This is a genomic window from Thalassospira profundimaris (assembly GCF_003326755.1).
GTDB classification, from domain to species: Bacteria; Pseudomonadota; Alphaproteobacteria; order Rhodospirillales; family Thalassospiraceae; genus Thalassospira; species Thalassospira profundimaris_B.
The window spans coordinates 1-57,671 of sequence record NZ_JPWH01000004.1; the positions used below are offsets into that span (position 1 = coordinate 1).

General features: G+C 55.1%; 56 protein-coding genes and 1 riboswitch (1 of these 57 running past the window's edge). Of the genes, 32 read left to right on the forward strand and 24 right to left on the reverse strand.

The features are described from left to right. A partial coding sequence (locus TH25_RS06085) for a dihydrofolate reductase family protein (RefSeq protein ID WP_220151354.1) occupies positions 1-402 on the forward strand: 402 nt, incomplete at its 5' end. Positions 403-475: 73 nt separating this feature from the next. Here TH25_RS06085 and TH25_RS06090 read toward each other — a convergent pair. From TH25_RS06090 to TH25_RS06110, 5 genes are all read right to left on the reverse strand, one after another. Beyond that, positions 476-1,099 (reverse strand): hypothetical protein, encoded by a 624-nt coding sequence (locus TH25_RS06090; protein WP_114087547.1) that lies wholly within the window; start codon positions 1,097-1,099, stop codon positions 476-478. Between the two features lie 91 nt (positions 1,100-1,190). After that, positions 1,191-1,649 (reverse strand): 23S rRNA (pseudouridine(1915)-N(3))-methyltransferase RlmH, encoded by a 459-nt coding sequence (rlmH, locus tag TH25_RS06095; RefSeq protein WP_114087548.1) that lies wholly within the window; start codon positions 1,647-1,649, stop codon positions 1,191-1,193. Positions 1,650-1,831: 182 nt separating this feature from the next. Then, on the reverse strand, positions 1,832-2,275 hold the full coding sequence (gene rsfS, locus TH25_RS06100; protein ID WP_309471284.1) for a ribosome silencing factor: 444 nt from the start codon (positions 2,273-2,275) through the stop codon (positions 1,832-1,834). A gap of 3 nt (positions 2,276-2,278) precedes the next feature. Continuing rightward, entirely contained in the window at positions 2,279-2,887 is a 609-nt protein-coding gene (locus TH25_RS06105) for a nicotinate-nucleotide adenylyltransferase (protein ID WP_114087549.1), read from the reverse strand. Continuing rightward, entirely contained in the window at positions 2,887-4,173 is a 1,287-nt protein-coding gene (locus TH25_RS06110; RefSeq protein WP_114087764.1) for a glutamate-5-semialdehyde dehydrogenase, read from the reverse strand. The genes TH25_RS06105 and TH25_RS06110 overlap by 1 nt, the downstream gene beginning before the upstream one ends. Positions 4,174-4,378: 205 nt before the next feature. Next, positions 4,379-4,583, forward strand: a riboswitch (cobalamin riboswitch). 55 nt (positions 4,584-4,638) lie between these two features. On the opposite strand from TH25_RS06110, the gene TH25_RS06115 reads away from it, so the two are divergent. The 3 genes from TH25_RS06115 to TH25_RS06125 all read left to right on the forward strand — a co-directional run bounded on the left by TH25_RS06115 (position 4,639) and on the right by TH25_RS06125 (position 8,156). After that, positions 4,639-5,319: an energy-coupling factor ABC transporter permease gene (locus TH25_RS06115; RefSeq protein ID WP_114087550.1), complete on the forward strand. Its 681-nt coding sequence runs from the start codon at positions 4,639-4,641 to the stop codon at positions 5,317-5,319. 230 nt (positions 5,320-5,549) lie between these two features. Then, the gene (locus tag TH25_RS06120) at positions 5,550-7,406 is read left to right on the forward strand and encodes an ABCB family ABC transporter ATP-binding protein/permease (RefSeq protein ID WP_114087551.1); all 1,857 of its coding nucleotides are present in this window, start codon (positions 5,550-5,552) and stop codon (positions 7,404-7,406) included. Positions 7,407-7,532: 126 nt separating this feature from the next. Continuing rightward, positions 7,533-8,156: a DUF4269 domain-containing protein gene (locus TH25_RS06125; RefSeq protein ID WP_114087552.1), complete on the forward strand. Its 624-nt coding sequence runs from the start codon at positions 7,533-7,535 to the stop codon at positions 8,154-8,156. A gap of 4 nt (positions 8,157-8,160) precedes the next feature. Here TH25_RS06125 and TH25_RS06130 read toward each other — a convergent pair whose 3' ends face one another. Then, positions 8,161-8,637: an MOSC domain-containing protein gene (locus TH25_RS06130; protein ID WP_114087765.1), complete on the reverse strand. Its 477-nt coding sequence runs from the start codon at positions 8,635-8,637 to the stop codon at positions 8,161-8,163. Positions 8,638-8,657: 20 nt separating this feature from the next. Further along, entirely contained in the window at positions 8,658-10,304 is a 1,647-nt protein-coding gene (gene nadB, locus TH25_RS06135) for an L-aspartate oxidase (protein WP_181847439.1), read from the reverse strand. 228 nt (positions 10,305-10,532) lie between these two features. Here nadB and TH25_RS06140 point away from each other — a divergent pair, with 228 nt between their 5' ends. Beyond that, positions 10,533-10,973, forward strand: coding sequence for a GFA family protein (locus tag TH25_RS06140; protein WP_114087554.1), 441 nt, complete (start codon positions 10,533-10,535; stop codon positions 10,971-10,973). Positions 10,974-11,035: 62 nt separating this feature from the next. Here TH25_RS06140 and TH25_RS06145 read toward each other — a convergent pair whose 3' ends face one another. From TH25_RS06145 to TH25_RS06155, 3 genes are all read right to left on the reverse strand, one after another. Beyond that, positions 11,036-11,998, reverse strand: coding sequence for an SAM-dependent methyltransferase (locus tag TH25_RS06145; protein ID WP_114087555.1), 963 nt, complete (start codon positions 11,996-11,998; stop codon positions 11,036-11,038). A gap of 205 nt (positions 11,999-12,203) precedes the next feature. Further along, positions 12,204-13,508 carry an esterase-like activity of phytase family protein gene (locus TH25_RS06150; RefSeq protein ID WP_114087556.1) on the reverse strand — a complete coding sequence of 435 codons (1,305 nt, stop codon included), beginning with the start codon at positions 13,506-13,508 and terminating at the stop codon, positions 12,204-12,206. Between the two features lie 287 nt (positions 13,509-13,795). Then, complete coding sequence (locus tag TH25_RS06155) at positions 13,796-14,401, reverse strand: flavin reductase family protein (protein ID WP_114087557.1); 606 nt, start codon at positions 14,399-14,401, stop codon at positions 13,796-13,798. A gap of 354 nt (positions 14,402-14,755) precedes the next feature. Here TH25_RS06155 and TH25_RS06160 point away from each other — a divergent pair, with 354 nt between their 5' ends. Further along, on the forward strand, positions 14,756-15,856 hold the full coding sequence (locus TH25_RS06160) for a site-specific DNA-methyltransferase (RefSeq protein ID WP_114087558.1): 1,101 nt from the start codon (positions 14,756-14,758) through the stop codon (positions 15,854-15,856). 138 nt (positions 15,857-15,994) lie between these two features. Continuing rightward, positions 15,995-16,204, forward strand: a complete 210-nt coding sequence (locus TH25_RS06165; RefSeq protein ID WP_252509614.1) for a hypothetical protein — start codon at positions 15,995-15,997, stop codon at positions 16,202-16,204. Positions 16,205-16,269: 65 nt separating this feature from the next. Here the strand turns inward: TH25_RS06165 and mutY are convergent, their stop codons facing one another. Continuing rightward, entirely contained in the window at positions 16,270-17,340 is a 1,071-nt protein-coding gene (mutY, locus tag TH25_RS06170; RefSeq protein ID WP_114087559.1) for an A/G-specific adenine glycosylase, read from the reverse strand. Positions 17,341-17,424: 84 nt separating this feature from the next. Between mutY and TH25_RS06175 the strand changes: the two genes are divergently transcribed. The 8 genes from TH25_RS06175 to TH25_RS06210 all read left to right on the forward strand — a co-directional run bounded on the left by TH25_RS06175 (position 17,425) and on the right by TH25_RS06210 (position 25,259). Then, complete coding sequence (locus TH25_RS06175) at positions 17,425-18,063, forward strand: DUF721 domain-containing protein (protein WP_258549051.1); 639 nt, start codon at positions 17,425-17,427, stop codon at positions 18,061-18,063. Between the two features lie 223 nt (positions 18,064-18,286). Continuing rightward, complete coding sequence (locus TH25_RS06180; RefSeq protein WP_258549052.1) at positions 18,287-18,883, forward strand: DsbA family protein; 597 nt, start codon at positions 18,287-18,289, stop codon at positions 18,881-18,883. A 78-nt stretch (positions 18,884-18,961) separates the two neighbouring features. Next, the gene (gene smc / locus TH25_RS06185) at positions 18,962-22,495 is read left to right on the forward strand and encodes a chromosome segregation protein SMC (RefSeq protein WP_114087561.1); all 3,534 of its coding nucleotides are present in this window, start codon (positions 18,962-18,964) and stop codon (positions 22,493-22,495) included. Positions 22,496-22,788: 293 nt separating this feature from the next. Continuing rightward, positions 22,789-23,145 (forward strand): AtpZ/AtpI family protein, encoded by a 357-nt coding sequence (locus tag TH25_RS25385; RefSeq protein WP_258549053.1) that lies wholly within the window; start codon positions 22,789-22,791, stop codon positions 23,143-23,145. Between the two features lie 33 nt (positions 23,146-23,178). Then, on the forward strand, positions 23,179-23,901 hold the full coding sequence (locus TH25_RS06195; RefSeq protein ID WP_114087562.1) for a F0F1 ATP synthase subunit A: 723 nt from the start codon (positions 23,179-23,181) through the stop codon (positions 23,899-23,901). 61 nt (positions 23,902-23,962) lie between these two features. Further along, a complete protein-coding gene (locus TH25_RS06200) occupies positions 23,963-24,187 on the forward strand; it encodes an ATP synthase subunit C family protein (RefSeq protein ID WP_073953291.1) in 225 nt (74 codons plus the stop codon). Between the two features lie 77 nt (positions 24,188-24,264). After that, positions 24,265-24,750, forward strand: coding sequence for a F0F1 ATP synthase subunit B family protein (locus TH25_RS06205; protein WP_114087563.1), 486 nt, complete (start codon positions 24,265-24,267; stop codon positions 24,748-24,750). 5 nt (positions 24,751-24,755) lie between these two features. Beyond that, positions 24,756-25,259: a F0F1 ATP synthase subunit B family protein gene (locus TH25_RS06210; RefSeq protein ID WP_114087564.1), complete on the forward strand. Its 504-nt coding sequence runs from the start codon at positions 24,756-24,758 to the stop codon at positions 25,257-25,259. A gap of 90 nt (positions 25,260-25,349) precedes the next feature. Here the strand turns inward: TH25_RS06210 and TH25_RS06215 are convergent, their stop codons facing one another. Continuing rightward, entirely contained in the window at positions 25,350-26,099 is a 750-nt protein-coding gene (locus TH25_RS06215) for a class I SAM-dependent methyltransferase (RefSeq protein WP_220151356.1), read from the reverse strand. 88 nt (positions 26,100-26,187) lie between these two features. Continuing rightward, positions 26,188-27,153 (reverse strand): glutathione S-transferase family protein, encoded by a 966-nt coding sequence (locus TH25_RS06220; protein WP_114087565.1) that lies wholly within the window; start codon positions 27,151-27,153, stop codon positions 26,188-26,190. 171 nt (positions 27,154-27,324) lie between these two features. Here TH25_RS06220 and TH25_RS06225 point away from each other — a divergent pair, with 171 nt between their 5' ends. Continuing rightward, positions 27,325-28,284, forward strand: a complete 960-nt coding sequence (locus TH25_RS06225; protein WP_114087566.1) for a LysR family transcriptional regulator — start codon at positions 27,325-27,327, stop codon at positions 28,282-28,284. 68 nt (positions 28,285-28,352) lie between these two features. Here TH25_RS06225 and TH25_RS06230 read toward each other — a convergent pair whose 3' ends face one another. The 4 genes from TH25_RS06230 to TH25_RS06245 are packed head-to-tail and all read right to left on the reverse strand — an operon-like array spanning position 28,353 to position 35,261. Further along, positions 28,353-30,425 carry a hypothetical protein gene (locus TH25_RS06230; protein ID WP_114087567.1) on the reverse strand — a complete coding sequence of 691 codons (2,073 nt, stop codon included), beginning with the start codon at positions 30,423-30,425 and terminating at the stop codon, positions 28,353-28,355. Continuing rightward, on the reverse strand, positions 30,422-33,280 hold the full coding sequence (locus TH25_RS06235; protein ID WP_114087568.1) for a DUF4159 domain-containing protein: 2,859 nt from the start codon (positions 33,278-33,280) through the stop codon (positions 30,422-30,424). The genes TH25_RS06230 and TH25_RS06235 overlap by 4 nt, the downstream gene beginning before the upstream one ends. Continuing rightward, entirely contained in the window at positions 33,277-34,218 is a 942-nt protein-coding gene (locus TH25_RS06240) for a DUF58 domain-containing protein (RefSeq protein ID WP_114087569.1), read from the reverse strand. Before TH25_RS06240 ends, TH25_RS06235 begins: the two co-directional genes overlap by 4 nt. Further along, on the reverse strand, positions 34,218-35,261 hold the full coding sequence (locus TH25_RS06245; RefSeq protein WP_114087570.1) for an AAA family ATPase: 1,044 nt from the start codon (positions 35,259-35,261) through the stop codon (positions 34,218-34,220). The genes TH25_RS06240 and TH25_RS06245 overlap by 1 nt, the downstream gene beginning before the upstream one ends. A gap of 125 nt (positions 35,262-35,386) precedes the next feature. Here TH25_RS06245 and TH25_RS06250 point away from each other — a divergent pair, with 125 nt between their 5' ends. The 5 genes from TH25_RS06250 to TH25_RS06270 all read left to right on the forward strand — a co-directional run bounded on the left by TH25_RS06250 (position 35,387) and on the right by TH25_RS06270 (position 39,029). Further along, complete coding sequence (locus tag TH25_RS06250) at positions 35,387-35,977, forward strand: DUF1285 domain-containing protein (RefSeq protein WP_114087571.1); 591 nt, start codon at positions 35,387-35,389, stop codon at positions 35,975-35,977. After that, positions 35,974-36,621 carry a CoA pyrophosphatase gene (locus TH25_RS06255; protein WP_114087572.1) on the forward strand — a complete coding sequence of 216 codons (648 nt, stop codon included), beginning with the start codon at positions 35,974-35,976 and terminating at the stop codon, positions 36,619-36,621. The genes TH25_RS06250 and TH25_RS06255 overlap by 4 nt, the downstream gene beginning before the upstream one ends. An 86-nt stretch (positions 36,622-36,707) precedes the next feature. After that, positions 36,708-37,001, forward strand: coding sequence for a hypothetical protein (locus tag TH25_RS06260; RefSeq protein ID WP_114087573.1), 294 nt, complete (start codon positions 36,708-36,710; stop codon positions 36,999-37,001). 64 nt (positions 37,002-37,065) lie between these two features. Further along, the gene (locus TH25_RS06265) at positions 37,066-38,382 is read left to right on the forward strand and encodes a CCA tRNA nucleotidyltransferase (RefSeq protein WP_114087574.1); all 1,317 of its coding nucleotides are present in this window, start codon (positions 37,066-37,068) and stop codon (positions 38,380-38,382) included. Next, positions 38,379-39,029, forward strand: coding sequence for a DUF459 domain-containing protein (locus TH25_RS06270; protein WP_114087575.1), 651 nt, complete (start codon positions 38,379-38,381; stop codon positions 39,027-39,029). The genes TH25_RS06265 and TH25_RS06270 overlap by 4 nt, the downstream gene beginning before the upstream one ends. A gap of 28 nt (positions 39,030-39,057) precedes the next feature. Here the strand turns inward: TH25_RS06270 and TH25_RS06275 are convergent, their stop codons facing one another. From TH25_RS06275 to TH25_RS06290, 4 genes are all read right to left on the reverse strand, one after another. Beyond that, positions 39,058-39,411: a hypothetical protein gene (locus TH25_RS06275; RefSeq protein WP_114087576.1), complete on the reverse strand. Its 354-nt coding sequence runs from the start codon at positions 39,409-39,411 to the stop codon at positions 39,058-39,060. Between the two features lie 177 nt (positions 39,412-39,588). Continuing rightward, positions 39,589-41,499 carry a GGDEF domain-containing protein gene (locus tag TH25_RS06280; protein WP_114087577.1) on the reverse strand — a complete coding sequence of 637 codons (1,911 nt, stop codon included), beginning with the start codon at positions 41,497-41,499 and terminating at the stop codon, positions 39,589-39,591. A 220-nt stretch (positions 41,500-41,719) separates the two neighbouring features. Then, complete coding sequence (gene xerD, locus TH25_RS06285; protein WP_114087578.1) at positions 41,720-42,664, reverse strand: site-specific tyrosine recombinase XerD; 945 nt, start codon at positions 42,662-42,664, stop codon at positions 41,720-41,722. A gap of 24 nt (positions 42,665-42,688) precedes the next feature. Then, a complete protein-coding gene (locus TH25_RS06290; protein WP_114087579.1) occupies positions 42,689-44,698 on the reverse strand; it encodes an antifreeze glycopeptide in 2,010 nt (669 codons plus the stop codon). Positions 44,699-45,125: 427 nt separating this feature from the next. Between TH25_RS06290 and TH25_RS06295 the strand changes: the two genes are divergently transcribed. From TH25_RS06295 to TH25_RS06315, 5 genes are all read left to right on the forward strand, one after another. Beyond that, positions 45,126-45,728 (forward strand): shikimate kinase, encoded by a 603-nt coding sequence (locus tag TH25_RS06295; protein ID WP_258549055.1) that lies wholly within the window; start codon positions 45,126-45,128, stop codon positions 45,726-45,728. Further along, positions 45,722-46,843 carry a 3-dehydroquinate synthase gene (gene aroB, locus TH25_RS06300; RefSeq protein ID WP_404969418.1) on the forward strand — a complete coding sequence of 374 codons (1,122 nt, stop codon included), beginning with the start codon at positions 45,722-45,724 and terminating at the stop codon, positions 46,841-46,843. The genes TH25_RS06295 and aroB overlap by 7 nt, the downstream gene beginning before the upstream one ends. A gap of 111 nt (positions 46,844-46,954) precedes the next feature. Further along, positions 46,955-48,229 (forward strand): HlyC/CorC family transporter, encoded by a 1,275-nt coding sequence (locus TH25_RS06305; RefSeq protein ID WP_114087581.1) that lies wholly within the window; start codon positions 46,955-46,957, stop codon positions 48,227-48,229. Positions 48,230-48,471: 242 nt separating this feature from the next. Continuing rightward, a complete protein-coding gene (locus TH25_RS06310; protein ID WP_114087582.1) occupies positions 48,472-48,921 on the forward strand; it encodes a CBS domain-containing protein in 450 nt (149 codons plus the stop codon). Positions 48,922-49,029: 108 nt separating this feature from the next. After that, positions 49,030-49,620 carry a DUF2889 domain-containing protein gene (locus TH25_RS06315; RefSeq protein ID WP_114087583.1) on the forward strand — a complete coding sequence of 197 codons (591 nt, stop codon included), beginning with the start codon at positions 49,030-49,032 and terminating at the stop codon, positions 49,618-49,620. A 194-nt stretch (positions 49,621-49,814) separates the two neighbouring features. Here TH25_RS06315 and TH25_RS06320 read toward each other — a convergent pair whose 3' ends face one another. Next, on the reverse strand, positions 49,815-50,099 hold the full coding sequence (locus TH25_RS06320) for a BolA family protein (RefSeq protein WP_114087584.1): 285 nt from the start codon (positions 50,097-50,099) through the stop codon (positions 49,815-49,817). A gap of 231 nt (positions 50,100-50,330) precedes the next feature. Between TH25_RS06320 and TH25_RS06325 the strand changes: the two genes are divergently transcribed. The 4 genes from TH25_RS06325 to gluQRS all read left to right on the forward strand — a co-directional run bounded on the left by TH25_RS06325 (position 50,331) and on the right by gluQRS (position 55,007). Beyond that, positions 50,331-50,918 carry a J domain-containing protein gene (locus TH25_RS06325; RefSeq protein WP_258549056.1) on the forward strand — a complete coding sequence of 196 codons (588 nt, stop codon included), beginning with the start codon at positions 50,331-50,333 and terminating at the stop codon, positions 50,916-50,918. A 198-nt stretch (positions 50,919-51,116) separates the two neighbouring features. Next, the gene (cobS, locus tag TH25_RS06330) at positions 51,117-52,124 is read left to right on the forward strand and encodes a cobaltochelatase subunit CobS (protein WP_114087586.1); all 1,008 of its coding nucleotides are present in this window, start codon (positions 51,117-51,119) and stop codon (positions 52,122-52,124) included. Positions 52,125-52,218: 94 nt separating this feature from the next. After that, positions 52,219-54,135, forward strand: a complete 1,917-nt coding sequence (cobT, locus tag TH25_RS06335; protein ID WP_114087587.1) for a cobaltochelatase subunit CobT — start codon at positions 52,219-52,221, stop codon at positions 54,133-54,135. A gap of 26 nt (positions 54,136-54,161) precedes the next feature. After that, positions 54,162-55,007, forward strand: a complete 846-nt coding sequence (gene gluQRS, locus TH25_RS06340) for a tRNA glutamyl-Q(34) synthetase GluQRS (protein ID WP_114087588.1) — start codon at positions 54,162-54,164, stop codon at positions 55,005-55,007. 8 nt (positions 55,008-55,015) lie between these two features. Here gluQRS and TH25_RS06345 read toward each other — a convergent pair whose 3' ends face one another. Then, a complete protein-coding gene (locus TH25_RS06345; protein WP_114087589.1) occupies positions 55,016-55,933 on the reverse strand; it encodes a LysR family transcriptional regulator in 918 nt (305 codons plus the stop codon). Between the two features lie 105 nt (positions 55,934-56,038). Here TH25_RS06345 and TH25_RS06350 point away from each other — a divergent pair, with 105 nt between their 5' ends. Together TH25_RS06350 and TH25_RS06355 are read left to right on the forward strand one after the other, a co-directional pair. Then, positions 56,039-56,638, forward strand: coding sequence for a short chain dehydrogenase (locus TH25_RS06350; protein ID WP_114087590.1), 600 nt, complete (start codon positions 56,039-56,041; stop codon positions 56,636-56,638). 184 nt (positions 56,639-56,822) lie between these two features. Next, on the forward strand, positions 56,823-57,437 hold the full coding sequence (locus TH25_RS06355) for a glutathione binding-like protein (RefSeq protein ID WP_114087591.1): 615 nt from the start codon (positions 56,823-56,825) through the stop codon (positions 57,435-57,437). 149 nt (positions 57,438-57,586) lie between these two features. Here TH25_RS06355 and TH25_RS06360 read toward each other — a convergent pair whose 3' ends face one another. After that, positions 57,587-57,671, reverse strand: partial view of a hypothetical protein gene (locus tag TH25_RS06360; protein ID WP_114087592.1) — the end only. Its footprint extends 104 nt past the window's final position; only the last 85 of its 189 coding nucleotides appear in the window; its start codon lies off the right edge, out of view; the stop codon is at positions 57,587-57,589.

The following is a 57,671-nucleotide window of genomic DNA, read 5'->3' on the forward strand; positions in this document are numbered from 1 at the left end:
CCTGACGCGATAGGTTTTTGCGGGTGTCCATTTGATCAGGTAATGTCTTATGGCGAATGGCCTTATGGCGACCGTCGCACCATTGTGCTGACGTCCCATCCGCTTGATGATGATGCACCGGAAAACACTGTCGCCTTTGGTGGCAGCCTGATGGAGCTGACCGAAGCCCTGCACAATGAACGTCTGGATAATGGTGATGTCTGGATTGTTGGCGGGGCGAGTGTGATTAATCAGTTCCTGTATGCAAACATGGTGGATAAGCTCGATATGTTTGTTATCCCCGTTGTTCTGGGTGAGGGGATCTCGCTATTTGACAAAGATAGCAGCCATCTGCACCCGACACCGGTTGCAACACAAATTTATGAGTCCGGTGTGGTGAAGATGGAATACCGGTTGAAATAATAACCTTGTTCTTAATTCTTGTTAGCGTATTAAATGCTCCGTCTGTATGCAAATGAGACGGAGCATTTGATCTTTAATTGGCCAGTTTCATTAAATCTTCTTCTAGGCGGCCTGTTGCTCGACAGTAATTTCCATCTGAAAACTTTCCAATTGAATTGGTTGGGAAAGTAGTCGAATATTCACGGCTGTCTACAAACGGCGCATTTCCTTGAGATACAAAAATTTTCATCACATAATTGGCGTTGACTCGAAGAAAAGTTTTTTTGTCTTTTGGTGTCATGTAAATGTTGACACGTCCGTCAAGCGACGTTGACCTCTCTCTTTGGACAATATTATTAGTACCGTTGACACCAAGCCAATATGAAATGCTATCGGCCACTTTGTAACGGAAATTTTTTTCCCCAAGAACTGGATGCTTAGTGTTAACCACGGAGGTACCGCAGTCTACAAAATCGCTCGGTTTGTTCGTTGAGAACGAAACGTTAATGATATGGCTATCTTTTGATATATTGTTTATAACAAAAAAACTCTTAGAGAGCTCTGCAACATAGTCATCCCAGGCAGTATTGAAATCTTTGTCGATGACTTTTTCATTTTCGATTTCTATTTTTTGGGAAGGTGGCTGAAGTGTTACTTTCCCGCTTGCACAGGCAGATAAAATTAAGCTTGATGATATTAGAAAAATTACGCTTTTCATTTTCTGTCCCCCTTGAGAATTAGAAGAGGACATTAGCCAACGTAACTCCATTTATCAATTAAACTTCAATATAAGAATACAAACTTATCTGCTATTCTCGATGATAGGGATGGTTGGTTTGGATGGCATGGGCGCGAAAAAGCTGTTCGGCGATCAGGGCGCGCACCAGCATATGGGGCCAGGTGGCCTTGCCGAGCGACCACAGGGCGTTTGCCCGGGCCTTTAGGGCATCGCCATGACCATCGGCACCGCCAATGGCAAAGGCGATGTTGCCGCCATGCTGGTCGATCCAGCCTTCGAGTTTTTGGGCAAAATCGATGGAGCCATATTCGCGGCCCCGTTCGTCAAGTGCAATCAGAAAGGCATTTTCCGGGATCACACCCAAAAGCAATTCCGCCTCGCGCGCCTTGAGCTGGGCCGGAGGCAGTTTTTTCTTTTCTTCGACTTCCCGCAGGGTAAAGGGCCAACGCAGGCGGGCAATGTAATGATCAAACAGGTCTTTTTCCGGGCCTGCCTTGATACGGCCTACGGCGGCAAGGGTAATTTGCATGCGTGTGGTCGTCCGTCTGGGGGAATGCAAGCTGCCGGGGGGGATGTGCCGGGCAAAGGACGGGCAGCAGTTCTGGCGGTGCAAAAAATATATGCCCCGGGCCTGACATGTATTGTAAGGCCCTGTCAAACGAGCAGAGACATGGCCCGGCATAATGCCGGGCACATCCATCAGCTTGCCGATCAGTACAGCCGGGCGGCCTGCTGTTTCAGGGCCGGGTTTTCAACGCCCCACATCTGTTCGATGTTATAAAAGGCGCGGACTTCCGGGCGGAACAGGTGAATGATCACATCACCGGCATCAACCAGCACCCAGTCACCCTGTTCGGTGCCTTCGGCTGCGGCGCGGCCCTGTCCGGCATCTTTCAGGGCCTCGACAATATGTTCACCCATCGAGGCCACCCGACGCGAGCTGGAACCCGATGCGATAATCATATAATCGGCCATTGCCGTTTTGTCGGTCAAATCAATGGTAACAAGATCTTCGGCCTTGTCATCGTTCAAAGTTTCCTGAATGAGCGCAAGCAACTCGCTTGGTGTCAGGCTTTTTTTCGCAGTAATTATTGTCGCCACCTTAATTTGGGGTGGATGTTTGCCGCCATCATTGTGCGGACATAAAACACCCACAGGTCAAACCTGCCACCGGCCTTCGGCACGAATTGCCGTAGAAGAAGCCGGATGGCGCCGTATCGGCAGGTAAACCCAAGCTGGTGTATCCATATCGGCCAGCAAACCTGCCTTTTCTGCGGCAATGCGCCAGCGTTCCATACGCTTTGCCGCCGTGCCGCGCAATGCTTTATCAGAATAACCCTCGCGATCAAGAACCGCAATGGGGGCGTGATGAATCAGTTTCTCCCAGAATTTCCAGCGATGAAACTGGGCCAGGTTATCCGCTCCCATCAGCCAGACAAATCGCGTTTGGGTAAAACGCCGCTGCAAGGCTGCAAGTGTGTCGGCCGTATAGCGGGTCCCAAGCTGGGTTTCAATTGCAGAAACGACAATGCGGGGATGTTGTGCAATCAATTCGGCAGAATCAAAGCGCGCATCCTGTTCTGCCATGCCCTCGTGCGACTTGAGCGGATTTTGCGGCGAGACCAGCCACCATACCTCATCAAGTTCCAGGCGCTTTAATGCCTCGAGTGAGATATGCAAATGCCCCTCGTGGGCGGGGTTGAATGACCCGCCCAGTAATCCGACTCGGGGTGGTGCATTATGACGGCGCGGAATGCGAACCTTCATCACGGGCGGGTTTGCCCGGTGCCACGCACCACATATTTATAGCTGGTCAGTTGCTCAACGCCGACCGGACCGCGCGCATGCAGCTTGCCGGTTGAAATGCCAATTTCCGCGCCCATGCCAAATTCCCCGCCATCGGCAAACTGGGTGGAGGCATTGACGATGACAATTCCGCTATCCACCCCATTCAGAAAGGCGGTCGCTGCGGTGTCATCTTCGGTCAGGATGGCATCGGTATGGTGCGATCCGTAATGATTGATGTGATGAACGGCATCCTTAACCCCATCCACCGTTTTGATCGACACAATCGCATCAAGATATTCGGTTGACCAGTCTTCCTCGGTCGCCGGCTTGATCGTGTCATCCAGGCTGCAGACGGTTTCATCGCCACGCATTTCACAACCGGCATCCTTCAGGGCAGCAATCACCTGCGGCAGCAGGCTGGCGACAACGTCACGGTCAATCAAAATGGTTTCGGTTGAGCCGCACACACCGACACGGCGCATTTTGGCATTGACCACAATATCGCAAACCTTTGCCGGGCTGGCGCTGGCATGGATATAGGTGTGGCACAGCCCTTCCAGATGTTTAAACAGCGGAATCCGGCTTTCATCGGTGATGCGCTGAATCAGCGACTTGCCCCCGCGCGGCACGATAACATCAATATAGTCCGACAGTTTCAGCATTTCGCCCACGGCAGCACGATCCGTCACCGGGATCATTTGAATGCTGGCTTCGGGCAGGCCCGCTTCGATCACGCCCTGCTGCATGCAATCAAAAATCGTACGTGACGAATTAAAGCTTTCCGATCCGCCGCGCAAAATGGCGGCATTGCCCGATTTCAGGCACATCGCGGCGGCATCGGCGGTTACGTTGGGGCGGCTTTCATAAATGATGCCAATAACACCCAGCGGCACACAAACGCGCGCAATATCCAGCCCGTTATGTTCCGGCGTCCAGCGCGCCATTTCCCGGCCAACGGGGTCATTTTGTCTGGCGACGTCTTCAACGCCCTTTGCCATTGCTTCAATCCGTGCCGGGGTCAGCTCCAGTCGGTCCAGCAGGGCAGCACTCAGGCCTTTTTTGCGGCCGCCTTCCATGTCAATGGCATTGGCGGCCAGGATTTTGTCGGCATTTTCGCGAATCAGGCGGGCGGCCAAATTCAGGGCATCAATTTTTGGCTGTGACGGGACCTGGGCCAAAATCAGGGCGGCATCGCGCGCGGCGATCCCGATATTCAGCATTAACTGATGAAGGTCCTGGTTTTCGATGCTGGCAAGTGCCGTCATGGTCCTGTTTCCGTCATTGGGCACCGCATGGGACAGCGGCGCGGCCTCAAATTGTAAAATCGTCAACAAATTAGCAACATAGTCCGGCCCGTCCTGAACTGCAATCACCTTGGTGACAGGAAAGCCTGCGGTTTATTACGGATATAAACTGTGTGCTTTTTTCGCCTTTGACGTTTGAAAAACCTTATCGCTTTATGGGCGCGTCTGGTAACGTGACATTTCGGGTTTCGTCCCGGCTGTGTCCGCGACGGAATAATAGGGAATATGGTGACGGCATTGTGCCCAGTCCATAACTGCCCCCGCAACTGTAGGTGCTGGTTGCTTCCTTGATGCCACTGGGGAAATCCCGGGAAGGCGGAATAGCAACAATCGGCACAAGTCAGGAGACCTGCCCGAATTTTTATCACTGACAGTGCCGGTTTACCGGCCTGTCCCTGCACGGTGGGTGCAAGAAAGGAACCTGTTATGCACATTGAACCTGGCGTTGTTGATGGCGCCAAAATCGCATTAAGCTATGCCACGGCAACCGGCACGGTGGGTGTGGCCGGGAAAATGGCCGTTGATACCATCAAGCGCGATGGTCTGGGCTCGCTTCTGGTGCGCAGTGTCATCACAACATTGCTGGTATTTGTCTTTTTTGAAGTGTTGCCGCATCACCCCGTCGGGGTGTCGGAAGTTCACCTGATATTGGGATCAACCCTGTTTCTGATTTTCGGGGCGGCCCCGGCAGCCATCGGCCTTGCCTTGGGGTTGTTGCTGCAGGGCGTGTTTTTTGCCCCGTTCGATCTGCCGCAATATGGCATTAACCTGACAACACTTTTGGTGCCGTTATTTGCGATGGCGGCCCTTGCCCGTAAAATCATTCCGGCCAAAACCGCCTATAAGGATGTGTCCTATCTGCAGGCGCTGGCATTATCGACCTCCTATCAGGGCGGGATTGTGTGCTGGGTGGCGTTTTGGGCGTTTTATGGCCAGGGTTTTGGTGCGGCCAATATCGCTCATGTTGCCAGCTTTGGCGCGGCCTATATGACGGTTGTGCTGGTGGAACCGCTGATCGATCTTGCCGTGCTGGCAATTGCCAAGTCGCTTTATCGTTTCCGCGACAGTGGCCTGTTTGACCGCCGCCTTTATGGTTCGGCGCACTAGGTCGCACGCCTGCACTGCCTATTTGGGGCGTTCCCTGTCAGGCGGGGAACGCCTTTTTTGTCTTTGCTTGCATGACAAGGCCGTCAGTTTGCAGGATGCTCATAATGTGATGCTTGCCAAATTGCACTTTACGGGCCATTTGTGAGGCATGGGTATAGGGAAACGAGACTAGGACATCTTTTAAGGTGAATTAAAACCCATATCGGGGACGGGGATAAAAGGAAAAAGATGTGAAACAATCGGGTGCCAAAGAATCATCCGCCCGCGCCGATTTGGGTGTGATCAAAACTTTTTTGCCCTATCTGTGGCCCAAGGGTGAAAAAGAATTAAAGATACGTGTCGTTGTGGCACTTTTGTTCCTGGTCGGCGCAAAGGTTGCCAACGTTTATGTGCCGGTTTTGTATAAATATGCCGTTGATGCCCTGGGCGGTGGTAAAGAAGCCGCTGCTGGCAGTGCGGCGGCCCTGGTGACGGTGCCTGTCAGCCTGATTATTGGCTATGGTCTGGTGCGGGTTTTATCCTCGGCCTTTGGTGAAATTCGTGATGCGGTGTTTGCCAAGGTGGCGCAGCGGGCCATTCGCAATTCAGCCCTGAATGTTTTTGACCATCTTCATGCACTGTCGCTGCGGTTTCACCTGGATCGGCAGATGGGCGGTCTTTCACGGGCCATCGAACGCGGCGTAAAGGGGATCGAATTTCTGCTCTCCTTCATGCTGTTTAACATTTTGCCCACGCTGCTGGAAATCGTGATGGTTTCGGTCATTCTGTGGGCGCTTTATGATGTCTGGTTCGCGCTGATCACCTTTGTCACCATCGTGATTTATATTGCCTTTACGCTGATCGTGACCGAATGGCGCATGAAATACCGTCGCGAGATGAACCAGCGCGATGACGAGGCCAATACCAAGGCCATCGACAGCCTGATCAATTATGAAACCGTCAAATATTTCAGCAACGAAGCCCATGAATCCGCGCGTTATGATCGCGCCTTGCGTGGTTATGAGGCTGCGGCAGTCAAATCGCAGGAATCCCTTTCCAAACTGAATATCGGCCAGGGAGCGATTATTGCCGTCGGGCTGGTTTTGAACATGCTGCTGGCCGCCAACGGGGTAAAAAACGGCAATATGACGGTGGGTGACTTCGTTTTGGTCAATACCTACCTTTTGCAGCTTTATATGCCGCTCAACTTTTTGGGATTTGTGTACCGGCAGATCAAACAGTCCCTGACCGATATGGAACGCATGTTCTCGCTGCTTGATGTGGGCCGGGAGGTTGAGGACCGGGCATCAGCCAAGGACTTGGTGTGCAGCGAGGCAACGGTGCGTTTTGAGGACGTGCATTTTGCCTATAATCCCGACCGCGAGATTTTAAAGGGTGTCAGCTTTGAGGTCCCGGCCGGGAAAACCGTGGCGGTGGTCGGCCCCAGCGGGGCGGGCAAATCAACCCTGACCCGGTTGATGTTTCGGTTTTACGATGTCTCAAGTGGCCGCATCACCATTGACGGTCAGGATATTCGTGATGTCAGCCAGGGGTCGTTGCGTCGGTCCATCGGTATTGTGCCGCAGGATACGGTGCTGTTTAACGATACCATCGCCTATAACATTGCCTATGGCCGCCCGGGTGCCGGACAGGAAGAAATTGATAATGCGGCCACCCTTGCCAGTATTCGCGATTTCATTAACGGCCTGCCCGAAGGCTTTAAAACCAAGGTGGGCGAACGCGGTTTGAAACTTTCGGGCGGTGAAAAACAGCGTGTTTCCATTGCACGCATGTTGCTTAAACGCCCGCAAATCATGATTTTTGACGAGGCCACATCCGCCCTGGATACCAGGACGGAAAAAGACATTCAGCAGGCGTTGCGGGATGTCTCACGCGGGCATACGACGCTGGTTATTGCGCACAGGCTCTCGACCGTGATTGACGCGGATGAAATCATTGTGCTGCGCGATGGCCAGGTGGCTGAACGTGGCCGTCATCAGGATCTGCTGGCGCAAGGCGGGCTGTATGGCGAAATGTGGGCGCAGCAACAGGAAATTCGCCAGGCCGAAGAAATTCTGGCCCATGCCGGGACGCATGAAACCCAGTAACAGCAATAAATGACCGTTGATTTTCGTTAATTTTCCCATATCAGGCGGGGTGCCTCATCGGCCCCCGTTTGTATATCGGCGCTGTTAATTTGAATGCTGAAAATGGTTACGAACGAGGTTTAACCCATGCCAGACTGGCAGCAAGGCCTGCGGGCAGCGGACTTTGGTGGCATAAAACCCCTTTTGCATCCCAGGGCCGGGGCAAGGGGGCGGCATTGTGCGGGTTTGTTGCAGGCATCCGGGCTCTGGGACCGCTTGATGCCTTTTGACGCGGTGGTGGCGGGGACCATTCCGCTGGGCCTGGATTTGGCGTCTTCCGATATTGATATTTTGCTGCACGTCTCCGATTTGGCCGACTTTTGGGCGCAATGTCCGGGGCTATTTGACCGATTTGGCGACTATAATTGCCATGAGCGTGAGGCGACCCTTCATGTCGGGCCGGCGGTTGTTGTCAGATTTCCACTGTCGGATGGCGTAAGCCGTTATGAACAGGTGGAGATTTTTGCCACCTGTCAACCGGTAGCACAGCAATACGGGTTTCGCCATATGGTGGTCGAAGCACGCATTTTGCATGTGTGCGGGGATTCCTTCGCAGCACAGATACGGGCCTTAAAACAGGCGGGCCTGAAAACCGAACCCGCCTTTGCGCGGTTGTTGGGGATTCATGATGATCCCTGGCTGGCGCTTGATGCCCTGTTTGACGATCGCCCCCAGCAGTTGGAACACTGGCTGGCAGCACGCTGGCGTTAAGCGGTTAACCGGTCATTACCCGGCATACAGGTGCGCCAATGGCAATTTCTGCGCCTTTGATCACCCGGCAGGTTACACCGCCGCGCCAGTTGGGGCGCAGGGCCTCCTCCAGGCCGGTGGCGGCTTCTTCCATGCGTTTGCACGGATCGGTTTCGCCTGAAACCTCCAGTATTAAATCGCCAATGGCAAATTGGCTGCCGACCTCGTGGGGCAGGGCAAAGCCGGAAACCAGCAGGTTGGCGCGACGCACCGTCCAGTCCAGGTCCGGGCGGCCAATATCATTGCAGGCCGCCTGCCAGTCTTCCAGGGCCAGCACCGTGACTTTACGCTTTTTAAGCTTGCCGCGATGGTCGCCCTCAACACCAAGGTCGGTTGACACCGAAACCAGATCCAGTGTTTCAACCGGGGCATAGGGGGCAGCTTTGCGCCCGATGCCTATCAGTTTGCCGGGTGTTTCTTTCTGTTCGCCGGAATGAGACATGGTTGTCATTTCCTGTAAAATCAGCTTTTCCACTGGCCTGAAACAACCCAGCGCCCGGCAAAGTTCTCGGGGACCTGAATGGTCTGGCGCGGGGTGGCGGAATCATCGCGTTCCGGGTAATCGGTCGTAAAATGCAGGCCACGGCTTTCATGGCGCCACAGCGCGGACTGAATGATCAGCTTTGCCACAACCGACAGGTTGCGCAGTTCCAGAAGGTCATTGGTAACACGGAAATTGCCGTAATATTCATCAATTTCCGACAGCAGTAAATCCACCCGGTGCTGGGCGCGTTGCAGGCGTTTGGTGGTGCGGACAATGCCGACAAAGTCCCACATTACGTTGCGCAACTGTTCCCAGTTATGGGCGACGATCACTTCCTCGTCGGAATCGGTAATGCCGGTTTCATCCCAGGGCGGCAGATCGTTGAAACGGTCATCCACCGGCAGGGCCTCGGCAATGTCCTTGGCGGCGGCATCGCCAAACACCAGACATTCCAACAGCGAGTTGGAGGCCAGCCGGTTTGCCCCGTGCAGACCGGTGCCGGCGCATTCGCCAATGGCATAAAGGCCGGTCAAATCGGTGCGCCCGCGAAGGTCGGTTAAAATGCCGCCACAGGTATAGTGGGCTGCGGGCACCACCGGGATCGGTTCGCGGGTCATATCAATGCCAAAACCCAGGCAGGTTTCGTAAATGGTGGGGAAATGTTCACGGATAAAATCCGCCCCCTTGTGCGAAATATCCAGATAGACACAATCGCTGCCCAGGCGTTTCATTTCATGGTCAATGGCGCGGGCAACAATATCGCGCGGGGCCAGTTCGCCGCGTTCGTCAAACCGGTCCATAAAGCGCGTACCATCGGGAAGTAGCAATTTGCCACCTTCGCCGCGCACGGCCTCGGAAATCAGAAAAGACTTCGCCTGCGGGTGATACAGACAGGTGGGGTGGAACTGGCTGAATTCCATATTCATCACCCGGCATCCGGCGCGCCAGGCCATTGCAATGCCGTCACCCGTCGAACCATCGGGGTTGGAGGTAAAGCGGTAAACCTTGCTGGCCCCGCCGGTTGCCAGCACCACCGTGCGCGCATTGAAACTTTTGACCCGTCCGGATTTGACATCCAGCGCATAAGCCCCGACACAGCGACGGCCTTCACCGCCCAGCTTGCGGTCTGTGACCAGGTCGATTGCCAGATAATTTTCAAAAATATCGATATTGGGATGGGCAAGGGCCTGTTTTTGCAGGGTGGTTTGCACGGCACGGCCGGTGGCATCGGCGGCATGGACAATACGGCGGTGGCTGTGCCCGCCTTCGCGCGTTAAATGAAAGGGCTGGTCATTGCCGCCTTCGGGGTCGCGCGTTAAATCGATGCCAAGTTCATCCAGCCAGCGGATGGCTGCCGGGGCATTGCGCGCGACAAATTCGACGGTTTCACGTTTGCACAAACCGGCACCGGCATTGAGCGTATCTTCGACATGGTTTTCAATGCTGTCGGCAGCATCGAGCACAGCAGCAATGCCGCCCTGGGCCCAATTGGTGGACCCGTCGTCGATTTTGCCCTTGGACAGGACGGCAACCTTTACATGGGGGGCTACCTTGAGGGCGGTGCTTAAACCGGCAGCACCACTGCCGATGACAAGTACATCATAATGATAAGAAAGATCGGTCATAATTTCCCGTCATGTGAAGGGTTGTTCGCATTTTCCCCGCCGACCGGCGAGAATAGGACGCCGTGCAGCCAATCTCAAACATTATTACATGGGCGAGGCGGTGCGGTTCTGTGCCTGGTGATCCACTCTTGCCTTGCTGCAGCCTGCTTTTGGCCCTGAAATATGGATTTTATCGGTGATCTCTGACACCATTAGGCGCTGTTGCGCCAGATAATAAGGATATTCGCCATGCCCGATACCGATCAGCACGTTACAGAGTCCGGCGTTGTGGATGAAACCTGCCATCATGGCGGCTGCCATTGTGGGGCGGTGCGCTATGAAGTGCGCGGTAATATTGAAGATGTGGATCTTTGCCACTGTCATTTGTGTGCCAAATTGCATGGCCATGTCAGTGCCTATGCCAATGTCGATAAAGACGAATTGCATCTGCGCAATGAGAGCGGCCTGCGCTGGTATCGCCTGTCGGAGAAAACCGATCGCGGTTTTTGCAAGGAATGCGGATCAGCCCTGTTCTGGCGGGCGGTACGATCCAGAAGAATTGCGATTACGCCCGGTACGCTGGACGGTCCATCGGGCCTGAAAACCAAGTCACAGATATTTTGTGCCTTCAAAGGCGATTATTACCCGCTTGATCCGGCGATACCGGCCTTTGACCATGATGGGGAATAGGTAAAAAAACGGCGAACCATCGTGTGACGGTTCGCCGCATTCTTTTATAAAATGCCCGATATTTACTGGTCTGTTACGCCGGGTACCTTCATCCAGGTCAGTTCATGTTTGTTATTGTAAAGATGAACCACCTTTGAGCCCGGAATATCGGCAAATTGGGCAATGGCGGCGTGGTCGGTATCGCCCTGCATTTTGATGGTGCAGATGAAATTGGTCGCCATCCCTGTTTCCATCCACTGATTGACCAGCCGATACAGGCGGTCCGGGTAACAAATGACATCCGAACACAGCCAGTCAATTGGTCCGGTTTTTACCGGATCAAGGCCAAAGGCACTTTCCTGCCTGAAATCAACGCGCGGCAGCCTGGCAATTTTCGGGTCCAGCTTTGCCTTGTCCACCGAAATCACCGATGCGCCGGTTTCATGCAAAACCCAGGTCCAGCCACCGGGGCTGCCGCCCATATCCATCGTCATCTCGCCTTCCTGTGGAAACACACCCAGCCGGGTGAAGGCCTCCCACAATTTCAAATAGGCGCGGTTGGGCGGTGTGACCTTATCTTCTTCAAATTCGACTTCGCCGTTTTTCCACGGGCTGGAACAATCCATCGCGGCAATGATCGTATCGGGGTCAATCAGCGTCCAGGAGCCCAGCGGCGCGGTAGGGGCCGGTTCACCAAAAATCTGCCGTTTTGCCGAAACGTGGGGCAGGTTGGCCTCGATCAATTTGGCGCGAGAAAAATGGTCAAATTTGAACATCGCCCAGTTGCGCTGGTTAAAGCGCAAAATCTTGGCCGCCCCCTTGATCGAGGGAATGGCAATGCGAACCGGATTGCGCCAGACATTTTGCGCCCAGAACACCCGTCTTTCCGGGCCAGGCGCAAACATCAACCGGTCATGGGTTTCAATAACGTCGCCCAGTTCGGCGCGCAATTGCTCCTCGAACCCCACAGCGGCGAGATAGCCGGTGGCGTTCATCGGTTCGATTACGGCATCAATGCCGTCAGGTGCGGAAAAAATCTCTGTCATGGGCTGCTTTTACCGCGCTTTGTTTCACCGTGAAAGCGGCAAATGGCGCAGCGATCACGGAAAGCCCGCCTTGCCGGCCAGGTTTTGTAACGCATAAAGGCAGGAAGCACCACAAAAGCGCTTCCTGCCAGGATCAAATTTCATGCCTGCTTGTAACGGCGCAAAAAGCTGTGCCGGAGATGTCGGGTCTTTTGTTTGCCGATGATCAGTATTTGTCGGCTTTGACCAGATCCTTGATGACAAAAACGTTGGTCGGATCGCCTTTGATGCCAAAATCGTTGTCATTGATCATGGCGATTGAACCATCCCCCAGTATGGCCAGACCCTCGATTTTGTTGGGGGCCTGCGGGTAATCGGCACTGTCAAAGCGCAGGGTTTTGGGCACGGCCTTCAAATCGAGTTTGGAAAGGTCGTTTTCCTGTTCCAGGCTGGGGCTGGTGGACATGTCATCCCAGCGGGTGCCAAGGATGTTTGATGCGCCGTCAAGGGTAACTTCGTGGAGTTTGGTTGTTTTATCTGTGCGTTCGAGGACGAGAAGACGATCATTGCCAAGGGCAAGGACCTCGGAAACACGGGGGGCATTCTGCTTGTCTGACGGATCGTTACGGAAGCTTTGCGGGTCATCAAGCTGATAGATATATTCGCCCGAGAGCCGGTTATTGACGCGGTCATAAACAAACAGCCGGGTGTTTTTCGCCTTTTTGTAAGTCGCGGCATCGGGATTGGCGAGCGGGTTCTGCATCATGAAATACAGTTTGCTTTCATCGGGTGAAACCGCCATCGATTCAATGCCGCGGTTGGTTTGGCGTTTCACCAGAATGGCCGGAAGGCCAGGGGTTACTTTATAACCCGCGCCATCAAAATCCTGTTCCGATCCGGCCGGGACGATCCGGTTCTGTACTTTGCCATCAATGCTCAGATGCAGTATCGAAGGCGCGTTTTCTTCGCCGATCCAGTAGGAACCATCCGAAAGGCGAACAATACCTTCCGAATCAATTGCCGATACGGACTGTTCAAGCGGACGGCCATTAATGTCCACCGGTTTTTCGGTTTTGGCGACGGTTAGCCTGTTGGTCAGCCCTGTCAGGGGGACGCCGGTTTCATCTTTGATTGCTGTGACATCCTTGATGTCAAAACGGCCATCCTGGTGCAGGAAGATGCTGTAAATCGACGGTGTGTAATCCGGTGTCGGATAAATGCGCACTTTTTTGCCGTGACAAATCGCATCTTCCGGAACCCCAAAAACGTCCTGGACATCATCACAGACAAAATTGGGGCCGCGATCCGAAAGGGCGTAAAACATGTTGGCCGGATCCGACGGGCGCCGATAAGCCGCAGAGCCAAAGCCGATTGTCAGGTGTCGTGGTGTGCCGCCTTCAGCCTGAACAGTGGCCAGATCATTTATGGCGCTGGTTGTTTCGTAAACCTTTACATCGTTTGCCTGGGCAGCGCCGAAATAAAGTATGGAGGCAATGCCGGTGATCCCGGCGGATATGATTTTCGGTTTCATTGGTTGAAAACGCCCCTGATCAAGAAAAGAACGGATGTATTATCCGGACCGGAAGTAAATATGATATTCTGATCAAGGGTATTTTAAATAAAATGAGTGATAATAATTTTAATGATTGGTGTATTTTATGTGAATTTTTTTGTTGAATGAATGTGATGTTTTATTTCATGAGTAAAAAGTAAGATATAAAACATAAATACCGGGTGGATTGATGCGCGGAATGTTGATCTGTCCGGCAGGTTATTTTTCTGTCGGGGAAAGATAACCTGCCGGACCGTCAATTTTTATTACCAGAAATCCTCGCGCCGGACGGTGAAGGTTTCGGAAATTGTCGCATATTCCTGATAGCCCAGCCGGGTTAAGGGCTCGAATTTGGTAATATCGACCATGCCATCAACGATAATGTTATCGTCAATATGCAGGCCGACCACGGTGCCAATCACCATGCTGTTGGGCCGTTCAGTCGTGCCGCCGGGCAGATCGACAATCTGGAACACCTTGCATTCCATATGGATGGGCACACCCTTGACCAAATGGGGTTTCACCACGCTGGCGGGCATTTTTTCCAGCCCGGCATGAACAAATTCATCTTCCTCTGCACCAAGCGGAGCTGAACAGAGATTGATTTCGCGCAGCATGGATTTGGGCGTGACAGCAACGACAAATTCACCCGTCGCCCGGGCATTGGCGGCACTGTCGCGCGAGGCCCCGCTGGCACCAAACATCACCATTGGCGGGTTGCCGCATATTGCGTTGAAAAATGAATAGGGGGCCAGGTTGGCGTTTCCTTCGGGGCTAAGCGTTGATATCCAGCCGATCGGGCGCGGAACGACGCAGGCCTTGAACGGATCATGGGGAAGATTGTGCGGAGTTGTACCCGGTTCGTAAAACATTTGGCATTCCTGTTCTGATTTTTGCCGCATTTTGCGGCTAGCGAGGAAACATTGCCAAAATAATTGGCGCAAATTTTTTGCGATGCAACGGAACTTTTGGGGAAGTGTGCCGGGACTCTGCGGAAAACCTGAAATTTCGCGTCGCGGCCCGAATTTCCCTGTTTTCACGAATCCGCAAGTGCGACTCGGCTTTGCCAGGCAAAATTCCCCAGTCTTTTGACGCTTATCCGTTAAGATTGTCTAAACAACTGAAATTCCATCGAAAGTGTCGCGACTCCGCAATAATTTTCGGAGTCTGTTAACTTTTTGCGCCCATGATTTCCTCAAGTTTCAAGGGGGAACCGTGAAGGCATTATGACAAAGAAGCAAACATTACCGCTTGATCAGGTTCTGGTAGGCGACTGCATCGAATTGATGAACACGCTGCCGGAAAAGTCGGTCGATCTGATCTTTGCCGATCCGCCCTATAATTTGCAATTGGGCGGTGACCTGCTGCGTCCCAACAACACCAAGGTTGATGCGGTTGATGATCATTGGGATCAATTTGACAGTTTTAACCATTACGACGAATTCAGCCGTCAATGGTTACAGGCTGCGCGCCGGGTTTTGAAAGACACGGGCGCGATCTGGGTGATTGGTTCCTATCACAATATCTATCGTGTTGGCACGGTGATGCAGGATATTGGTTATTGGATCCTCAATGACATTGTCTGGCGCAAAACCAACCCCATGCCCAATTTCCGCGGCAAGCGGTTTTGCAATGCGCATGAAACATTGTTGTGGTGTTCCAAAAATGCCGAGCAAAAGGCCATTACCTTTAATTACGAGGCGATGAAGCAGCTTAATGAAGGGCTGCAGATGCGCTCCGACTGGTTGCTGCCGATTTGTTCGGGGGGCGAGCGCCTGAAGGATGACAAGGGCAAAAAGGTCCATCCGACCCAAAAACCCGAAGCGTTATTGCAACGTGTGCTGATGGCAACCACCCGCCAGGGCGACGTGGTGTTGGACCCGTTCTTTGGCACGGGCACCACCGGCGCGGCGGCACGGCGTTTGGGCCGCCACTTTATTGGCCTTGAACGTGAGGAAGAGTATGCAACTGCCGCGCGCGAGCGCATTGGCAAGGTGCAGATGCTTGATGGTGACAGCCTGGAACTGACCGAATCCAAACGTGCCCTGCCGCGCATTCCTTTTGGCGCGGTGATCGAACGGGGGCTTTTGGCACCGGGCGATAAAATTTATGACAATCGCGGCAATGTCGCGGCACTCGTGCGTGCCGATGGCTCGATTGCGCATAAGGATGCGGCGGGGTCCATTCACCAGGTCGGCGCGCAGGTTCAGGGCGCACAGGCCTGTAATGGCTGGACATACTGGCACTACAAATGTGACGGACGTCTTGTTTCGATTGATAATTTGCGCAGCCAGTTGCGCAAGGAAATGGGCCAGATTTCTGCCTGAGAAGGCCCCAGAGCCTTGTTTCTCACGTCAGGCTGACAGGAATGTGAAGACCGAAACGCAGCATTGCGCGTTTCGGTCTTTTCGTTTTGTTGCAAAATCTGGTATAAATTACGGGTTGATAAGTTTAGCGGATCGGAGATGACAATGCAGATTGGTGGTTACGGTGCGGCTTATGCGCCCAATCCCATGCAGGTCCAGCAAGCTGTTGCACCGATCGCCGAAACCGGCGGCAATGATTTGCAAACCCCTGCTTCGCAGCGCGTTCAACAGGCGGCAGAAGTTGAACGTGAACAAGCCAAACCGCTGGAGAGCAGCGGTCGGGGCCAGATTGTGGATATTACCGCCTGATTTTTGATGGTTCAGTACAAAAGCTCGCGTCAGTTCAAAATTGACGCGGGCTTTTTTGTTGGGTGCTACAGATGCTTTAACGCATGGCGGACGATTTTTTTCATTACTGTCGGCAAGGCGTAATCGGCCAGGCCGTCGATCGTGGTCCAGACGCCATCGGGGCCGGCATTGCAATCATGCTCCACTCTTGTTGCCAAAATGGTCACATCGAGATGAAAATGGGTGAAGGTATGACCCACCGCGCCCGATATTTCGCGCCAGTCTGCGGTAATCGGTGCCTGATCACGCATGATTTGATCCGGCACCTCTATTGCGCGCCAGTCGCTGCCGGGAATTTCATATAACCCGCCCAGAAGGCCACTTTCGGGGCGGCGACGGATCAGGATTTTACCGTCATCACGCTGCACCCAAAAGGCGTAGCCAACACGGGTAGGTTTGGCGGCCTTTTTGCGTTTGCGTGGCAGTTCCGGGGCGATGCCGGTTTTGCGGCCTTCGCAAAAGGCCTGCCAGGGGCAAATGCCGCAGGCCGGGTTGCGGGGTGTGCAAATGGTGGCCCCCAAATCCATCAGGGCCTGGGCGTAATCACCGGGGCGGTCTGGCGGTGTAATGGCGGCGGATTTTTCCTTGATTTCCGGTTTGACATCGGGAAGCGGGGTTTCAAGGGCAAACAGGCGCGAAATCACCCGTTCAATATTGCCATCCACCGGGCTTGTGGGCCGGTTAAAGGCAATGGCGGAAACCGCTGCTGCCGTGTAGGGGCCAATGCCGGGCAGCTTTAACAGGCCTTCTTCGGTATCGGGGAATTGGCCATTATGCTCGCTGGCGACAACTTTGGCGCATTTGTGCAGGTTACGCGCCCGTGCATAATATCCCAGCCCCTGCCAGGCGTGCAAAACTTCGTCCAGGTCAGCATTGGCGAGGTCGGTCACGGTCGGCCAGCGGTTGAGGAAAGCGGCAAAATAGGGGCCCACCGTGATCACGGTTGTTTGCTGCAACATGATTTCGGATAGCCACACATGATAGGGGTTGGGATGATCGCCCGGTTCTGCACGCCAGGGCAGGGTGCGGTGATGGCGGTCATACCAGTCCAGCATGGTCTGGCGGAGTGTGTTGATTTCTTGATCAGTGAAATGCACGGCGGTTCCGTGATATGTTATGCCAATTGAAGAAATCGGCGAAATTGGTGACAAGTTTGCAGCGACCCTACGGAAGACGTCGCCATGAGCAAGAGAAAAGATTTTCCCATGAGCAAAAGCAGGAATGCCGGTGATACGTCGCGCGCTTCCGGGACGGATCAGGACAATGTGCGAATAGCTGCGAAAAATGCGGCGCGAAAACGCCAGCGCATTACGCCATTGGCAGGTGATCGCGACCGTTATACCGGTTTGCGCAATGTTGCCCCACTGGTGTCGAGTTTAACGCGCCCGTTGGTGCGCAAGCGCGGCTTTTTCCAGGCCGAAATTTTATTGCACTGGGGGGAAATAGTGGGGCCGGCGCTTGAAAACTGTACCCTTCCGGTGCGTTATACGCCGCCGCGCGGGGAACATGGTGGCGGGGGGACCCTGATGGTGCGGGTTTCCGGCCCAATGGCGCTGGAATTGCAGCATCGCCTGCCGCAAATTATTGACCGGGTGAATACCTATTTTGGCTATCGGGCGGTGGAACGCATCAAGATGATGCAGGGCGAAATCTCGCGGCCGGAAAAACGGGTCTATCGGCCAGAGCATGTTCCCGAGGGGCCGATCCGCCAGGATAGCGAAAAAGTGATCAATGAAATCGAAGACCCGGCCCTGCGGGAAGTGCTATTGCGTTTGGGTCGTCATATCAGTGGTGCCGGAAAGGGCCAGGGCGAAAAGTGATGATATATCGCCCCGGTTGAATTGATCCGGCGATGATGTGTTTGCGATGGGCGGGTGGTCGCTGGTTTTGTCGAATCAGTTCGCGGCAAAAGATCAACATGGATTTGCCCGATTTTCGGGTGATGTTTGCGACTCGTTGGTTTCGCGAGTTTTGCGTGGCTATGTTGACTTGGCAGGCGCAACCGGCTTGTAATCGCAAAAGTTTGTTTTAACGGAGGTTTCCTTGCTTAAGCCGTTCAAATACCTTGTCGCGGTGGTGGGTGTTTCCCTGGCAGCGTTGACCGCACAGGGGGCGCAGGCCCTGGAATATAAAGAACATGTTATGGGTGCCAAAGATGCACCGGTGACGATTGTCGAATACGCATCCTTTACCTGCCCGCACTGCGCACGGTTTGCCAATGACGTATTTCCCGAGGTCAAAAAAGACCTGATCGATACCGGCAAGGTTAAATGGATCTATCGCGATTATCCGCTTGACGGGGTGGCGTTGCGGGCCTCGGCCGTGGCCCAGTGTGCGGGCGATGACCGTTATTTTGGCGTGCTGGAACTGCTGTTCAAATCGCAAATGGAATGGGCACGCAGCAAGGATCCGATTGAAGGCATCAAACAGACGGTGCGTTTTGCCGGGATGGATGGCGATGCAGTTGATGCCTGCCTGGCTGACGAAGAACTGATCAACGGGATCGTCGGCTCGCGTATGGAAGCCGAGCAGAAATACAACGTTAATTCCACGCCGACCTTCTTGATTGATGGCAAAACCTATGCCGGGGAAAAAGATCTGGAATTTTTCACCGACAAGGTCAATGAGCTGACCAAATAATTGATTGAAACTTGCTTTACCGGCGCGTTATGCAATGCGCCGGTAAAAACACGGGCCTTTATCGGCCAGGGGAACTGATTGGTCCAATTCAAGTCGCTGCGCCTGACGGGGTTTAAATCCTTCGTCGATTCAACCGAATTGCTGGTCGAAGACGGACTGACAGGTGTTGTCGGTCCGAATGGCTGTGGCAAATCCAATCTGGTTGAAGCATTGCGCTGGGTGATGGGCGAAACATCGGCCAAGCAGATGCGCGGATCGGACATGTCCGACGTGATTTTTGGCGGGACATCAACCCGGCCCGCCCGAAATGTGGCCGAAGTCGCCGTGGTGCTGGATAACAGCGAACATCGCGCCCCGGCGATGTTTAACGAGCACGAGGAACTGGAAGTCGTCCGCCGTATTGAACGCGGCGGGGGCTCCAATTACAAGGTGAATGGCAAGGATGTCCGTGCGCGTGACGTGCAATTGCTGTTTGCCGATGCCGCAACCGGTGCGCGGTCCAACGCGATGGTGTCGCAGGGCAAAATCGGCGCGCTGATCGGGGCAAAACCCTCCCAGCGTCGTTTGGTGCTGGAAGAAGCCGCCGGGATTACCGGCCTGCATTCGCGCCGTCACGAGGCCGAATTGCGCCTGAAAAACGCCGAACAAAACCTAGAACGTCTCGAAGATGTTCTCGTCACGCTGGATAGCCAGATCGCGTCGCTGCAAAAGCAGGCCCGTCAGGCCCAGCGGTACCGCAAATTAAGCGAAAGCATCCGCCAGACCGAAGCCCTGCTGTTTCATATTCGCTGGCAGGAAGCCGCCAAACGCCAGCAGGATGCCCGTGAATTGCTGGTGGCCGGGGAATCGGCGGTGCGTGATTTGACCGGCGAAGTCACCCGGGCCACCACCGAACAGGCGCATATTGCCGCCAGCCTGCCCGATTTGCGCAAACAGGAAGCCGAGGCCAGTGCCGCCCTGCAGCGCCTTGTGATCGAGCGTGAAGGGCTGGACAAGGAAAAGCAGCAGATTGATACGCAGATGGCGCAATTGCGCGCCCGCATTCAGCAAATTGATGCCGACCTTGCCCGTGAAGCCGAACTGGCAAACGATGCACAGGGTGCGTTGGAAAAACTGAAACGCGAACGCCAGGAATTGCGAGATGCCCAGGGCGGCGAGGATGATGAACTGGATGATGCGCGGGAACGGGTGGCCGAAAAGGCGGCCAGGGTGGAAGAACTGGAAGGCCTGGTTGATGAATTGACCAGCCGGGCCGCGGCCGAGGAAGCCCGCCTTAAATCGGTTCAGCAGCGTTTATCCGAACTGGGAGCACGCCGCATCCGCCTGACAGACCGTTATGACGAAGCCGTTGCCAAGCTGGATGATATTCGTGTTGAAGCCGATTTCAGCGATGCCCTTGAAGATGCCGAAATGGCGCTTGAGGAATGCGAGGAAACGGTTGAGCAGCGCAAAATGGCAATCGAAGAAGCCGAAATGCGCGTCGCCGAACTGCATGACCGCGAAGATGCCGCCAAAATTGCCGAAAATCAGGCCCGCGATGCCCAACGTGATGTTGAATCGCGCCTGGCCCGCCTGAATGCCGAGATTGAAGCCCTGGAAGGGCTGGTAAAAGGCAGTGGGGACGGGCAATATTCGCCGATTATTGAACAGATTACGGTGCAGACGGGCCTGGAACTGGCAATGGCTGCGGCCCTTGGTGAAAACCTGGACGCGTCTGACGCCCCCGAAGCCCCGACCCATTGGGCGGGGGTAGACCCGCTGCCTGATGACCCGGCATTACCCGAAAATGTTCAGGCATTGGCAAAGTTTGTTCAGGCCCCGGCATTGCTTAATCGCCGCCTGTGGCAGATTGGCGTGGTTGACGACGACTCCACGGGCAACTGGCTGTGCAAGGAGCTCAAAACCGGTCAGCGGCTGGTCTCGAAGGTCGGGTCCTTATGGCGCTGGGATGGGTATCGCATTTTGGCCGGGGCGGAATTGCCCGCCGCTGTGCGCCTGCGCCAGCGCAACCGCCTTGAAGAATTGCGCAGCGAGCGTGACGAAATTGAAGGCCTGGTTGAAGACAGCATTGAACGGGCCGAACTGGCGCGTGAAACGCTGGAACGCCTGAATGATGAAATTGCCGAGGCCCGGGCAGGTGAGCAGGAAGCCCACCGGGCCGCACGCGAGGCCGATGGGCAGCTTTCAAGGGCGCGCGAGGAAATTGCCAATATCAAACGCGATGCCAGCGCAATTGAAAGCCGCCTGCAAGCCGCCGAGGATGTGGTAAACCGCACCCGGCAGGATCTGGATGAACTGATTGCCGAGCAGGAAGAACTTGCCGCCACCCCGCAGGAAAGCAGCGACGGGCTTATCGAGATCAAGGCGGAGCTGAATGAAAAGCGTGCTGATCTTTCTGATGCGCGGGCTGATCAGATGGAAGCACGCAGCCAGCTTGAACGCATGCAGCGCGATATGTCGGGACGGCGCAAACGGCTTGAATTTGTTGAAAACGAAATTGCCACCTGGAACGAACGTGCTTCGGGCGCGGGGGACCGTGTTGCCCAGTTGCGCGAACGCCAGGAAGAGGCGCAGATGGAGCTTGAAGAGCTTGAACTGCGCCCAGACGAGATTGAAGAACGTCGCGCCATTTTGACCGATCGTGTTGGTTTGGCCGAGCAGGAACGCAAGGATAGTGCAGATTGTCTTGTCAGTGCCGAAACCGCGCAGCGCGATGCCGACCAGGCCCTGAAAGATGCCGAACAGAAACTGGCCGAGGCCCGCGAAGGCCGTGTGCGCTGCGAAGCCCTGTTAGAACAGGCCGAACAGCATCGCAAAGACCTGATTGAGCGTATCCGTGAACGGGTGAATGCCACGCCGGACCAATTGCCGGAACTGGCAATGCTCGATCAAAGCGAAGAATTGCCATCGGAAGGCGATATTGAAGCCCGTTTGGGCCGCCAGACCCGTGAGCGGGAAAATCTGGGGGCGGTAAACCTTCGGGCCGAAGTTGAACTGGCCGAGATGGAAGAACAAAAAAACACGCTGGTGACAGAGCGTGATGACCTGCTGGCCGCGATTGACAAATTGCGCAACGGGATCAGCCAGTTGAACCGGGAGGCCCGCCAGCGCCTGAACAAGGCGTTTGAAGAGGTTGATAAACACTTCCAGCAACTGTTTGTGCGCCTGTTTGGTGGCGGACATGCCCATTTGATGTTGACGGATGCCGATGATCCGCTGAATGCCGGGTTGGAAATCATGGCATCACCGCCGGGCAAGAAATTGCAGCATCTGTCACTTTTGTCGGGGGGGGAGCAGGCCTTAACGGCGATGGCGCTTCTGTTTGCCGTCTTTATGACCAACCCGGCCCCGATTTGCGTGCTGGACGAAGTTGACGCCCCGCTTGATGATGCGAATGTGGACCGTTTCTGCCGCTTGCTCGAGGCGATTGGCCGCCATGCCAATACCCGATTCATGGTTATTACCCACCATCGCATGACGATGGCGCGGATGAATCGCCTGTTCGGTGTGACGATGGCAGAGCGCGGGGTATCCTCTTTGGTATCGGTTGACCTGCGCCAGGCGGAAGTTTATTCGCAAAAAGAACAACATGAACTCGATTTGACCTCTTAGGTCAGACACCGGCTTTAAGAACCGTTCCATGTCGTGGAACCCAGGGAAACCGCCGGTTGCACGGGTTTATAACCTGTTTTCGGAGCGGGTGTGAAAGGAGTGATCCCGAACACACCTGAGGCCGTTTTGGGCTGTTTTTTCGTTAAAAATTATTGTTTTTCAATTTGTTAATTGGGGTTTTCGATGCCAGGAACATCCGGGTTTTACGGCTTGACAGCCTATGGGGGGCTAAGTATGTTGCCCGCGCCTTTCCTTGTGTTGCAGGCAAGGCTGTCACAGCGGGGTTTGTCACAGTGAGCGAAGATAAAGATCGCGCTTCTCTGGCGGAACTGGATCGCAAACTGGCGGCCGTGGCTGGACGGCGTGAAGAAAAGCATGGCCCGGTTTCGGGTGGCCGGAAAAGTTCATCGGCAGGCATGGCATTAGGCATGCGCATATCGGCGGAAATGATCGCCTCGACGGTGGTCGGACTGCTGATTGGTTGGGGACTGGACCGGTTTTTTAATACGATGCCTTTGTTACTTGTCCTTTTTGTCATTCTTGGGGCAGGTGCCGGGGGCCTTAACGCCTATCGCGCAGCCAAGGGCTATGATAGTGCCATTGGACTTGGGCGTGCGATGGGGAAGCCCAAGCAGGGGGACAAGGAATAATCCTTGGCCTGACAAGATTGAGCGAGGATTACGGTGGCTGGACCGCTAGAGCAGTTTGAAATCAAGCCGTTGGCTGAAATCTCGGCAGGTGGCTTTGATATTTCCTTCACCAATTCCGCCCTTTGGATGGTGATCGCAGCCGTTCTCGTAACGGCGTTCATGACGCTTAGCATGCGTCGTGGCGCACTGGTGCCAGGTCGCTGGCAGGGTGCCGCCGAGGTGATGTATGAATTCGTCGCCAACATGCTCAAAGATAATGTGGGATCGGCCGGGCGCAAGTATTTCCCGTTCGTTTTCACGCTGTTCATGTTTGTGCTGTTCGGGAACCTTCTGGGGATGATCCCGCACGGCTTTGCCTTTACGAGCCACATTATCGTGACCTTTGCGATGGCTCTGGTGATTTTTATCGGTGTGACGATTATCGGCTTTGCGCGCCACGGAACGCATTACTTCCGCATGTTCTTTCCGGAAGGCGCCCCGATAGCAACCGCGATCATTTTGATCCCGATTGAAATCATTTCCTATTTCTCTCGTCCGTTCAGCCTGGCAATCCGACTTTTCGCGAATATGACGGTCGGCCACATCATGCTGAAAGTGATTGGCGGTTTCGTCGGATTGATCGGCATTTTCGGCGTACTTCCCTTCGCGATGCTGACGGGGATTACCGTTCTGGAGTTCGGCATTGCCGCGCTTCAGGCCTATGTTTACACAATTCTCACCTGCATCTATCTCCATGATGCAATCCATATGCACTGATGTGCTGTGGACTGGTGTGATCTTTTCTTATTGCCTTTAAGAAATTCGAAAGGGTGAAGTTATGGAACTCGATGCTGCGAAAATGATCGGTGCTGGCCTGGCTGCTATTGGTATGATTGGTGCCGGTATCGGGGTGGGTAACATTTGGTCGAGCCTGATTGCGACCGTTGGCCGTAACCCGGCTGCCAAAGCTGACGTTGAACTTTATGGCTGGATCGGCTTTGCCGTTACCGAAGCTATTGCACTGTTCGCACTCGTCGTTGCGCTGATCGTTCTGTTCGGCTAATCGGCGCCTTTTGCGCGAATACTCGGCCCGGCGAGGGTTTGCCCTCTCGCCGGCGTCGTTGAATTCGGGAGTAGGCTATGCCGCAGTTTGATATTACGTCGTTTCCGTCCCAGATTTTCTGGCTGTTTGTTGTTTTCGTCATCCTGTACATTCTGATGTCGAAAATTGCATTGCCGAAAGTTGGTGATGTTCTGGAACGCCGTCACAAGACTATCGAAGACAATCTTGGCAAGGCACGGGCGTTGAAAGACGAAACCGATGCCGCCATCGCACGGTATGAAGCAGCCCTGGCAGAAGCCCGGGAAGCGGCCCATGCCGACATTCGCGAAGCATCGGAAAAGGCTGCCGCACAGCAGGCCGCCGAAACCGAGGCACTGGCCAAGCAATTGTCTGAAAAGACATCCGCAGCCGAAAAACGGATTGCAGATGCCAAGACAGCCGCCCTGGGTGGTGTGTCTGAGGCCGCGGCTGATATTGCCCGCGAAGCAACTGCAAAACTGATCGGCGTCAAGGTCCAGTCCAAAACTGCTGAAAATGCAGTTTCGGCAGTCATTGGGGAGTAAACACCTTGGAAGCAGAACACGGTAGTTTCTTCACCAATCCGGAAACCTGGGTTACTTTTGCATTCCTTTTGGTCGTCATTTTTGGCGGCATGAAGGTTGTGAAAGGTATCTCGGCAGCACTTGACAAGCGTTCGAGCAAGATTTCCAACGAACTTGACGAAGCCCAGCGCCTGCGTGAAGAAGCTCAGGAGCTTCTGGCCAAATACCAGGCCAAGCAGCGCGAGGCCCTGAAAGAGGCGGATGAAATCCGTGCTCATGCCAAGGCCGAAGCTGACCGGATGCTGGCAAGTGCCAAGGCCGAACTGGAAGCGTCGCTCAAGCGTCGTGAACAGCAGGCAATGGACCGTATCAGCAACCTGGAAGCCCAGGCCGTGGCTGAAGTTCGTGCCCGCGTGGCCGAAATCGCCACCCAGGCAACCCTTGCAATGGTGAGCGAAAAAGCCACCGGCGCGAAGGCAGAAGAGCTGGTTGATCACGCGATTGCCGAAATCAAAGGCCGTCTGAATTAATTTTCAGGTCTGTATGTCAAACGTTAAAACCCCGGGGTCTGTGCCTTGGGGTTTTTTCGTGCCTGGATTTTTGCGTAATCGGCTGTGCGTTCATCGTGGCTTTTCGGCTGCCAGGATTAAAAATGGCGGTCGCCGGCGGTGCTTCTGCCATTTGGCATCGGCTGCTTCTTTTAGCGGTTCCGGTTCCAGCAATCGGGTAATCTGCAACCCGGCATCCAGCAGGCCATTTACATACGTTTCGACGGTGCGATGATATTTGATCACATCATCGACAAACCAGTGCGTGTGCCGGGGGCCTTCATCGCGGTAATGATCCACCGGCCAGAATTGCTTGTTTCCGGCGTCATCCTGATACCATTTCTGTGCGGCAAGGGCAGTACAGATGGGGTGTTCGACGGAAAAGACCAGGCGGCCCCCGGATTTGAGGCGCTTGGATATTTCGCCAATCGCGGCGGGGTAATCGGCAACATAATGCAGTGCCAACGAAGATATGATCAGATCAAACGGTTTACCGGCAATTTCCATGTCTGCCAGATTTTCAATCGCGCCCTGGATAAAGACGATTGCCGGGTCGTTTGTGATGTGTCGGGCTGCATCCAGCATCTTGCTGGAGACATCAATGCCCGTTACCGATGCGGCCTGTTGTTGGCGGGCGTAGCGGGCAAAATCGCCAAAGCCGCACCCGAGATCAAGAATCGCAAGCCCCTTAAGGCTTGGTGTCAGCAGACTGCGCAGGGCGGGCTGTTCCAGAACATCGTTCAGGCCCGTGCCCGTTTGCCGCAAGGAACGATAGCCGTCATGGAAGGTCGGGTCGTCATAGATATTCTGGATTTTGGGCATGGGACTCACCATCAAACAGGTCGGGATTTTCTTTGTGGCCTGTTTGATGGCGTGCTGCAAGCGATCGGCAAACAAAAGATAAAGGCAATTAGCCTTCAAACCGTTTTGCGCGGTCATGCGGGGCATTAAAATCCAGGTCCGGACCAACAGGGACAATGCCGGTCGGGTTGATCATGGTGTGGCTTTCGTAATAATGGCCTTTGATATGATCAAAATGGACCGTTTCGGCGATGCCAGGCTGTTGATACAGATCGCGTGTATAGGCCCAAAGGTTGGGGTAATCCTTGAGCATCCGTATGTTGCATTTGAAATGGCCGTGATAGACCGCATCAAAGCGGATCAGGGTGGTAAACAGGCGCCAGTCTGACTCGGTCAGGGCATTTCCGGCCAGATAACGCTGCGTTGACAGCCGTTCTTCCAGCCAGTCCAGGGTTGAAAACAGGGTTGTGACCGCTTCTTCATAGGCCTGCTGTGTTGTGGCAAAGCCGGATTTGTAAACCCCGTTATTAACATCGTGATAAACGCGCTCGTTTACCGCATCAATTGCGGTACGCAGATGTTCGGGGTAATAGTCGCCTTCTTTTGCGCCCAGGCCGTCAAACGCTGTATTGAGAATACGGATGATTTCCGAGGATTCGTTATTGACGATGGTGTTGTTTTTTTTGTCCCACAAAACAGGCACCGTCACGCGCCCGGTATAATCCGGGTCGGCATCGGTATAGACCTGATACATGAAATCACGGTTGCCAAGGTCGTCAGCCAGGCCCTCTTCGGGCGCAAATTCCCAGCCATTTTCCAGCATCCGCCAGTGCACGACGGAAACGGAAATCATGTCTTCCAGACCCTTGAGTTTGCGAAAAATCAGCGCACGATGCGCCCACGGGCAGGCATAGGAAACATAGAGATGATAGCGCCCCTTTTCCGCCGGGAAAGGCGCATCTGCGTCAGAGGCGATTTCGTTGCGAAAGGCACTTTCCTGACGCTTGAATTTACCGCCGGTGGATTTGGTGTCGTACCACTGGTCTTTCCAGATACCGTCAACCAGCAATCCCATAATGATATCCTTCCTGTTTGGTCGGCCATATTTTGACCAGCGTGCGTCTTTAACGATGTTGTCTCTATTTTGGTGTTTTCCAAGTTGAAGGCAATGGGGCGATGTGACATTAATTTGTTTCCAAATAGGCAACAGTAATGCGGCAAAGCCTGATGAGGTAAGGATAGAGTGATGCTGATTGGTAATCTGGATGGCATGACGGTTTTTGCCCGCGTGGTCGAGGAACAGAGTTTTTCCGGGGCCTCGCGCAAGCTGGGCATGTCGAAATCAGCCGTGAGCAAACATGTGACCAAGCTGGAAGACAGCCTTGGCATTCGCCTGTTGAACCGGACCACGCGCCGCCTGAGCCTGACCGATGCGGGGGCGACATTTTACCAGCATTGCGCCCGGGTGGTGGAGGAAATCGAATCGGCAGAACATGCCCTGACGGATTTGCGCGGAACACCGCGTGGGGTATTGCGTGTTTCTGCACCGCTGACATTCGGGCAGCGGTTTTTGCCCAACGTCGTTGCCGATTTTATGAAGCTGTATCCCGGCCTTAAAATAGATATTCAGTTGGCGGACCATATGGTGGACCTGGTTGCCGAAGGCTTTGACATGGCGGTGCGAATTACGCGGCTGCGCGATTCGAGCATGATCGCCCGCAAGCTGGCAGAATTTCATGGCCAGATGGTCGCCTCGCCGGAATATCTGGCGCGGCATGGTGTACCCAGGCATCCCAATGACCTGACAGAGCACGATATCCTGGCCTATAGCAATATGCCCAATCCAAATGTTTTGGAATTTGACGGGGCCGAGGGGCCGGTCAGCGTGCGTGTCAACCCGGCGATGTGGTGCAATAATGGCGAATTTACCGCCGTTGCCGCCAAACGGGGCCTGGGGATTGCCATCCAGCCCGAATTCATTATCGCCGAAGCCCTGCATAGCGGGGAGCTGGTGCCGATTATGCAGGATTATGTCCCGCGTATTGGCGGCGGAATTTATGCCGTTTATCCCGAACGCCGCCATTTGCCCACCAAGGTGCGTCTTTTTATCGATTATCTGGTCGAGCGATTTAACTCCGGCCTGGCAACCGAAATGCGCGGGCCGTGTGCAAATGTTGACCAGGCCGCTGTTCCGACCGGGGATTAGGCCCAGGACAGGCAATAATCCGGTCCGGTATTTGCGGGCCGAGATTGTTTTGTCTGCTGGGGAACGGGTTATCGCGTTTCGCGCCGCCAGCCAAACAGGCACAGCACAACCCCGATAACGGCAAGCAGCGGCAAGGGCAACAGGCTGGTGGTGGTGCCAATCAGGGTGCGGTAACTTTCGGTTTGCACAATACCGGCCCAGTTGCTGCCATGCCATTGGCCGCTGCGCTCAACACGTCGCCAGCCAGGCGCGCCGTTTTCCAGCCTGCCAATAAAGCCGTTATTTTCGGCGACCGTTTTTGCCAGAATTTCGGTTGTAGAGGTGGTGTTGCGGCGTTCGCGGGTTAAAATATCGCGATCCACATGCAGGGTGGTTTGGGTTTTGCCCTCGCTGTCGCGCGCGGTAATGCGGATCAGGCCCTGCTGTTCGATCGGGATACTGGCCTGCCAGGTCTGGTCGGTCTGGCGGGTAAAGGGGGCTTCGATGGCACGCCCGGTTACCGGGTCCTGTGCGGTTGCCATTTGCGGGGCCGCGCCAATTTTGCGCCATGTCAGGTTCAGGGATTTACCATCGACCGAGCGGGCGGTTTCGATGGTGTTTTCTTCCAGTGCCGGTTCTTTCATCAGCCAGTGTGACAGGCGGCGCAGCAGTTCGGCAATGGGCCCGCCGCCGTCATGCCCGCGCTGCCACAGCCACATCTGGTCGCTTGTCAGGATGGCGGCACGCCCTTCCCCCACCCGTGACAGCGTCAGCAGGGGTAAATCATTAATACCGGTCATCACCGTCATGGCCTGATTGTCGGTTTGGCGTGTTTCAAGCTGTCGGTACCATTTGCCCCATTTTTGCGTATTCTGGCGCGGCCCGGCGATGGCGGATGTCACAGGGTGCATGCGCCCGGTGTCATTGACCTTGGGGACAAATCCCTGCTCCAGGATGCGTCCGGTGGCGGAAAGCGGCATCATCTGGCCCAATATCGTATCGGCCAGTCCGTCATTGGCGACATATTCCGGCCCTGCCACCACAAGGGCCGCGCCACCACCCTGCACATAATCCACCACCTTTTCCAGATATTGTACCGGTAAAACACCGCGCCGCTGATAGCGGTCAAAAATGACCAGATCAAACTGTTTGAGGCGCACCTCGAACAGGTCGCGAATGGGAAAGGGAATGAGGGCGAGTTCGTTAATCGGGGTGTCGTCGCCTTTTTCCGGCGGGCGCAGAATGGTGAAATGCACCAGATCAACCCCGGGATCGGCACGCAGCAGGTTACGCCAGGCGCGTTCCCCTGGATGCGGTTCCCCCGATAGCAGCAGGACGCGCAATCGGTCGCGCACACCGGTGGTTTCAAGGATTAACCGGTTGTTGCTGGTATCGGCCTCGCCCGGCAGGGCGGGTACACGCAATTCGGCCAAAATCGGGCCGGCATGGGTGATGGGAATTTTGACAGATGTTTTCTGATTGGCCGGCAAATCAAAGCGGCGCACCGTACCATCTTCCTGCAACAGGGTCACGCCAAGGGGGCTGCCCGGGGCTAGGTCCGGGTCAATGGCCTCGACAATGAATTCGGCCTCTTTGCCAACAATGCCATAATCAACATTTGCGTGTATTTGCAGTCGGCGGTCGCGTTCGTCCTGGGTGCCGGTTACAAGGACATGCAAGGGGGCATTCAGTTTCAGGCTGGCGGGGACATCATGCACCTGCCCGTCGGTGATCATGATAACCCCGGCCAGACGTTCGCGCGGGATGCCACCTAAAAGCCGGTCCAGGGCGGCAAACATGTCAGTTTCGCTTGCGCCGGGGATGTTTTCGATGCGCAGGTCAATGTCGGGGTTGTTATCATATTCCTGTTGCAAATCGGCAATCGCCTGATCGGTCTGGGCGTCCCGGGTTCCCAGTTTCTGGCTGTCAGACCGGTCCGCCAGTACCAGGACGATGTCGCTAAGTTTTTCGCGCGACTGATCGGTAAATTGCGGGGCGAGCAACCCGACCAGCAACAGCGCCATCATCACAGCCCGCCAGACAAAACCGCGCAGGCGCAAGGCGAAGAGCAGCACCAAAAGCCCGATACCTGTCAGTGCCAAAATACCCAGCCAGCCGGTATCAATCAGCGGGTTTATCTGAAAATTCTGCCAGTTGCTCATCGGCCCAGCCTTTCAAGGATGGCGGGCAAATGAACCTGATCGCCCTTGTAACTGCCGGTGAGAGCGTAAATCACCAGATTGACACCAAAGCGTAAGGCCAGTTCATGACGGCGCGGTGAAATATCGTCTATCGGGTTGCTGGTGGCCTCGCCGTAGCGTTCCAGCTCCAGCCGGGTGGGCACCCAGGATGCTGCCCAGTCATTGCCGCCAAACAGAACGGACGCCACACCATCCAGCCGCGGGTCCGGCCGGGCATCGACCCACAGGGGGGCATCAAACCGGCCATAAGCCTGATCGAGCAGATAAAAACTGCGAAAAACCACATGATCGGTGGGCGCGCGGGTGAGTGTTGGAATCTCGACCCCGGCCAGTAGGCGTCGCAGACGTGCCGGTTCCACCTCGCGGTCGCGGCTGTCAATCAGGATCATGCCGCCATTGGCAAGGTAGCGGTTAAGCTGTTCGCGCCCATAGGCCGAAATGTCATTTTGCCCTTCGGTCAGCGGCCAGTAGATCAGCGGATAAAAACTAAGGTCATCGGTTTGCGGGTTGATCATACTGGGAGGTGCCAGATCGGCGGCAGTGCGGCGGCGCAATGTTTCGGTCAGTCCGGTCAAACCGGCCTGGCTGAGGCGGTCAATGGCGGCAACGCCGGTTTCCATATAGGCAAGGCGCGGATGAAGGGCAGCCTGAAAGCTATCGCGCCGGGGCGATGTGTTTTCCTGTGCCGATGCCTGCGGTGCCATTCCGGTTATTGTCAGTGCAAGGCCCAGACTTCCGGCCAGCACCACGAGCATACCCAGCCGGTTAAAGGGCGTTGACGATTTGTCAGCAGGTGTTTCCGGGCGGAGTGAAATTGTGGTTTCCCCGCCGGAAGATGACGGGCGGCTGCGCATTTTTCGCCCGTGACGATAGCCCTGAAACCGGTTGTTCATCCCGGTCAGAATTAGGATCAGCGTATCAAGCAAAAACAGGCAGAACGCGGCAAAAACACACAGGGCGGCGAGGTCCAACTGGTCGTCATCGGCAAGGGTTTTTTGATCTGTCTGTTCGGGCCAGCGTATCGGTTTGTCGAGGCCTTGGATAAACGGGCCCAGATTATGGGCAACGGCCTGCCCGTTTTGCCCGTAAATGCCCGGTGGGTGGCGCGGGTCGGGCATTTCGGTGGTGTTTTGCAATCCCAATATGGTCGGGTCGGGCTGATGGGGCTGTCCAAAACCATCGAGAATGGATTGGGGCGGCAGCAGTGACTGAATTGTGCCAGAGGACGGATTATCCGGGCTGGCAAGGGGCAGGATGCGCTGCCAGATTTGCACAAACAGCCCCGACATGGGCAGATTGGACCAGTCCGCCCACGGCGTGACATGAAACAGGACAATGCGACCGGCATTTTTTGCCACACTGGTGACAAGCGGTGTCCCGTCACTCAGCCGTGCCCATGTTTTTTCAACAATGTCACGGTCCGGTTCGGCCAGAAGCTGGCGGTTGATTGTGATGTCACCTGGAATGGGCAGGCCGTAAAACGGGCTGGTATCGCCAAAGGCGGCCAGGTGTTTGGGGCGTTCCCACGACATGGAACCGCCAAAATCGCGATTGCCCAGACGCAAGGTAACAGGCAGGAAACGGTCTTCGGGGCTGCTGGCACTGTCGCTGGCAAAACGGACCAGCAGGCCGCCCTTATCCAGCCAGCTTGCAAGTTTGATTTGCTGGCTGCCAAGGTCCGGGATATTTCCGGTCGTTACCAGAATATCCGGATTTTTTTCCAGAAGATCGGCAAGTGTGCCATAATGTATGTCAGCATAAGGCGATAAGGCCCGATCGAGAAAAAAGTACCGATCCGAAAGCAAAACCGGTCCTTCGCCTGAATTGACAACAATGCCAACCGTGCGCCGTTGCCATTTCGCCCCGGTCTGAAACAGGGCGGCAGCACTTTCGATACCCGCCAGCCCCAGGGTTTGAATGCCATTGGCAATATCGCCGGGCATTGAAATATCGATCTGGTTTTTGGTGGTGCCGCGTTCCAGTGTGGCCGGGTGACGCAGGATAACCTGGCCGCGACTGCCACGCGCAATAAGGGTTATCTGTTTTTCGTTTTGCAGGACGGGGTGGGTCAAATCGACTGTCATGCCGTTACGGTTGCGGTTTAACCCGGCCAGGACGATGGCGGTTTCCTGGCCCCTGGCGACGGGGTGGAGCACGATGAAGGGGGAAACGGCAGAAAGGTCATTTGCCAGTGTTTCCTTGCCCGGTGCGGTAATGTCGTCGCTGATCAGGATGGTGCCGGATATGGCGTTGATAATATCCTGCCGGGCCGAGATCATGTCGTCCAGGGCCTGATAATCAGGCTGCCAGGGACGGGGTTGAATGCGGTCAAACGCATTCTGGCTGGCATGGGGGGAAAGCGGGCCCTGGAGGGCGGGTAAATCGGTGCTGTTGGCCCCGGAGGTTTCGGGGGCCGTGACGGCAATAAAAATGGACTGGTTGTTCAAGCGGGCCTGATTGACGATCTGTTTCATGCCCTTTTGGTATTGCGGCCAGTTGGCCGCACTGGACCAACTGTTATCAACCATAACCAGAAGGGCCCCGTGATCGGGGGCGTAGTTTTTTTTGTTCAAGACCGGATGGGCGGCGGCCAAAATCAGGCAGAGCAGGATCGCGCTGCGCAAAATGGTTTGCCAGAGTGGCGCGTGTTCGGCATTGCGGCGGTTATTGGTGGCACCTAACAGCAACCGTGCCGCCGGGAAATGAATACGCCGGGGTTTGCGTGGCGCACTGCGTATGATTAACCATAAAACCGGTACCAGCAGCAGGCCAGCCAGAAGAACGGGATACAGAAATGTAAGGGCACCAAATGTCATGTCGGTTGCCCGCGCTCGGTCTTCGGGGCTGCATGGGTACCAGTGGGAATTGCCCGTTCTGTCATGTGCTGATACAGGGCCATTAGGGCCTGGCTGGGGCTGTCGGTGCTAACATGCAGGTTATAGAGCCACTGATTTAATGTTGCGGCATCGCGAATGCGCGCCCGCCAGTGGGCACTGCGCCTGGCAAATTCGGCGTGCTGGTCTTCAAATTTTTCACAATGCAGGACAAGATTGTCATCTGCATCGACAAAATCGATCCGGCCGGTAAAGTCGGCCACGCATTCCGCCGGGTCCAGAACCTGCATCAGGGCTCCGTCATTCTGGTTATGGGCCAGTCGGCGCAACCCTGCCACCGGTGAATCACCGGCGGCAGCATATTCCAGAAAATCGCCCAGGATCAAAACACTATGGCGACGACCGGGATGAATGGCTGTCAGCCCCTGGTCGGCATGGGCGGGGGTGTTTAACATGGCGTGGCCAAATTTTTCCAGTTGCTCGTGCACGGTGATGCGGGTGTGGGGCGCATCAAAGGTGCCCACGGTTTCACCATTGCGCAGCAAAAGATCGGCCAGGGCCAGGGCCATCACCATCATGCGGTCGGCCTTGGGGGGATGTTTTTCCGTTGAGGACCAAAAGGCAGAAGGGCTAAAAACAGGCCATATCCAGTAGGTGTGGCTGGCTTGCCATTCGGTTTGGCGAATAAAGGTGTGGTCGCTGCGGGCCGAACGGCGCCAGTCGATCTGGCCGGTCGGGTCGCCCGCGACATAGGGGCGAAACTGCCAGAAATCGCTGCCCGGCCCAACCTTGCGATTGCCATGCAGGCCGCTGCGCAATGCCGTTGCCAGCCGACGGGATTCGTCGATGAGCTGCGGCAGGCGCGCCGCCAGTGATCGGGCGGCGGCAATCTGGTTAGGCAAATTGCGCGCAGGCACCATTATGCGTGCTGGTCCCTTATTTTGGACAGAATATCGCGAATAAGCGAGGCGGCCGAATGACCATCGGCGCGCGCGCCATAGGTCAGGCCGAAACGATGGCGTAAAACCGGTATGGCAAGTGCGGCAACATCATCCAGCGACGGGGCAAAACGCCCCTGAAGCATGGCGCGTGCCCGGCAGGCCAGCGAGAGGGATTGTGCCGCGCGGGTGCCCGGCCCCCAGGCCACATTGTTTTTGATGGCGTCAAAGCTGGAACTTTCCGGGCGGCAGGCGCGGCAGAGCGCAATGATGGTATCCAAAACACGTTCGGGCATGGGCAGGCGACGGACAAAATCCTGTGCCTCGATCAATTCATCGGTATGCAAAATCTGGCGCGGGCGGGTGACATGGCGCCCGGTTGTTTGGGCAACAATCTGGCGTTCGGCATTCCGGTCCGGGTAGGCCAGGCGCACTTCCAGCAGGAACCGGTCAAGCTGGGCTTCGGGCAGGGGATAGGTGCCTTCCTGTTCCAGCGGGTTTTGGGTTGCCAGCACATGGAAGGGCTGCGGCAAAGCATGGCTGTAACCCGCAACCGATACCTCGCGTTCCTGCATGGCCTGCAACAGGGCCGATTGCGTGCGCGGGCTGGCACGGTTGATTTCATCTGCCAGCAGCAATTGGCAAAAAACCGGCCCCTTGATAAAGCGAAAGGAACGTTTGCCTTCCGCACCTTCTTCCAGGACTTCGGAACCCAGAATATCGGCAGGCATCAGGTCGGGCGTGAACTGCACGCGTTTGTCCAAAAGGCCCAGTGCTTTTCCAAGGGTATGCGCCATCAGGGATTTGCCAAGCCCTGGGGCACCAACCATCAGCACATGGCCGCCTGCCAGAATGCCAATCAGGGTTTGGTCAACGGCATCATCCTGGCCTAAAATGATCGAGGCGATCATATCGCGGGCTTCACCCAGACGGGCAACACAGGCATCAAGGCGGGCGGCATCCTGTTCCAGGCTGCTTTCGCGTGACATGCCAAATTCTTCAGGAAAGTGCTGCGTGTTTGTCATGGCCGTAAATTCCGCATCCTCTGTTGCATTGGATCTATCGGGCTGTCACACGGGCTGGACATTCCTGGATCGTAAACTAGCTCATATACAGGGTATATTAGAACTCTTGACCAGAAGTGTATATCATGACCCAAAGCGATAAAACTGTCGATCTTGCTGAAAATCTATGGAAACGCCTGCGACAGGGCAAACCGCCATCAGGCCGCCATCCCCAGATATGCGGCGATATTCCGATGTCGATTAACCGTGATGGCACATGGTTTTATCAGGGCGGGCCGATTGGCCGGATGGAACTGGTCAAACTTTTTTCCACGGTGTTGCAACGTGATGAAGAAGGCGGGCACTGGCTGGTCACACCGGCCGAGATGGCACGGATCGAGGTGGAGGACGCCGCCTTTGTCGTTGTGGAAGTCCGGCGCGAGACAACAGATGATGGCTCCTGCCCGGTTATCAAAATGCGCACGAATATTGACCAGTGGGTCGAGCTTGATGAAAATCATCCGCTTCGGGTGGAGGAAGACGCCAAAACCGGTGAACCTTCCCCCTATATTGCGCTGGATCGCGGGCTGGAAGCCCGGCTGAACCGGGCCAGTTTTTATCAGCTTGTGGACTGGGCCGAAGAGATTGAAAGCAAAGACAAAACCGAAACGCTGATTGGCGTTTACAGCCACGGACGATTCTTTAAAATCGGTGCCGTGGAGAACGCAGAAAAATGACACCGGAACAGATTATTCGTGCCCTGGAGGCCCCGCGTGAGGGTCTTGAATTGCGGGTGGGCGATCATGCCGTGGATTTCCCCGGTTCGCAGTCGCGTGCGCGTGCCTTTGCCGAAGGCGAACTGAGCGCACGACCGGCCGCCGTGCTGGTGCCGCTTGTCACCCGGGAGACTGGGCTGTCGGTTATTTTAACCCGGCGCACCGCCCATCTTAAGGCCCATGCCGGGCAAATCAGCTTTCCCGGTGGCCGCAAGGAAGATGAGGATGCGGACCTTGAAGAAACTGCGCTGCGCGAGACCGAAGAAGAAATTGGCCTGCATCGGCGTCATATTCATCTGATCGGGCGGTTGAATGATTATTACACCGTGACCGGATTTCAGGTGACGCCGATCGTGGGGCTGGTGACACCGCCGTTTGATCTGGTGGCAGACCCGTTTGAAGTGGACGAGGTTTTTGAAGTTCCCCTGTCTTTTGTGATGGAACAGCGGAACCAGAAATTGCAAACCGTGGAATTTGAAGGGGCAAAACGACGTTATTTCGCCATTCCCTATCAGCAATATTATATCTGGGGCGCGACGGCGGGGATGCTGGTCAATTTCAGCGATCTTTTGCGCCGCTTTGGTGATATGCCACGCGAAAGCTGAAATAGTGTTTGTGCATTCGGGGGTTATCTGTTCCGGTGGCGTGCATGTCCATGATGTCGATCTGATCGGCCAGAAAGAAAGTTGCCATGCTACGTGAAATTATTCAGATCGGATTGCCGATCATTCTGCCCTTTGTGGTCTATCTGACCTGGCTGAAATATGCGCGGGCAAAGGCAATACGCGAAGGGCACGATGTTGTGCCCCCCTGGGACAGGGGGCCGTGGCTTTTGCTGTTTTTCATCGGCATTTTGCTGGCGGGCAGTATTCTGGTTTTTACAGCATTGACCAGTGGTGAATCGCCGGATTCGGTTTATCATGCGCCAGAGCTTAAAGATGGTGTGATTACACCGGGTTATTTTGAGCCCAAAGATGCAAAATAACCCCTGATCGTGGCTGCAAATTCTGCTGCTGTCTTCTTCTGATCCATTCCTGGCAAGAACCCGCATGACAAAACTGGAGCCCACCGGGCATTTTGCCCCACAAGGTATGATGGCCGCCCCGGAAACACGGCGACTGTTTTCTGTCCTGGCACAACAGGGCGGTACGGCCCGGTTTGTGGGCGGCTGTGTACGTGATGCCCTGCTGGCGCGTGACCTGGTGGATGTGGATATCGCCTGTGATCTAAAACCCGAATCCACGATGGCCGCCCTCAAGGATGCGGGTATTCGCGTTATTCCCACCGGTTTGCAGCACGGGACGATTACCGCCATCATCAATGATTACAGTTACGAGGTAACGACCCTTCGGGTTGATGTGAAAACCGATGGCCGCCATGCCGACATCGCGTTTACCGAAAACTGGCTTCTGGATGCCAAAAGGCGGGATTTTACCTTTAACGCTCTGTATGCCGATATTGATGGCACGCTTTATGATCCGTTTCATGGCGAGGCGGATTTGCGCATTGGCAAGGTGCGTTTCATTGGTGTGGCAGAAGAGCGCATCGCCGAGGATTATTTGCGCATTTTGCGGTTTTTCCGGTTTTTTGCCCATTATGGCCGCCCTCCGATTGACCCGATTGGTGCCGAAGCCTGCCGCAAGGGCGTGCCGGGCCTGCATGACATTTCAAGCGAACGCATCCGCGATGAAATGATCAAATTGCTGCGTGCCAAAAGCCCGGCGGCAACGATTGCCGATATGATCGGTTTTTCGGTGCTGCCACCTATTTTGCCCGAATTGGTGAATGTTGCACGGCTGCGGATTGTTGAATGGCTTGAAACCTCGGCTCTGCAGGATGCGGCAATTTCGATTGATCCGCTGCGCCGGATGGCGGCCCTGTTCGTGACGGATAAAAACGGGAATGATGCCATCGCCCATGCCGCGCAATTTGCCCGGTCACTGCGCCTGTCGAATGATGAAATTGAGCGTTTCTCGCTAATGTGTGTCAGCCATCATCTGATTGACAATGGCATGGATGCGCGGCGGATACGGCGGCATTTATATCATATGGGGGCACCGGCCTTTCGGGATGCGGTTATTATGGCATGGGCGACGCATACGACCCGGTCGGGGCGTGTCATGTCGGGCGAAAATCGCCGCTGGCAGGATATGCTGGATGTCGCAAATGGTTGGCAACCGTGTGAATTGCCGGTAAAGGGGCGCGATATTTTGCAGGCAAAGCTGGTGCCCGCCGGGCCGGATGTTGGCGCGCTTTTGCGCCGGGCCGAAGAATACTGGCTGGAAAATGACATGCAGCCCGACCATGACATGTTGATGGATTATTTGGCGGCACATGTTGCCGGTTCATCCCGGGAGATGAAATGACAGATCGGAAGATTGGGCATCGTATTTGTTTTTTTGGTGACAGCATTGTTGCCGGTGTTCGCGATGCACAAAAAGGCGGCTGGCCGATGCGGTTGGGGCAACGTTTGCTGATCGATGCCAGGCTTGATGTCACCATTTATAATCTGGGCATCCGGGCGGAGACCAGTGATGACCTGAAACTGCGCTGGCAGGACGATGCCGAACGCCGTCGCGTTGAGAATTTCCCGCTGGTGCTGGTTTTTTGTTTTGGCCTGAATGATGCCATGCACGCCCAGGACCGGGGCGAAGAAACCACCATGCGGGTGCCCCATGCCCGTTCGCTTGCCAACGCGGTCGAAATTATGGCCCAGGCCCGTGATATGGCCCCCACATTGTGGGTTGGCCCGCAGGCGGTGATTGATGGGGGCCGATCCAGCAAAATTGTCAATGAGCGGCTGGAAGGGGTGAACCAGCTTTTTGCGGAAACGGCCAGAGGAATGGATATTCCCTATCTTGACGGGTTTGAACAGACCCTTCGTGACGAGATCTGGCAGCGGGCCTTGCGGCGCGGGGATGGCTATCATCCGGACACAGCCGGTTATGACATGCTGGCCGACATGATTTGGCAGTGGCAGGCCTGGAAAGATGTGTTTGGGATTGGGGAATAACGGATTTTATCCCCCTGCCACAGGGCGGTCAGGCGATGATATCAACCCGGCTGCCACGCGGCAGGGTGTTCAGGGCGGCAATATTGGAAACCGTACCGCCTTTGCTGTAGCCCGATGCAATGCTGTCACTGTCGCTGGCGTCAAGGGTCAGTGCGGTCGGGTTTGTGTCGCTGTCGCGGGCTTGCCGGGTTTGGCGCGGCTGGTTCTGACCGGCATTTTCGTCGGTAATCAGGCCATTTTGCGCAGCCGGGTTAAGTTTTTCACCGTTTTGATCAATGATTTTGTCAAAATCGCCACGCGCGGCCCGTTCTGCAACCGGGGCAACCGGGCGCAGGGCAGCAGGAAGGGCAACATTATAACCGGAACCAATTTTGGCGATCATGGGCGTGTGTGACGTATCCGCGCATTACGGGTGAAAATTTCAATCAGAAACGGGCAGTATCATAGCCTGCCTTTTTGCGCAGGAAAGCAAAATTTTACATCAACCGTGCATGGGGGCCCTGCCTGTGCCGCAATAACGCGATTTTTCGTTAACCACAGGATTTATTGGGCAGAATGTTCAATTTTTAAGGTGGGAAAAGGCATTATCCGGCGGGATGGATGAAAGCTCTTCATCCGTGTCCGGATCGATGTCCGGGAAGGGCGAGTACGAATCGCTTCCTTCATAGATTCCGGTGGCAAAACGGTCGGCGCTATTTTTGGCCTGTTCTTTGAGTTTTGCCGCTTCGGTTGAAATATGGTCCAGCGTAATGTCGGTACGTTCCGGCGGAATGCGTATGAGTGCTGCACTGACCGTCATTAACGGAAAGTGCTTATCAACACCGTCGCGACCCTTGCCTTGCAGAAAACCGTTTTCACGGGTTTTGGGGTCGTAAAAACTTTTGATTTCTTCGTCGAACATGGCTTGCGCCCGACGCACGGCCTGCACGGCATCTTCAAAATCAATTGACTGCACATAGGCAAAAAAATCATCACCGCCAATATGACCAATGAACCAGGCATTCTGGCTGAGCGCCTTGCCCAGAATATCCTTGAACAGCAAAATGGCGCGGTCGCCCTGGCGAAAGCCATAGCGGTCGTTAAACGGTTTGAAATTGTCAAAATCAAAATAAACGGCAAATCGGCGGCGGCGGGGATTGGCGAGCGCATTGGCGGCATAGCGGTAAATTGCACTATTGCCAGGCAGACGCGTGAGCGGGTTTTCATCGCGCGCATTGAGCGTGTTGCGTTCATTAACGGCACGCAGCAGCGCACGCTGGTCCATCACGCCAAGGTAGCGTCCGTTCTCCGTCAGAATTAAACCGTCCAGCGTATCGGTGGACACGAACGTTTCCAAAAGCTCGGACAGGCTTGTGCGGATGTCGGCTGAGGGGCAGCGTCGTAAAAAACGCGAAAGATAGGCCCGATTGGACGGGTTTTGCAGCAATTCACGGCCATATGGTGTGTAGATGAAGGCCTTGAAGTCGGAATCGCGAATAATGCCAACCGGCTCGCCGCGGCGATTGATCACGGGGACAATGGTTGAATCCGCGTGTTGCTGGAAAAAGTCCAGAATATCGTTTGGCTTTATGGTTTCGGGAACGGCCTGTGCCTCGATCATGAAAGAACGTAACAATTCACCGTCATGGTCGCTTTGGCGTCGGTTCTGGCTTAAAATTTCGCTCAGGCCGGGAATAATGTCAGTGCGCTCCGGCAAAATGACTGAGGGACGCGCAATAAAATACCCCTGAACAAAATCGCATCCGACACGGCGACAGGACATGAGCTCTTCCTGGGTTTCCACACCTTCGGCAACAACCTGTGCGCCAATTAAATGGGCAAAACCGGTAATCTGGGTAACGAACAGTTCCTTTCGCCGGTCCTTGTCCATATTTGCGACAAAGAAACGGTCAATTTTGATGATATCGGGCTCGCATTCATAAAGGGCGCGCATCTGGGCAAAACCGCTGCCGTAATCATCAATGGCAACCTTGAAGCCCTGGGCACGATAACGCAGCAGGATGTCCTGAAAATTCTGGGCATTGGAGATGTCGTGACGTTCGGAAATTTCCAGACACATGGAATCCGGCGACAATCCCGCCGCGGTCAGTAGCTCGACCGTCTGGCCCGGGCGGTATTCGTTGGAGCGCACGACACGGCTGTCGAAATTGTAAAACAGTTTTAATTTGTCAGCGTTCGGTAAACGGGCAAACTTGTTGATGACGATGGCCCGAAACTGCATGTCGATGCTGTGAAGCACACCGGTTTCCCAGGCAATGTCAAAAACATCCTGAATGGACTCAAATCCGGCGTTTGCCCAGTTGCGCAGCAGGGCCTCATAGCCGAAGACATGTCCGGTATGGCTGTTGATGATGGGCTGAAAGGCAAAGTCAATCGTTTCAACGATTTTGGACCAGTCACGCGGACCAAGTCGGTGCGCTGGAATGGACATTGGAACGGTTGTTTCATCGGATCTGAGCGTCACGCTCATTTACCCTCGCGCATCGGATCGGTGGGCAGCCCTGCATATGGATGCGGCTGGAATACTCATGCTGGTATCGTAAAAATGGTATCAGTCTGATGAAGGTTGCATGACGAATATGTGACAACATCAATTAATCGACAAAGTATACAATATATGGTTTCAGGAGCCTATACAATAGTAGTCCGTCTGGGGCCCCTGCTTTTGCATAGGAGGCTGCCCGGGCCGGTTAGGAACCGTTTTTTTTGTGCGCCAGCGGGTGATGTTCCTGAACCAGACCACGCAGGCGAGACTCGATCACATGGGTGTAAATCTGGGTTGTGGATATATCGGAATGGCCCAGCATTTGTTGCAGGCTGCGCAAATCGGCACCATTGGCGAGCAAATGGCTGGCAAAGGAATGGCGCAACACATGCGGCGATACCCGCGAGGGCGCAATGCCTGCCTTTGATGCCAGATCCTTGATCATGTTCAAAAACATCTGCCGGGTTAAATGTCCGGTTTTGCCGCGCGATGGAAACAGATAGGGCGATTTTTCCGGCTGCCCGCCTTTATCAAGCGGGATAAACGCCTCCCGGATGGTGATATATTCCGCCAGCGCCTGTTTGGCAGGAACAGACAGCGGCACCAGCCGTTCCTTGTTGCCCTTGCCGCGCACCACCAGCATTTGCGGGTCACGGGCAACGGCACTAAACGGCAGTTCGACCAGTTCGCTAACCCGCATGCCAGTGGCATAAAGCAGTTCCACCATTGCCAGCAGGCGCGTGCCCTTGATGCCTTCCTGACGGTTGGCTGTTTCAATCAGCCGGTCGATTTCATCGGTGGATAAAAACTTCGGCAGCGCCGTGCCCAGGCGCGGGCTGTCGATATGGGCGGTCGGGTCATCGCCCCGAATGCCGTCACCATAGATGAATTTGTGAAACTGGCGCACGGCGGAAAGGCGCCGGGCCTGGGTGCGGGCGGCAAGGCCCGCATGTGCCAGTTCATCAAGATAGCGGCGCACATCATTCGGGCCAGCCTTGGTCATGTCGGTTTTGGCCGCATGTAGCGATGCCTGGTAATCTTCCAGGTCACGCCGATAGGCATCCAGTGTATGGCGGCTTGCCCCGCGTTCAGCCGCCATCATTTCCAGAAATTCGGAAACCAGCCGGTCGTCACGCGCGGATGTGCTCATGATGTGCCTTTGCCGTTGCCCAGGTTACAGACCGGATTCCAGAATGGTTTCAATGGCAATACGCCTTGCATCGCTTTCAAGGTCGACAGCACGCAAGGCGGCCACCGACTGCCCCAGTGATGTGGCGTTGCGCATATCGGGGTCCAGGGTGCCATTGCTGATAATAACCAGGCTGGCCGCCATTGCCCGCTGCCCGGTTGCCGCAGCCTGGATCATTTTATGAATAACGGCCGCATTGGGCACTGCATTGGAAACGACATAGGGCTGGGTCAGCAGGCTGTCCCAGAATTTTTCCGGAACTTCGATGCCAAAGGCGGCAAACAGGCTATAGACCATTGCAGCGTCATGGCGTGCCTCGTTCTGGTCATTGCGGGCGTTTTGCAGTTCGGCCCATTCATCCATTCGGGCGCGGTGGCGGGCCAGGGCCTGCGATGTGGCGGGGGCCTGCCCAATGGTGGAATTCGCCCCGCCCAGGCCTGTGGTTGCCCCAGGAGCCTGTTGCGTATTGGGGGTTCCGGTATCTTCCAGCCCGGCAAGAACAATTGCCGGATAAAGCACAATCAGGCGGCTTTCAATGGAATTGTCATCATTGGCCGATGCCTTTGCCTGTGCCAGCCAGCCACCGGCAAGTTCCAGGTCGTTGCTGTAAATGGCGGCTGCCAGGGCGTCGGTGGCAAACCAGGCAAAATCGTTATTGATGGGAATATCTTCTAGAAGCGATGCACAAAGGCGGGCGATTTGCCCATAATCGCCATTGTTGCGGCCATTGTCATACATATGGGCCAGGATTTCGGCCCGCACGGCCGGAACGTCTGATTTTGCCGCTGCCTGATACAGTTTGGCATATTCGCGGGCGGGCGAATCCTCGCTGGCATCATCAAGAACATTTGCCAGTTCCGCCGAGGTAAATGTCACCGACATATAGGTGCTGGCAAGTTCGTCGGTGGTGATAAAGCCGCGCTGTTCGGCAAGGCGGGCTGCCTCCAGCCTGAGCGCGGTTGCCGTATTGGCACTTTTGACAAAGGCGATCAGGGTGGGGGCATCTGCATTTTGCAATTTGCCCGCGGGCAGGCCCTGCTTGGTCAGTTCCAGCATGGCAACATCAAGCGGACGCAAATTGACCAAAAGGTCGGGCGATACATTGCTGCCGGTGCGAATGGCCCTGTTCAGGGCAAAGAAAAGTTTGTCTTTCTCGCCTTCAACTTCGCGGACCAGATCGGTGGTAAAGGTTGCCGATGTGTTGTTTTTGGCCCTCAACTGGCAATAGGCTGCCGCCTTGAGCCAAAAGGGCGTATCGAACTGGTTGCCATAGCTTTCGATGGCGGCACAGGCATCATCCAGCAGGCCTGTGACCAGAAGGGCATTGACCTGGGCCTCCGCCAGATCTGCCGATAATTTGTCGTGGGCGGAAGCGTTGATCAGCCGGGCAACATCGCCATAGGCCCCAATCGCCTGCAATTTGGCAACGCGATGGGCCAGAAGGCTGATATTCTTGTGATCATCGGGGGCGGCCGCGATGCTCAGAAGCAGGCGGCGTTCAAGGTTGCGCATGGCACGGCTGCCCGGATGATCGGGCAGGGCATCGATCAGGCGGGCCGCCATCTCGCGCGAGGTGCCCGTCCACATATCCACGCCAAGCCCGCCTGAATCGCGATCCAGAATCCCGACAGATTCGGCATCAACCGCATTGAGTTCCAGGGTTTGAACGGCATCGGGATCGGTGGGATAGGCATTGCCGTTGCTGCCATTTGCATTCGCATTGCCTGCATTCGTTCCCCAGCCAAACACGCCGTTGGGGCCCTGTTGCGGGTATTGCGATCCGGCACCATCCTGGCCTGTGCTGCCCGGCCCTTGCTGGTTTGCGGCGTTACCACCATTGGCATTTCCATCCGTTGTGGTGGAATTGTCGGTATTGCGGTTTTGCAAAAACAGCGGAACGGGGCCTTGCTGGGCCCCGGCGGGGATCACCTGCATCAAGGTGCCCAGCCCGGTGAGGCAGGCAACAAGGCAGGCCCTGGTGGTGCCTGAACGCATTTTAATTGAACCTCGAATCAGGGATGGGTTGTTCGATTTGCGATGTTGGTGCCGGTATGTCCCAGGTCACAAGGAAAATGGCGCCGCCCGCAATGACCGCAATAATCAGAAACAGAATGATCCGGGATAGAATTTTCATGGGCTCTCAAGCTTTGGTTTGGGTGTTCTGACCGAGAAATCAGCCACTTTGATAAAATCTGCTTACATCCTAATTCGGCAGGACCAAATCAGTCTAGGGTGCAGAACGTTAATAATTGTATGTCATTTTTACGGCCAGAATGATGTTCAACACACTGTTTGCAAATTCGCCGTGCGGTTTGCTTGCGTTCCGCGCAACCGTGCCCTAAAGAATTGTGTAACAGTGTCAATTTGTATCAGGCGGTCACGGGACCGTATGAACATGATAAAACAGGAATGCAAACCGGTCATGGATATTAAAAATGACGAGTCGGGTTTGCACACGGATATTGCCGCACACATCACTGCCGGTTTGAACAACCGGTCGCTGGTTTTTGTCGGCCTGATGGGGGCGGGTAAAAGCTGCATCGGGCGTATGGTTGCCAAAACGCTGGATTTGCCCTTCATCGATGCCGATCGCGAAATCGAGGAAGCGGCTGGCTGCTCGATTGCCGATATTTTCCGGCTGTATGGCGAAGACGCCTTTCGTGATGGCGAAGAACGCGTGATCGCGCGCCTGCTGGAAGGCGAGCAGGTTGTTCTGGCAACCGGTGGTGGTGCCTTTATCCGTGAACAGACCCGCAAACTGATTTTGGAAAAAGGTGTGTCCGTCTGGCTGCGTGCCGATCTTGACGTGCTGGTACATCGCACCGCCGGGCGCCCGCATCGCCCCTTGCTCAATAGTGGCAATCCGCGCCAGATTCTGGCCGATCTGATTGAGGCACGATACCCGGTTTATGCCGGAGCGGATGTGACATTTGATTGCGGCGATGCCTCCAAGGAAGACACCCGCGACGGGGTGCTGGCCGCGCTGGCAAATGCCTTTGACGAAAATGGAAAGTTGAAATCTTGACCCGTGCAGAAACACTTCGTGTCGAACTTGATGATCGCAGCTACGATATTGTGATTGGCAGTGGGCTTTTGCCCGATACCGGCAAATATGTTGCGCCTTTTGCCCGTGCTGCCGGTGTTGTCATCCTGACGGACAGCAACGTTGAAAAACTGCATTTGCTGACGGTCGAGGCCTCGCTGGAGGCGGCGGGTATTCCCCATCGCAGCGTTGTCGTTCCGGCGGGCGAGGCCTCCAAAAGTTTTGCCAGCTTTGAAAGCGTGGTTGAACAGATTCTGGCCTTTGGCATTGAACGTTCCACCCTGATCATTGCCCTGGGCGGTGGCGTGATTGGCGATCTGGGCGGCTATGTTGCCGCGTCGCTTCTGCGCGGGCTGGATTTCGTGCAAATTCCGACCACCCTGCTTTCCCAGGTCGATAGTTCGGTGGGCGGTAAAACCGGTATCAATTCCAAATCGGGTAAAAACCTGGTCGGGGCGTTTCATCAGCCACGCCTGGTTCTGGCCGATACGGCGGTGCTTGATACCCTGCCGAAACGCGAAATGCTGGCGGGCTATGCCGAAGTTGCCAAATACGGCCTGATTGACGAGCCGGACTTTTTTGACTGGCTGGAAAACAATGCCGAGGCGGTTATTGCCCGCGACGGCGCGGAACGCAAACACGCCGTGTATCGTAGTTGTGCGGCCAAGGCGCGGGTTGTTTCGCAGGATGAACGCGAGAGCGGCAAGCGTGCCCTGCTTAATCTCGGGCATACTTTTGGTCACGCGTTTGAGGCCGAGCTTGGTTATGACGGGCGGCTTTTGCATGGTGAGGCGGTGGCGATCGGCATGGTGATTGCCCATGATGTATGTGCGGCAATGGGCATGGCCCCGGCACAGGATACAACCCGTCTGATGAACCATTTGCAGGCGGTGGGCCTGCCGGTGCGGGCATCACAGGTTTCGGGGGTGCACTGGGATATAGACCGGCTGATCGGCCATATGTCGCATGATAAGAAAGTACGTGACGGGCAGATCACCTTTGTCATGACACGTGGCATCGGCAAGGCATTTACGTCACGCGAAATGGATGTGGGCAAAATGCGCGCGGCCATTTCCCGGTCCTGCCGGGCGGATTAAGCGGGTAATTAGGCGGCGGCCTGCCGGTCTGGCGGGCCGTGGCAAACGTTAACAACCAAGATATTTGAACCTGTTGGGCGAAAAACGCCGTTCTGAGGACGAGGGGACCCTATGACAATCACGATCGTCGTGATTTTTATCCTGTTGATGTTGTCGGCATTTTTTTCGGGGTCGGAAACGGCGCTGACGGCGGCATCGCGTTCCATCATGCACCACAAGGAGCAGGATGGCGACGCCCGTGCCGGGATGGTCAACCGTTTGCGCGAAAATCAGGAACGGCTGATTGGTGCCATTCTGCTGGGCAATAACCTGGTCAATATTTTGGCCTCGGCAATGGCGACGTCGGTGATGATCGCGCTGTTTGGTCCCAATGGTGTGGTTTATGCTACGGCCGTGATGACCGCACTGGTGCTGATTTTTGCGGAAATTCTGCCCAAAACCTATGCCCTGAAACATGCCGACAGCATGGCCTTGCGCGTTGCCCGCCCAATGAAAGTGCTGGTCACGCTTTTTGCCCCGGTGACAGAAACCATCCAGGTGATTGTCCGGATGACCATGCGGCTGTTTGGCAGCGGTGATGGCCCGGAAACCGACAGCGAACGCGAATTGCGCGGTGCTATCGAGCTTCATGCCGATGACGAGGTGATTGGCGACCATCAGGCCGAACGGGCGATGCTGCATGGTATTCTGGACCTCGATGATGTCGGCGTATGGGAAATTATGGTGCATCGCCGTAAGGTGCAGATGATTGATATTTCCCGTTCGCTTGATGAAATTCTCGAAACCGTGTTGGCCAGCCCGCATACCCGCATTCCGATTTATGAAAATGACCCGGACAATATTGTTGGTGTTTTGCATGCGCGTGAGGTTCTTAAAACCATCGTGCGCGGTAACAAGCCGCAGAATGCTGCCGATGTTCGTGCATTGGCGGCAAAGCCCTGGTTTATTCCCGATTCAACCACGTTGGCTGACCAGTTAAAGGCCTTCAAGGAACGGCACGAGCATTTTGCCATTGTCGTTGACGAATATGGTGCCTTTGAAGGGGTGGTGTCGCTGGAAGACATTCTTGAAGAAATTGTTGGCGATATTGCCGATGAAACCGATGTCGAGGTGGTGGGAGTTCAGCCGCAGATCGACGGGTCGGTCATTGTGCGCGGCGATGTCACTATTCGGGACCTGAATCGCCGCTTTGGCTGGCGTCTGCCTGATGAAGAGGCGGCAACGATTGCCGGTCTTTTGCTGTATGAAACGCGGCGGATTCCCGATGTCGGGCAACAGTTTCGTTTTCACGGGCTGGAATTTGAGGTGCTGCGCCGTGTGCGCAACCAGGTCACACGGGTGAAGTTGCGCCCGGCGGACGCTGTGCCAGCGAACGAAGAAGAATGACCCTTTCCGGTTTTTTGCAATGACTGTTTCTGCGTGATTTTATGGGTAACGCGCACCCCGCAGCACGCTGCAGGGTGTTTTGTATCCTCGTGTCTGGCGGGAAAATGCGTCAAATCGCGTTAAATGATCGAAAATATTCTACTTATCGGTTAAAATTTCTCGGGTAATGGCATGCGTGCCGGTTATCTGGTGTGCGTTTGAGGGCCATTAAACGGCAACAGCAAACTGGATAGAGAGACAAAATGGATACTAAAATCGTACCGGGTCTCGTGAAGGAACAGTCCCTTGCTACCCTGAATCCTGCCGATTCCGTGATGGATGCGGTGCTATTGATGAGTGACCGGAAAATCGGTGCCGTGATTGTGGTGGATGATTCGGCCCGGCTGGCGGGTATTTTCACCGAACGCGACCTGGTTAACCGCGTTGTCGCCAAAAAGCTTGATCCTGCCAAAACACCGCTGGTTGATGTGATGACGGCCAATCCCGATACGCTGCGTCCGGATGACAATGCGCACGAGGCTTTGTCGCTTATGAGCGCACATCGCTACCGCCATTTGCCGGTGGTGGATGGGGATCGTGTGGTTGGCATGGTGTCGATCCGCGATTTGTTTAACGTGGTCAAGGCCAGCCTGGAAGACGAGGTGCGTGACCGCGAGAAATTTATTTTCGGGTCGGATTACGGCGTGGCCTGAAATGGCGTAAGCGCGTTTTGAGCTTGGATCCGGAAAATGCAGTGTGCATCATTTCCGGGTTGACAGGAGGGTATGTTCGGTCTTTACGTTTACGTAAAGGAGAGAGATATGCCCCTGTCAGATCCCGCACCGCGCGACCATTTACATACCCGAAACGTGACGTGTACCGGCTATCGGCGGTCCGACGGTTTGTGGGATATTGAAGGGCATATCACCGATGTTAAAACATATGGTTTTAAAAATCATGACCGCGGCGACATTCCTGCCGGAGAACCCATTCATCAAATGTGGCTGCGTCTGACAATCGATGATCATATGGTTATCCAGGCAGTGGAAGCCGTGACCGACCATGCCCCGTTTGCCGCCTGTAATGAAATTGCCCCGAATTACGAGAAGCTGGTCGGGTTGAAAATTGGTCCGGGCCTTAAGCAGCAAATTCGCGAACGTGTTGGCGGCATAGATGGTTGCACCCATCTGACTGAATTGATGGGGCCGGTCGCAACAACCGCCTTTCAGACGATTTTTCCGCTGCGCGCCAAAGAAGCAGCCGAAAAACAGCGCCGCGCCGAAGAACAGGGAATGGCCGCACCGCGCAAAAAAAGAAGCCCGCTGGTCAATAGCTGTCATGGGTGGCGCAGCGATGGGGCCGCTGTCAAACGCATCGCGCCTGACAGCTATACCGGGCCACAGGATGACTGATAGAAAGGGGCGGCGTCGAAAAGAGGCGGCCTTCCCGTTTTTGGATGTGGCAGTTCGATGCTTGATCGAGGCTTAATTGATGCTACCAGGCGCACATTTTCCGGCGGCAAGGCCGACCCGCGCAATGCCGTAATCCCGGCTTGAGCGGATTTGCCCTGCATCCGGAATGTTCGATGACTGCCTTGCGGCGGGTTCTACCCTGCCTGGTTGGCCCATTCCTCGGGCGTCATGGTTTTTAAGGCCAGGGCGTGAACCCGGTTTTTCAACAGATCATCCAGTGCCCCATAAACCAGCCGCTGCCGGTTAACACGGTTTTGTCCTTCAAAGCTTTTGGAAACGATCAAAAGCGAGAAATGGGATTCGCCACGCGGGTCGGCACCGGAATGACCGGCATGTTTGGCCGAATCATCAATCAGTTCGAGTTTTTCGGGGGCAAACTGTGCGGTAATAATATCGCGAATTTGTTGAGCAACCTGCATGTAACATTCTCTAATTGTTGAAAGGATTGCATGCAAAAACAACGGAAGGGGAAACCGGAACGTTCATTGCGCCCGTATTTTCAACCCGTCAGTCTTTTTCAATCCTTTTATCGTTCGCAATCGACACATATGATATTGCGTCCCTTGATGGTTCCGAACATATAAAACCCTATGAACAGAGCGCAACGAAACAAACGCAAGACGTTGTATTTTACCGAGCCCGATCTGCCGGTGTGCGATTGGCCCGGCTGTGCGGAGCATGGGGAATTTCGGGCCCCAAAAGACCGCAGCCTGAGCACCTATTACCGGTTTTGCCTGGAACATGTTCGGCAATACAACAAATCCTGGGATTATTTCAGCGGCATGAAAGCCGATGATATTGAAGAGCATGTCCGCCGTGATACCCACTGGCAGCGGCCAACATGGCAGTTCGGCCATATTCGCGGAGCTAAAAAGCCGTTTGATTTCAAGTTTTCCGATGGCTTTGGCTTTTTTAATGAAGAGGGTGAGCAAACCCATCATGGCCCCGGGGGCGACCCTAATGCCAACCGCCGGGAACGTAATGCCGAGGATGCGGCACGCCGGGCCGGAGCATTGGGCATGCCGCGTGAACAGCAGCAGGCAATGGCAACGCTTGATTTGGGTTGGCCGTTTTCCAAGGACGAGCTGAAATCCAAATACAAGCAACTGTCAAAAAAATATCATCCTGATGCCAATGGCGGCGATAAACGGGCCGAGGAACGGTTTAAAAGCATCAGTGCAGCCTATTCCAGCCTGATGACCTATATCCGTGATCTTGAGGCACGGGTTTCGATTTAGCCAGCCCGACGCTACAATATTGTTGCGCGGGCTGTGCCGGTTGCCGGTAAGTTCCGCAAAAACTGTTGTAAATACAGCTTTTTATATCAAAGGCAAAAAATTCCGTAACTTTCCTTTGTTCGCGGCGGCTTAATCGTTATTAATGAGAAAGATGACACATTCGGCCGGGCAAACCGGTCCTTAAATGCGCGAGTACTTATGAGCCAAGGTTACGAAGCGAGTGGTGGTGCAGCAGAACATCCGCTGGATGCACCCGATACCAAGATTTCCGTGCGTGAGGCATTCGGTATTGATAGCGACATGATGGTGCCGGCTTTCAGCCAGAGCAGCGAACATGTCCCGGCCAGTGATCCGACTTACCGGTTTGACCGCGATACCACGCTGGCGATTCTGGCGGGCTTTGCCCACAATCGCCGTGTGATGATTCAGGGCTATCATGGCACCGGTAAATCGACCCATATTGAACAGGTGGCTGCGCGCCTGAACTGGCCGTGTGTCCGCGTTAACCTCGATAGCCATATCAGCCGTATTGACCTGATCGGCAAGGATGCCATCGTCCTGCGCGATGGCAAACAGATCACCGAATTTCGCGAAGGCATTTTGCCCTGGGCGCTGAAACGCCCGGTTGCCATGGTGTTTGACGAATATGATGCCGGTCGCCCGGACGTGATGTTTGTGATTCAGCGTGTGTTGGAAGTCGATGGCAAGCTGACCCTGCTGGATCAGAACAAGGTCATCCATCCGCATTCGCATTTCCGCCTGTTTGCCACCTCAAACACGGTGGGGCTTGGCGATACCACGGGGCTTTATCATGGCACCCAGCAGATCAACCAGGCGCAGATGGATCGTTGGTCGATCATTGCAACGCTGAATTATCTGCCGGTGGCCGATGAAACCAACATCATTGCCGCCAAGGTGCCCAGCTTTGATACGCCCGATGGCCGCAGCAAGATCGAGGCGATGGTGGCCCTTGCCAACCTGACCCGTCAGGGGTTTGTCGCTGGTGATATTTCAACCGTGATGAGCCCGCGTACCGTGATTACGCTGGCGGAAAACGCCGAAATTTTCAACGATGTCGCCTATGCGTTCCGCGTGACCTTCCTGAACCGCTGTGACGAGGTGGAACGGCCGATCCTGGCGGAATATTACCAGCGTTGCTTTGGCGAGGAACTGCCGCAAAGTGCCATTAATGTGATGGTGCGTTAAGAACGCGGCCCTTGATTGAGATGACAGGTTTGCAGCAGGCGTGTGATCAGCCTGCTGCACTCTGTAAACCCGGAATGAAACGAGACAGCAAGCGATGAAAAACGACGAGGCGCTTTCGGGGTTTTTGCGCGGCACGGCGGCGACATTTCGCGCGCTGGCCGGTCGCAATGATCTGGAGGTTGGCTTTGTCAAGGGCGGTCGCCCGGGCGGTTATGGCGAACATGTGCGCCTGCCCATGCCCAAGCAGGCTCTGCCCCGCGATGAAGTCGCCGATTTGCGTGGCGTATCTGATGGCTGGGCCTTGAAATTGCGCCACCATGATGCGGCCCTGCATCAAAAACGCATGCCCGAAAGTGCCGAGGCCCAGGCCGTTTACGAGGCCCTGGAAACCGCCCGTTACGAAGCCCTTGGTTCGCGCTATTTTCCTGGTGTGCGCAAAAACCTGCGGGCGCACGAGGATGCCGAATGCAAGGCTAAAAATTTTCATCGTTTGACCGCCCGCGAGGATGTGCCTTTTGCTGATGCTATCGGTATGCTGGCGCGTGAATTGTTTACTGGCGAAAAAGCACCGGATTCCGCCCGTAACCTGATCGACCTCTGGCGTTCCGAGATCGAGGAAAAGGCAGGCGGCGATCTGGCAGAACTTCAGTCGCTGCTTGATGACCAGGATGCCTTTTCGCGCGGGATGCGCCGGTTGCTGGATCATTTGTCGCTGGAAGATGACCTGCTGGAAGATCCGCCCGAAGAAGAAGGCGATGATCAGGACCAGCAGGACGGCGAAGACGCCCCCGACAATGAACAGGAGAGCCAGGGCGGCGAACAGGGCGATAGCGACGAAACCGACCCCGATGGCGATGATCAGCAGCAGGAAAGTGGTGCTGACGATGCCGAATCGGGCGAGGGCGACATTGATGACCAGCAGCTTGACGCCCAGGCGCAGGAAGAACAGCCAGCCGGGCCGGGCGAACAGCCGGAATTTGATGGGCGCAACGAACCGCTGGAACGCGGATATGAGCCTTTCACCCGGGAATATGATGAAACCGTCTTTGCCGATGAACTCTGCGAAAGCATGGAGCTGGCCCGCCTGCGCGCCATGCTTGATAAACAGTTGGCAGCCCTGCAAAGCGTTGTGTCGCGCATTGCCAACCGGTTGCAACGCCGCCTGATGGCGCAGCAGAACCGTGGCTGGGACTTTGACCTTGAAGAAGGCATCCTTGATGCCGCCAAGCTGGCGCGCATTGTGGCAACGCCGTCAACGCCGCTGTCTTTCAAGCTGGAACATGATACCGATTTCCGCGATACGGTTGTGACGCTGCTGATCGATAATTCCGGTTCCATGCGCGGACGGCCGATTACGATTGCCGCCCTGTCGGCCGATATTTTGGCCCGCACGCTGGAACGGTGCGGGGTGAAGGTGGAAATTCTTGGTTTCACCACCCGGCAATGGAAAGGCGGACAATCGCGCGAAGCCTGGGTGGATGCGGGTAAGCCGCCCAAACCGGGCCGTTTGAACGATTTGCGCCATATTATTTACAAGGCCGCCGATACGCCCTGGCGTCGCGCGCGCAAAAATCTGGGCCTGATGTTGCGCGAAGGGTTGCTGAAGGAAAATATCGACGGCGAAGCCTTGCTATGGGCGCATGAACGGTTGCTGGCGCGTAATGAACAGCGCCGCATCCTGATGGTGATTTCCGATGGGGCACCGGTTGATGATTCCACCCTGTCGGTCAATTCCGGCAATTATCTGGAACGGCATCTGCGCGAAGTGATTGACTGGATCCAGACACGCTCGCCGGTGGAATTGCTCGCCATCGGGATTGGTCATGACGTGACCCGCTATTATCAGCATGCCGTGACGATCAACGACCCCGAAGAACTGGGCGGCACCATGCTGCGCGAACTTTCGGACCTGTTTGATGAAAAACCTAAACATGGCCCCAAACGGCCGTTGCGCCATGTCGCGGCTGATACGGCCAGGGACAAGGGGCATGGTGACAAGGACCGCTGGTAATTTTCCATTTGGCCTGCGGGGCAAACATGGGTGACATCACCCGTTTTGCCCCCAGCCCGACAGGGTATCTGCATTTGGGCCATGCGGCATCGGCGCTGTTTGCCGCGCAAAATGCTGGTGGTGCCGGTGGCCGGTTTTTGCTGCGGATCGAGGATATCGACCAAACACGCTGCCGTCCGGAATTTATCAGTGCCATTTACGATGACCTTGCCTGGCTGGGCTTAAGCTGGGAACAGCCGGTGCGCATTCAATCCGCCCATTTTGACGATTATCAAGCCGTGTTGGACCGTTTGAGCGAGCGGGGCTTGCTCTATCCGTGTTTTTGTACCCGTAAGGAAATCCAGGCGGAAATTGCCCGTATTGGCAACGCCCCGCATGGGCCGGATGGGGCGCTTTACCCCGGTACGTGCCGCCATTTAAGTGCAATGGAACGCCAGGAGCGGATGGAGGCGGGTGAGTCTTATGCCCTGCGCCTGGATATGGGGCAGGCAATAAAACAGGTAGGCCGTCGCCTTTATTGGCATGATCGCCATGCCGGGCGACAGGTTGCGGTGCCAGAAATTTTTGGCGATGTGGTCCTCGCCCGCAAGGATACCCCAACCAGCTACCATGTTTCCGTCACCCATGACGACCATTTGCAGGGCATTTCGCTGGTCACACGCGGCGAGGATCTGTTTTTTGCCAGCCATCTGCACCGCCTGTTGCAGGAGTTGCTGGGCTATGACGTGCCGGAATATCATCACCATAAATTGCTGACCGGGCTGGATGGCAAACGCTTTGCCAAGCGCGACAAATCCGAAACCCTGCAATCCATGCGCGACGCGGGCGTGAGCGTTGATGATGTGATGGCGCGGATTGGCACATTATCCTGATAACCAGATCAGCCAGTATTTGTTTCGAGCAAATGGGGCCGCCCGTGGAACCAGTTGCGGATAAAATCGATGAATAAGCGGTTTTTAAGCGGTTGTGCGCCCTGATAGGGGTAAACAAGGCTGATGGGGCTGCGCGGGGATGTGTAATCGTCCAGCCGCGTTTCAAGGCGCCCTGTATCAATTTCCGTCATGGCGATATAACGCGGCAGACGGGCAACGCCCAGCCCCTGGCACGCGGCATTGCGGATCAGCGGGTAATGATTAAGCCGCAAATTGCCATCCACCAGCACCGATACCGGGCCATCCTTGCCAAAAAACAGCCAGCGATGGTCCTTGCAGTAATGAAAATTGTTGATGCAGTTATGGTGGCGTAAATCATGGGGCGTGGTGACGGGCGGGTGGTTTTGCCAATAGGCGGGGCTGGCGCAAACCAGTTCGGATAATTGCCCCAAGGGGATTGCGATTTGGTCCGGGTCATCGGGCAGGCCTGCACGAATGGCCATATCAACCGGGTCGGCACGCAAATCGCGGTAACGGTTTTCCAGTTCTAGTTCAATGATGATGCCGGGGTTTTCCGCCTGAAAACGGGCGATGATGTCGTTTAAGAAAATCTCGCCAAACGATACCGGCACGGTAATGCGCACAATCCCTGTCGGGCTTTTGCGCAGGCTTTCAACCGCCTCAAAACCGGCATCGGCATTTTCGCCCAGGCGCTGGCAGTAAACCAGAAAGGCCGCGCCGGTTTCCGTTAGTTCCAGCCGCCGGGTGGATCGGAACAAAAGCCTGGTTCCCAGGGCGTCCTCCAGCCGCGATATTTGCTGGCTGATCAATCCCTTGGAAACACCCAAAACCTTTGCCGCGGCGGTAAAGCCACCCTGTTCTATCACAACGGCAAAGCTGTTCATTTCTGTCAGATACTGTTTCATCGTTTAGTGTATTAAACAAAATGTTTGATAATTGGCATGTTATCGAACCAATGAGGCTGTGAGAAGATCATTTCATCCTTCTTCCAAAGCAATGGAGATAACGAGATGAAGATTCTTCTGATTGGAGCCTCTGGCACGATTGGCAAAGGCGTTGCCGCCGAACTGGGCGCGCGGCATGACATTATTACTGCCGGGCGCAGCAGCGGTGATGTCCAGATTGATATTCGCGATCCGGCCAGTATTCGTGCCGCCTATGAAAAGGTCGGCGCGGTGGATGCGGTCGTTTCCACGGCGGGTAAAGTGCATTTCGGGGACTTCGCCGAAATGGATGAAGAAAAATACCGTATCGGTATTAATGACAAACTGATGGGGCAGGTGAACCTGGTGTTGATTGGCCGGGATTATGTGGCGGATCGGGCGTCTTTTACCCTGACAACCGGTATTCTGACCAAAGACCCCATTCGTTATGGCAGTTCGGCCTCGATGGTGAATGGCGCGGTCGAGGCATTTGTGCGGGCAGCGGCAACGGAAATGCCTGCCGGATTGCGCATTAATGCTGTCAGCCCCGGGGTCATTGCCGAGGCAATGGAAGGATATGCGCCCTTCTTTCGCGGGCATGACCCGGTGCCTGCGGCAAAGGCGGCCCTGGGTTATGCCAAATCGGTCGAGGGTTTGCAGACAGGGCAGGTTTTCGAGATATTCTAAACCGGGTGCGTGAACATCTGTGATAAAAATGCGCCGGGCAGCACTCTGGCGCATTTTTTTTATGAAACTTGTGTTGTTTTGTAACTATCCCTTGCGTTTATGGGTATTTATTCCATTTATAGCGCGATAAATGGCGGCTGTTGGGGGACAGGTTGTCGCATGAAAACCCAAGAGATGTGTCAAGATGATACTATATTACATGCCGGGGGCTTGTTCACTCTCGACTCATATTTCCCTGTGTGAAACAGGGGAGCCGTTTCGCCTTGTTAAGGTGGATAACAAGACCTTTAAAACGGAACATGGTGAAGATTTTCTGTCCATTAATCCTGATGGCTGCGTTCCCGTTCTGCAATTTTCCACCGGCAAAGTGATCACTGATTGCGTCGCGGGACTGCATTATATCGCTGATCATTTTTGGCAAAGTGGCGTGTCGCCCGCGCCGGATTCCGATGAACGTATTCAGTTAAACGCATTTTTGACCCAGATCGAGCAGCAGCTTCACGGGCAATTTGCGCCCTTGCAGCAAAAGGGGATAGCGGCAGATATACGGGATGCCGTGATTGTCAGGCTTTCGGATGAATTTGAGAAATATGAGAAACTGTTTTCCGATGGTCGGCAGTATTTAATGGGCCGGCAATTTAGTGTGGCTGATGCCTATTTGCTTGTTGCGATTAATTGGGCGGGCATGGCTGGTATTAATACGTTTCGTTGGCCCCATATTGGCGATTTCGGGGACCGAATGCGCGAGCGGCCATCTGTCTTGGCGGCTTTGCGGGCGGAGGGACTTTGGGTCGATTGATCAAAAGGCAATTTTTGACCGGGTGTAGCTGTTTTACTGTCGTTTCTGTTGCAAAAGGCTGCCTGTGTTTGAATGTAAAAACAGCCTGCGGGAAGGGTCCGGCAGGCTGTTTTGCGTTTGGCATTTCGGAAAATGGTTTTGGCCGAAATTTAACGGCTGAAATCAATCAAAATCAGGAAGGCAACCGGTACCAGCGCAAGGGCGACATAAATCCAGGCTGACGCGATGGAAATA

Coding starts and splice junctions, on each gene's coding strand:
- TH25_RS06320 (WP_114087584.1), bottom strand. CDS start 50,099: ATGCAGGTTGCTCAACAAATTCGCGATATTATTACCGCACAGTTTGCC.
- TH25_RS06105 (WP_114087549.1), bottom strand. CDS start 2,887: ATGAAGGTTCGCATTCCGCGCCGTCATAATGCACCACCCCGAGTCGGA.
- cobS (WP_114087586.1), top strand. CDS start 51,117: ATGAGCCAAGGTTACGAAGCGAGTGGTGGTGCAGCAGAACATCCGCTG.
- TH25_RS06220 (WP_114087565.1), bottom strand. CDS start 27,153: ATGGGATTGCTGGTTGACGGTATCTGGAAAGACCAGTGGTACGACACC.
- TH25_RS06145 (WP_114087555.1), bottom strand. CDS start 11,998: ATGACAGAGATTTTTTCCGCACCTGACGGCATTGATGCCGTAATCGAA.
- TH25_RS06235 (WP_114087568.1), bottom strand. CDS start 33,280: ATGACATTTGGTGCCCTTACATTTCTGTATCCCGTTCTTCTGGCTGGC.
- TH25_RS06270 (WP_114087575.1), top strand. CDS start 38,379: ATGACAGATCGGAAGATTGGGCATCGTATTTGTTTTTTTGGTGACAGC.
- TH25_RS06130 (WP_114087765.1), bottom strand. CDS start 8,637: ATGTCTCATTCCGGCGAACAGAAAGAAACACCCGGCAAACTGATAGGC.
- TH25_RS06345 (WP_114087589.1), bottom strand. CDS start 55,933: ATGAAACAGTATCTGACAGAAATGAACAGCTTTGCCGTTGTGATAGAA.
- TH25_RS06250 (WP_114087571.1), top strand. CDS start 35,387: ATGACCCAAAGCGATAAAACTGTCGATCTTGCTGAAAATCTATGGAAA.
- TH25_RS06225 (WP_114087566.1), top strand. CDS start 27,325: ATGCTGATTGGTAATCTGGATGGCATGACGGTTTTTGCCCGCGTGGTC.
- TH25_RS06165 (WP_252509614.1), top strand. CDS start 15,995: ATGACAATGCAGATTGGTGGTTACGGTGCGGCTTATGCGCCCAATCCC.
- TH25_RS06295 (WP_258549055.1), top strand. CDS start 45,126: ATGGATATTAAAAATGACGAGTCGGGTTTGCACACGGATATTGCCGCA.
- nadB (WP_181847439.1), bottom strand. CDS start 10,304: ATGACCGATCTTTCTTATCATTATGATGTACTTGTCATCGGCAGTGGT.
- TH25_RS06255 (WP_114087572.1), top strand. CDS start 35,974: ATGACACCGGAACAGATTATTCGTGCCCTGGAGGCCCCGCGTGAGGGT.
- TH25_RS06350 (WP_114087590.1), top strand. CDS start 56,039: ATGAAGATTCTTCTGATTGGAGCCTCTGGCACGATTGGCAAAGGCGTT.
- TH25_RS06175 (WP_258549051.1), top strand. CDS start 17,425: ATGAGCAAGAGAAAAGATTTTCCCATGAGCAAAAGCAGGAATGCCGGT.
- TH25_RS06310 (WP_114087582.1), top strand. CDS start 48,472: ATGGATACTAAAATCGTACCGGGTCTCGTGAAGGAACAGTCCCTTGCT.
- TH25_RS06090 (WP_114087547.1), bottom strand. CDS start 1,099: ATGAAAAGCGTAATTTTTCTAATATCATCAAGCTTAATTTTATCTGCC.
- TH25_RS06125 (WP_114087552.1), top strand. CDS start 7,533: ATGCCAGACTGGCAGCAAGGCCTGCGGGCAGCGGACTTTGGTGGCATA.
- TH25_RS06160 (WP_114087558.1), top strand. CDS start 14,756: ATGACAAAGAAGCAAACATTACCGCTTGATCAGGTTCTGGTAGGCGAC.
- TH25_RS06240 (WP_114087569.1), bottom strand. CDS start 34,218: ATGGTGCCTGCGCGCAATTTGCCTAACCAGATTGCCGCCGCCCGATCA.
- TH25_RS06280 (WP_114087577.1), bottom strand. CDS start 41,499: ATGAGCGTGACGCTCAGATCCGATGAAACAACCGTTCCAATGTCCATT.
- rlmH (WP_114087548.1), bottom strand. CDS start 1,649: ATGCAAATTACCCTTGCCGCCGTAGGCCGTATCAAGGCAGGCCCGGAA.
- TH25_RS06115 (WP_114087550.1), top strand. CDS start 4,639: ATGCACATTGAACCTGGCGTTGTTGATGGCGCCAAAATCGCATTAAGC.
- TH25_RS06150 (WP_114087556.1), bottom strand. CDS start 13,508: ATGAAACCGAAAATCATATCCGCCGGGATCACCGGCATTGCCTCCATA.
- TH25_RS06215 (WP_220151356.1), bottom strand. CDS start 26,099: ATGCCCAAAATCCAGAATATCTATGACGACCCGACCTTCCATGACGGC.
- gluQRS (WP_114087588.1), top strand. CDS start 54,162: ATGGGTGACATCACCCGTTTTGCCCCCAGCCCGACAGGGTATCTGCAT.
- xerD (WP_114087578.1), bottom strand. CDS start 42,664: ATGAGCACATCCGCGCGTGACGACCGGCTGGTTTCCGAATTTCTGGAA.
- TH25_RS06315 (WP_114087583.1), top strand. CDS start 49,030: ATGCCCCTGTCAGATCCCGCACCGCGCGACCATTTACATACCCGAAAC.
- TH25_RS06200 (WP_073953291.1), top strand. CDS start 23,963: ATGGAACTCGATGCTGCGAAAATGATCGGTGCTGGCCTGGCTGCTATT.
- TH25_RS06260 (WP_114087573.1), top strand. CDS start 36,708: ATGCTACGTGAAATTATTCAGATCGGATTGCCGATCATTCTGCCCTTT.
- cobT (WP_114087587.1), top strand. CDS start 52,219: ATGAAAAACGACGAGGCGCTTTCGGGGTTTTTGCGCGGCACGGCGGCG.
- TH25_RS06245 (WP_114087570.1), bottom strand. CDS start 35,261: ATGACAAACACGCAGCACTTTCCTGAAGAATTTGGCATGTCACGCGAA.
- TH25_RS06155 (WP_114087557.1), bottom strand. CDS start 14,401: ATGTTTTACGAACCGGGTACAACTCCGCACAATCTTCCCCATGATCCG.
- TH25_RS06265 (WP_114087574.1), top strand. CDS start 37,066: ATGACAAAACTGGAGCCCACCGGGCATTTTGCCCCACAAGGTATGATG.
- TH25_RS06110 (WP_114087764.1), bottom strand. CDS start 4,173: ATGACGGCACTTGCCAGCATCGAAAACCAGGACCTTCATCAGTTAATG.
- TH25_RS06305 (WP_114087581.1), top strand. CDS start 46,955: ATGACAATCACGATCGTCGTGATTTTTATCCTGTTGATGTTGTCGGCA.
- TH25_RS06140 (WP_114087554.1), top strand. CDS start 10,533: ATGCCCGATACCGATCAGCACGTTACAGAGTCCGGCGTTGTGGATGAA.
- TH25_RS06290 (WP_114087579.1), bottom strand. CDS start 44,698: ATGCGTTCAGGCACCACCAGGGCCTGCCTTGTTGCCTGCCTCACCGGG.
- TH25_RS06205 (WP_114087563.1), top strand. CDS start 24,265: ATGCCGCAGTTTGATATTACGTCGTTTCCGTCCCAGATTTTCTGGCTG.
- TH25_RS06275 (WP_114087576.1), bottom strand. CDS start 39,411: ATGATCGCCAAAATTGGTTCCGGTTATAATGTTGCCCTTCCTGCTGCC.
- TH25_RS06355 (WP_114087591.1), top strand. CDS start 56,823: ATGATACTATATTACATGCCGGGGGCTTGTTCACTCTCGACTCATATT.
- TH25_RS06230 (WP_114087567.1), bottom strand. CDS start 30,425: ATGAGCAACTGGCAGAATTTTCAGATAAACCCGCTGATTGATACCGGC.